General features: G+C 67.3%; 60 protein-coding genes, 2 tRNA genes and 1 riboswitch (2 of these 63 only partly in view). Of the genes, 26 read left to right on the plus strand and 36 right to left on the minus strand.

Going from position 1 to position 53,975, the window contains the following annotated elements:
- Positions 1 to 138 carry the 3' portion of a hypothetical protein gene (locus MC380_RS12385; protein WP_242165093.1) on the plus strand. The gene continues 1,893 nt to the left of window position 1, outside the view, so 138 of the gene's 2,031 nt are visible here — the last part of the coding sequence; the start codon falls outside the window, past its left edge; its stop codon occupies positions 136 to 138.
- The gene (locus MC380_RS12390; RefSeq protein ID WP_242101672.1) at positions 135 to 524 is read left to right on the plus strand and encodes a GtrA family protein; all 390 of its coding nucleotides are present in this window, start codon (positions 135 to 137) and stop codon (positions 522 to 524) included. Before MC380_RS12385 ends, MC380_RS12390 begins: the two co-directional genes overlap by 4 nt.
- Before the next feature lie 197 nt (positions 525 to 721).
- Here the strand turns inward: MC380_RS12390 and MC380_RS12395 are convergent, their stop codons facing one another.
- The 9 genes from MC380_RS12395 to MC380_RS12435 all read right to left on the minus strand — a co-directional run bounded on the left by MC380_RS12395 (position 722) and on the right by MC380_RS12435 (position 8,096).
- The gene (locus MC380_RS12395; protein ID WP_242101673.1) at positions 722 to 1,147 is read right to left on the minus strand and encodes a F0F1 ATP synthase subunit epsilon; all 426 of its coding nucleotides are present in this window, start codon (positions 1,145 to 1,147) and stop codon (positions 722 to 724) included.
- A 116-nt stretch (positions 1,148 to 1,263) separates the two neighbouring features.
- Positions 1,264 to 2,694, minus strand: a complete 1,431-nt coding sequence (atpD, locus tag MC380_RS12400) for a F0F1 ATP synthase subunit beta (RefSeq protein WP_242165095.1) — start codon at positions 2,692 to 2,694, stop codon at positions 1,264 to 1,266.
- A gap of 101 nt (positions 2,695 to 2,795) precedes the next feature.
- Entirely contained in the window at positions 2,796 to 3,659 is an 864-nt protein-coding gene (gene atpG / locus MC380_RS12405; RefSeq protein WP_242101675.1) for a F0F1 ATP synthase subunit gamma, read from the minus strand.
- Positions 3,660 to 3,741: 82 nt separating this feature from the next.
- Entirely contained in the window at positions 3,742 to 5,292 is a 1,551-nt protein-coding gene (atpA, locus tag MC380_RS12410; protein ID WP_242165097.1) for a F0F1 ATP synthase subunit alpha, read from the minus strand.
- Between the two features lie 81 nt (positions 5,293 to 5,373).
- Complete coding sequence (locus MC380_RS12415) at positions 5,374 to 5,901, minus strand: F0F1 ATP synthase subunit delta (protein ID WP_242165099.1); 528 nt, start codon at positions 5,899 to 5,901, stop codon at positions 5,374 to 5,376.
- Positions 5,902 to 5,904: 3 nt separating this feature from the next.
- Positions 5,905 to 6,375, minus strand: a complete 471-nt coding sequence (locus MC380_RS12420) for a F0F1 ATP synthase subunit B (RefSeq protein WP_242101678.1) — start codon at positions 6,373 to 6,375, stop codon at positions 5,905 to 5,907.
- A 97-nt stretch (positions 6,376 to 6,472) separates the two neighbouring features.
- The gene (atpE, locus tag MC380_RS12425; protein ID WP_242101679.1) at positions 6,473 to 6,751 is read right to left on the minus strand and encodes a F0F1 ATP synthase subunit C; all 279 of its coding nucleotides are present in this window, start codon (positions 6,749 to 6,751) and stop codon (positions 6,473 to 6,475) included.
- An 87-nt stretch (positions 6,752 to 6,838) separates the two neighbouring features.
- The gene (atpB, locus tag MC380_RS12430; protein ID WP_242101680.1) at positions 6,839 to 7,678 is read right to left on the minus strand and encodes a F0F1 ATP synthase subunit A; all 840 of its coding nucleotides are present in this window, start codon (positions 7,676 to 7,678) and stop codon (positions 6,839 to 6,841) included.
- Between the two features lie 10 nt (positions 7,679 to 7,688).
- Positions 7,689 to 8,096, minus strand: coding sequence for an ATP synthase subunit I (locus tag MC380_RS12435; RefSeq protein WP_242165101.1), 408 nt, complete (start codon positions 8,094 to 8,096; stop codon positions 7,689 to 7,691).
- Between the two features lie 195 nt (positions 8,097 to 8,291).
- Here MC380_RS12435 and MC380_RS12440 point away from each other — a divergent pair, with 195 nt between their 5' ends.
- Positions 8,292 to 8,498 (plus strand): DUF2061 domain-containing protein, encoded by a 207-nt coding sequence (locus tag MC380_RS12440; RefSeq protein WP_242101682.1) that lies wholly within the window; start codon positions 8,292 to 8,294, stop codon positions 8,496 to 8,498.
- 168 nt (positions 8,499 to 8,666) lie between these two features.
- Here the strand turns inward: MC380_RS12440 and MC380_RS12445 are convergent, their stop codons facing one another.
- The 5 genes from MC380_RS12445 to MC380_RS12465 form a co-directional block, all read right to left on the minus strand.
- Positions 8,667 to 10,562: an N-acetylmuramoyl-L-alanine amidase gene (locus MC380_RS12445; RefSeq protein ID WP_242165103.1), complete on the minus strand. Its 1,896-nt coding sequence runs from the start codon at positions 10,560 to 10,562 to the stop codon at positions 8,667 to 8,669.
- 131 nt (positions 10,563 to 10,693) lie between these two features.
- On the minus strand, positions 10,694 to 12,496 hold the full coding sequence (gene lpdA, locus MC380_RS12450) for a dihydrolipoyl dehydrogenase (protein ID WP_242101684.1): 1,803 nt from the start codon (positions 12,494 to 12,496) through the stop codon (positions 10,694 to 10,696).
- Between the two features lie 34 nt (positions 12,497 to 12,530).
- The gene (locus tag MC380_RS12455; protein ID WP_242165105.1) at positions 12,531 to 13,673 is read right to left on the minus strand and encodes a mechanosensitive ion channel domain-containing protein; all 1,143 of its coding nucleotides are present in this window, start codon (positions 13,671 to 13,673) and stop codon (positions 12,531 to 12,533) included.
- A 31-nt stretch (positions 13,674 to 13,704) separates the two neighbouring features.
- A complete protein-coding gene (gene aceF, locus MC380_RS12460) occupies positions 13,705 to 15,459 on the minus strand; it encodes a dihydrolipoyllysine-residue acetyltransferase (protein ID WP_242165107.1) in 1,755 nt (584 codons plus the stop codon).
- Positions 15,460 to 15,570: 111 nt separating this feature from the next.
- A complete protein-coding gene (locus MC380_RS12465) occupies positions 15,571 to 16,020 on the minus strand; it encodes a DMT family transporter (RefSeq protein ID WP_242101687.1) in 450 nt (149 codons plus the stop codon).
- Between the two features lie 267 nt (positions 16,021 to 16,287).
- Between MC380_RS12465 and MC380_RS12470 the strand changes: the two genes are divergently transcribed.
- Entirely contained in the window at positions 16,288 to 16,953 is a 666-nt protein-coding gene (locus MC380_RS12470; protein WP_242102933.1) for an OmpW family outer membrane protein, read from the plus strand.
- Positions 16,954 to 17,054: 101 nt separating this feature from the next.
- Here the strand turns inward: MC380_RS12470 and MC380_RS12475 are convergent, their stop codons facing one another.
- Complete coding sequence (locus tag MC380_RS12475; RefSeq protein WP_242165112.1) at positions 17,055 to 17,891, minus strand: hypothetical protein; 837 nt, start codon at positions 17,889 to 17,891, stop codon at positions 17,055 to 17,057.
- Positions 17,892 to 18,217: 326 nt separating this feature from the next.
- On the opposite strand from MC380_RS12475, the gene MC380_RS12480 reads away from it, so the two are divergent.
- Entirely contained in the window at positions 18,218 to 18,412 is a 195-nt protein-coding gene (locus MC380_RS12480; RefSeq protein WP_242101689.1) for a hypothetical protein, read from the plus strand.
- Positions 18,413 to 18,473: 61 nt separating this feature from the next.
- Here the strand turns inward: MC380_RS12480 and MC380_RS12485 are convergent, their stop codons facing one another.
- The 5 genes from MC380_RS12485 to MC380_RS12505 form a co-directional block, all read right to left on the minus strand.
- Positions 18,474 to 18,992 (minus strand): DUF1453 domain-containing protein, encoded by a 519-nt coding sequence (locus MC380_RS12485; RefSeq protein WP_242165114.1) that lies wholly within the window; start codon positions 18,990 to 18,992, stop codon positions 18,474 to 18,476.
- Positions 18,993 to 18,999: 7 nt separating this feature from the next.
- A complete protein-coding gene (locus MC380_RS12490) occupies positions 19,000 to 19,866 on the minus strand; it encodes a DMT family transporter (protein ID WP_242165357.1) in 867 nt (288 codons plus the stop codon).
- Positions 19,867 to 19,910: 44 nt separating this feature from the next.
- On the minus strand, positions 19,911 to 20,066 hold the full coding sequence (locus MC380_RS12495; protein WP_242165116.1) for a hypothetical protein: 156 nt from the start codon (positions 20,064 to 20,066) through the stop codon (positions 19,911 to 19,913).
- 77 nt (positions 20,067 to 20,143) lie between these two features.
- The gene (locus tag MC380_RS12500; protein ID WP_242165118.1) at positions 20,144 to 20,938 is read right to left on the minus strand and encodes a DUF3187 family protein; all 795 of its coding nucleotides are present in this window, start codon (positions 20,936 to 20,938) and stop codon (positions 20,144 to 20,146) included.
- Between the two features lie 95 nt (positions 20,939 to 21,033).
- The gene (locus MC380_RS12505; protein WP_242101693.1) at positions 21,034 to 21,765 is read right to left on the minus strand and encodes a hypothetical protein; all 732 of its coding nucleotides are present in this window, start codon (positions 21,763 to 21,765) and stop codon (positions 21,034 to 21,036) included.
- A gap of 187 nt (positions 21,766 to 21,952) precedes the next feature.
- Between MC380_RS12505 and MC380_RS12510 the strand changes: the two genes are divergently transcribed.
- Both MC380_RS12510 and MC380_RS12515 read left to right on the plus strand, forming a co-directional pair.
- Complete coding sequence (locus MC380_RS12510; RefSeq protein ID WP_242101694.1) at positions 21,953 to 22,435, plus strand: YajQ family cyclic di-GMP-binding protein; 483 nt, start codon at positions 21,953 to 21,955, stop codon at positions 22,433 to 22,435.
- 146 nt (positions 22,436 to 22,581) lie between these two features.
- Positions 22,582 to 23,121: a DUF1415 domain-containing protein gene (locus MC380_RS12515; protein WP_242165120.1), complete on the plus strand. Its 540-nt coding sequence runs from the start codon at positions 22,582 to 22,584 to the stop codon at positions 23,119 to 23,121.
- Here the strand turns inward: MC380_RS12515 and MC380_RS12520 are convergent.
- The 3 genes from MC380_RS12520 to MC380_RS12530 are packed head-to-tail and all read right to left on the minus strand — an operon-like array spanning position 23,110 to position 25,584.
- A complete protein-coding gene (locus MC380_RS12520; protein WP_242165122.1) occupies positions 23,110 to 23,793 on the minus strand; it encodes an HAD family phosphatase in 684 nt (227 codons plus the stop codon). The genes MC380_RS12515 and MC380_RS12520 overlap by 12 nt on opposite strands.
- Positions 23,790 to 24,497: a pseudouridine synthase gene (locus MC380_RS12525; protein ID WP_242165124.1), complete on the minus strand. Its 708-nt coding sequence runs from the start codon at positions 24,495 to 24,497 to the stop codon at positions 23,790 to 23,792. The genes MC380_RS12520 and MC380_RS12525 overlap by 4 nt, the downstream gene beginning before the upstream one ends.
- A 25-nt stretch (positions 24,498 to 24,522) precedes the next feature.
- On the minus strand, positions 24,523 to 25,584 hold the full coding sequence (locus MC380_RS12530) for a class I SAM-dependent methyltransferase (protein WP_242165126.1): 1,062 nt from the start codon (positions 25,582 to 25,584) through the stop codon (positions 24,523 to 24,525).
- Positions 25,585 to 25,821: 237 nt separating this feature from the next.
- Between MC380_RS12530 and MC380_RS12535 the strand changes: the two genes are divergently transcribed.
- Entirely contained in the window at positions 25,822 to 26,079 is a 258-nt protein-coding gene (locus MC380_RS12535) for a hypothetical protein (RefSeq protein WP_242101699.1), read from the plus strand.
- A gap of 62 nt (positions 26,080 to 26,141) precedes the next feature.
- On the opposite strand, the gene MC380_RS12540 is transcribed toward MC380_RS12535, so the two are convergent.
- Together MC380_RS12540 and MC380_RS12545 are read right to left on the minus strand one after the other, a co-directional pair.
- Entirely contained in the window at positions 26,142 to 27,470 is a 1,329-nt protein-coding gene (locus MC380_RS12540; protein WP_242165360.1) for a sorbosone dehydrogenase family protein, read from the minus strand.
- 50 nt (positions 27,471 to 27,520) lie between these two features.
- Complete coding sequence (locus tag MC380_RS12545; RefSeq protein ID WP_242165128.1) at positions 27,521 to 27,709, minus strand: hypothetical protein; 189 nt, start codon at positions 27,707 to 27,709, stop codon at positions 27,521 to 27,523.
- Between the two features lie 152 nt (positions 27,710 to 27,861).
- On the opposite strand from MC380_RS12545, the gene MC380_RS12550 reads away from it, so the two are divergent.
- The 9 genes from MC380_RS12550 to MC380_RS12585 all read left to right on the plus strand — a co-directional run bounded on the left by MC380_RS12550 (position 27,862) and on the right by MC380_RS12585 (position 39,335).
- Positions 27,862 to 28,767: a Ku protein gene (locus MC380_RS12550; RefSeq protein ID WP_242165130.1), complete on the plus strand. Its 906-nt coding sequence runs from the start codon at positions 27,862 to 27,864 to the stop codon at positions 28,765 to 28,767.
- Between the two features lie 8 nt (positions 28,768 to 28,775).
- Positions 28,776 to 31,469, plus strand: coding sequence for a DNA ligase D (ligD, locus tag MC380_RS12555; protein ID WP_242165132.1), 2,694 nt, complete (start codon positions 28,776 to 28,778; stop codon positions 31,467 to 31,469).
- 232 nt (positions 31,470 to 31,701) lie between these two features.
- Positions 31,702 to 31,830 (plus strand): hypothetical protein, encoded by a 129-nt coding sequence (locus MC380_RS17945; protein WP_277929274.1) that lies wholly within the window; start codon positions 31,702 to 31,704, stop codon positions 31,828 to 31,830.
- Between the two features lie 389 nt (positions 31,831 to 32,219).
- Positions 32,220 to 32,289, plus strand: a tRNA-OTHER gene (locus tag MC380_RS12560).
- 1 nt (position 32,290) lies between these two features.
- Positions 32,291 to 32,358: transfer RNA gene (locus MC380_RS12565), tRNA-Ile, on the plus strand.
- 369 nt (positions 32,359 to 32,727) lie between these two features.
- Entirely contained in the window at positions 32,728 to 33,852 is a 1,125-nt protein-coding gene (locus MC380_RS12570) for a slipin family protein (RefSeq protein WP_242165134.1), read from the plus strand.
- A 57-nt stretch (positions 33,853 to 33,909) separates the two neighbouring features.
- Positions 33,910 to 35,133: an RtcB family protein gene (locus MC380_RS12575; RefSeq protein WP_242165136.1), complete on the plus strand. Its 1,224-nt coding sequence runs from the start codon at positions 33,910 to 33,912 to the stop codon at positions 35,131 to 35,133.
- Between the two features lie 157 nt (positions 35,134 to 35,290).
- Positions 35,291 to 35,523: riboswitch (cobalamin riboswitch) on the plus strand.
- Between the two features lie 194 nt (positions 35,524 to 35,717).
- The gene (locus tag MC380_RS12580; protein ID WP_242165137.1) at positions 35,718 to 38,129 is read left to right on the plus strand and encodes a ribonucleoside-diphosphate reductase subunit alpha; all 2,412 of its coding nucleotides are present in this window, start codon (positions 35,718 to 35,720) and stop codon (positions 38,127 to 38,129) included.
- Positions 38,130 to 38,318: 189 nt separating this feature from the next.
- Positions 38,319 to 39,335, plus strand: coding sequence for a ribonucleotide-diphosphate reductase subunit beta (locus MC380_RS12585; RefSeq protein ID WP_242101706.1), 1,017 nt, complete (start codon positions 38,319 to 38,321; stop codon positions 39,333 to 39,335).
- A gap of 99 nt (positions 39,336 to 39,434) precedes the next feature.
- Here MC380_RS12585 and MC380_RS12590 read toward each other — a convergent pair whose 3' ends face one another.
- Positions 39,435 to 39,878, minus strand: coding sequence for a hypothetical protein (locus tag MC380_RS12590; RefSeq protein WP_242165139.1), 444 nt, complete (start codon positions 39,876 to 39,878; stop codon positions 39,435 to 39,437).
- On the minus strand, positions 39,875 to 40,468 hold the full coding sequence (locus tag MC380_RS12595) for a sigma-70 family RNA polymerase sigma factor (RefSeq protein ID WP_242165142.1): 594 nt from the start codon (positions 40,466 to 40,468) through the stop codon (positions 39,875 to 39,877). The genes MC380_RS12590 and MC380_RS12595 overlap by 4 nt, the downstream gene beginning before the upstream one ends.
- A 116-nt stretch (positions 40,469 to 40,584) precedes the next feature.
- Between MC380_RS12595 and MC380_RS12600 the strand changes: the two genes are divergently transcribed.
- Entirely contained in the window at positions 40,585 to 40,914 is a 330-nt protein-coding gene (locus tag MC380_RS12600; protein WP_242165144.1) for a DUF6249 domain-containing protein, read from the plus strand.
- Positions 40,915 to 41,002: 88 nt separating this feature from the next.
- On the opposite strand, the gene MC380_RS12605 is transcribed toward MC380_RS12600, so the two are convergent.
- Both MC380_RS12605 and MC380_RS12610 read right to left on the minus strand, forming a co-directional pair.
- Complete coding sequence (locus tag MC380_RS12605; RefSeq protein WP_242165145.1) at positions 41,003 to 43,561, minus strand: FtsX-like permease family protein; 2,559 nt, start codon at positions 43,559 to 43,561, stop codon at positions 41,003 to 41,005.
- Positions 43,558 to 44,250 (minus strand): ABC transporter ATP-binding protein, encoded by a 693-nt coding sequence (locus tag MC380_RS12610; protein WP_242165147.1) that lies wholly within the window; start codon positions 44,248 to 44,250, stop codon positions 43,558 to 43,560. Before MC380_RS12610 ends, MC380_RS12605 begins: the two co-directional genes overlap by 4 nt.
- Before the next feature lie 79 nt (positions 44,251 to 44,329).
- Here MC380_RS12610 and MC380_RS12615 point away from each other — a divergent pair, with 79 nt between their 5' ends.
- From MC380_RS12615 to MC380_RS12630, 4 genes are all read left to right on the plus strand, one after another.
- Positions 44,330 to 45,004 carry an arylesterase gene (locus MC380_RS12615; protein ID WP_242165149.1) on the plus strand — a complete coding sequence of 225 codons (675 nt, stop codon included), beginning with the start codon at positions 44,330 to 44,332 and terminating at the stop codon, positions 45,002 to 45,004.
- A 188-nt stretch (positions 45,005 to 45,192) separates the two neighbouring features.
- On the plus strand, positions 45,193 to 45,723 hold the full coding sequence (locus tag MC380_RS12620; RefSeq protein ID WP_242165361.1) for a DUF3016 domain-containing protein: 531 nt from the start codon (positions 45,193 to 45,195) through the stop codon (positions 45,721 to 45,723).
- A 3-nt stretch (positions 45,724 to 45,726) separates the two neighbouring features.
- Positions 45,727 to 46,011 (plus strand): DUF4031 domain-containing protein, encoded by a 285-nt coding sequence (locus MC380_RS12625; protein ID WP_242101713.1) that lies wholly within the window; start codon positions 45,727 to 45,729, stop codon positions 46,009 to 46,011.
- A gap of 130 nt (positions 46,012 to 46,141) precedes the next feature.
- Complete coding sequence (locus tag MC380_RS12630) at positions 46,142 to 46,402, plus strand: DUF3297 family protein (RefSeq protein ID WP_242101714.1); 261 nt, start codon at positions 46,142 to 46,144, stop codon at positions 46,400 to 46,402.
- Positions 46,403 to 46,465: 63 nt separating this feature from the next.
- Here the strand turns inward: MC380_RS12630 and MC380_RS12635 are convergent, their stop codons facing one another.
- On the minus strand, positions 46,466 to 46,672 hold the full coding sequence (locus MC380_RS12635; RefSeq protein WP_242101715.1) for a hypothetical protein: 207 nt from the start codon (positions 46,670 to 46,672) through the stop codon (positions 46,466 to 46,468).
- 161 nt (positions 46,673 to 46,833) lie between these two features.
- Complete coding sequence (locus MC380_RS12640; protein ID WP_242165152.1) at positions 46,834 to 47,646, minus strand: NRDE family protein; 813 nt, start codon at positions 47,644 to 47,646, stop codon at positions 46,834 to 46,836.
- A gap of 167 nt (positions 47,647 to 47,813) precedes the next feature.
- Here MC380_RS12640 and MC380_RS12645 point away from each other — a divergent pair, with 167 nt between their 5' ends.
- Together MC380_RS12645 and MC380_RS12650 are read left to right on the plus strand one after the other, a co-directional pair.
- The gene (locus MC380_RS12645; protein ID WP_242101717.1) at positions 47,814 to 49,427 is read left to right on the plus strand and encodes an MFS transporter; all 1,614 of its coding nucleotides are present in this window, start codon (positions 47,814 to 47,816) and stop codon (positions 49,425 to 49,427) included.
- A gap of 81 nt (positions 49,428 to 49,508) precedes the next feature.
- Positions 49,509 to 49,883 carry a YciI family protein gene (locus tag MC380_RS12650; protein ID WP_242101718.1) on the plus strand — a complete coding sequence of 125 codons (375 nt, stop codon included), beginning with the start codon at positions 49,509 to 49,511 and terminating at the stop codon, positions 49,881 to 49,883.
- A gap of 18 nt (positions 49,884 to 49,901) precedes the next feature.
- Here MC380_RS12650 and MC380_RS12655 read toward each other — a convergent pair whose 3' ends face one another.
- Complete coding sequence (locus tag MC380_RS12655) at positions 49,902 to 50,186, minus strand: MmcQ/YjbR family DNA-binding protein (protein WP_242165154.1); 285 nt, start codon at positions 50,184 to 50,186, stop codon at positions 49,902 to 49,904.
- Between the two features lie 79 nt (positions 50,187 to 50,265).
- Positions 50,266 to 50,703: an Lrp/AsnC family transcriptional regulator gene (locus tag MC380_RS12660; protein ID WP_242101720.1), complete on the minus strand. Its 438-nt coding sequence runs from the start codon at positions 50,701 to 50,703 to the stop codon at positions 50,266 to 50,268.
- 95 nt (positions 50,704 to 50,798) lie between these two features.
- On the opposite strand from MC380_RS12660, the gene MC380_RS12665 reads away from it, so the two are divergent.
- Positions 50,799 to 51,152, plus strand: coding sequence for an antibiotic biosynthesis monooxygenase (locus MC380_RS12665; RefSeq protein WP_242165156.1), 354 nt, complete (start codon positions 50,799 to 50,801; stop codon positions 51,150 to 51,152).
- Positions 51,149 to 51,754, plus strand: coding sequence for a cysteine hydrolase family protein (locus MC380_RS12670; protein WP_242165158.1), 606 nt, complete (start codon positions 51,149 to 51,151; stop codon positions 51,752 to 51,754). Before MC380_RS12665 ends, MC380_RS12670 begins: the two co-directional genes overlap by 4 nt.
- Here the strand turns inward: MC380_RS12670 and MC380_RS12675 are convergent.
- The 3 genes from MC380_RS12675 to MC380_RS12685 form a co-directional block, all read right to left on the minus strand.
- Complete coding sequence (locus tag MC380_RS12675; RefSeq protein WP_242165160.1) at positions 51,744 to 52,505, minus strand: ABC transporter permease; 762 nt, start codon at positions 52,503 to 52,505, stop codon at positions 51,744 to 51,746. The two genes, MC380_RS12670 and MC380_RS12675, sit on opposite strands and share 11 nt — an antisense overlap.
- Positions 52,502 to 53,446 (minus strand): ABC transporter ATP-binding protein, encoded by a 945-nt coding sequence (locus tag MC380_RS12680; RefSeq protein WP_242165161.1) that lies wholly within the window; start codon positions 53,444 to 53,446, stop codon positions 52,502 to 52,504. Before MC380_RS12680 ends, MC380_RS12675 begins: the two co-directional genes overlap by 4 nt.
- Before the next feature lie 156 nt (positions 53,447 to 53,602).
- On the minus strand, positions 53,603 to 53,975 hold the 3' portion of the coding sequence (locus tag MC380_RS12685; protein WP_242165163.1) for a S9 family peptidase. Its footprint extends 1,556 nt past the window's final position; 373 of the gene's 1,929 nt are visible here — the last part of the coding sequence; its start codon lies off the right edge, out of view — the gene reads right to left on this strand; its stop codon occupies positions 53,603 to 53,605.

Genomic DNA, 53,975 nt, shown 5'->3' on the forward strand with positions numbered 1-53,975 from the left:
GGGATCAGTCATGTGCTCGTGCGCACGAGCACAATCACCGCTGCCCAGAAGGCGGCCCTGGCGGGCGCAGGCGCCAGGTCGCTGCCCAGCGTCGGAGACATCGCCACCTGGCAGCTTCCCGCGGACGCCACGCCATGACCCTGGCCCGCCACGCACGCCATTACACCCTCATAGGCGGTGTGCAATGGCTGGTCGACTGGGGCGTGATGGTGGGCCTGAGCCACCTGGGCATGGCGGTGGAGCCGGCCAACATCTTCGGGCGCATCGCCGGGGCGCTGCTGGGCTACTGGCTCAACGGCCGCTTCACCTTCGCCGGCGACGACACCGAGGTCGGTCGCACCCAGCTGCAGCGCTTCCTGATGATGTGGCTGTGCACCACCGCCGTGAGCACCTGGGCGATGGGCAGTATCGACGACTGGTTCGGGCTGAAATGGGCGTGGCTGGCCAAGCCGGGAGTGGAATTCCTGCTCGGCGTGATCGGCTTCGTACTGTCGCGGCACTGGGTGTATCAGAAGAAGCCGTGATCGTTGATTCGTGAGCGGGGAACGAGCTTGCTCGCGAATGCCGTACCTTCCTGCAGGCGGGCAAGCGCGATGGCATTTGCGGCTGAAGCCGCTGCCACGATCACCGACTGCGATACGTACAGAAACGCCGGCACTTGGCCGGCGTCCTGTCACCGCAAACCCAGAGCAGCGGGGCAAGCCCCGCCCTACTGCGGCGCTTAGTGCTTCAGGTTCTTGCGCAGACGTTCCAGCGCTTGAAGCTGCGCCGTCACCTCCGCCAGGCGCTGCTGCGCCTCGGCGACTTCCATCGCCTCGCCGCGGCCGGCGAGGATGCGCTCGGCCTCTTCCTTCGCCGTCCGCACCGAGGCCTCGTCGATATCCTGCGCGCGCACCGCGGTGTCGGCCAGGATGGTCACCACCTGCGGCTGCACTTCCAGGATGCCGCCGGAAATGGCGAAGTCGAGCTGTTCGCCGTTTTCCTGCGTCACCACGACCTTGCCCGGCTTCAGGCGCGTGATCAGCGGCGCGTGGCGCGGCGCGATGCCGAGCTCGCCGATTTCGCCGGTCGCCACCACCAGGGTGGCTTCACCGTGGAAGATCTCGGCTTCGGCGCTGACGATGTCGCAACGGATGGTGGATGCCATAAGTAAACGCCTTTCTACCTTTTCCCCCTCTCCTGTTTGCGGGAGAGGGCAGGAGTGCGAGTGCGGGCCGGCGCCCTCACCCTAGCCCTCTCCCGCAAACAGGAGAGGGAGCCGCATTACGCCTTCTCGGCGATCTTCTTGGCCTTCTCGACCGCTTCCTCGATGCCGCCGACCATGTAGAACGCCTGCTCGGGCAGGTGGTCGTACTCGCCGTCGACGATGCCCTTGAAGCCGCGGATCGTGTCCTTCAGCGACACGTACTTGCCCGGCGAGCCGGTGAACACTTCGGCCACGTGGAACGGCTGCGAGAAGAAGCGCTCGATCTTGCGCGCGCGGGCCACGGCCAGCTTGTCCTCTTCCGACAGCTCGTCCATGCCCAGGATCGCGATGATGTCCTTGAGCTCCTTGTACTTCTGCAGCGTGGCCTGCACGCGGCGCGCCGTCTCGTAGTGCTCGTTGCCGATCACGTTGGGGTCGAGCTGGCGGCTGGTCGAGTCCAGCGGATCCACCGCCGGATAGATACCCAGCGCGGCGATGTTGCGCGACAGCACCACGGTCGCGTCCAGATGCGCGAAGGTGGTGGCCGGCGACGGGTCGGTCAGGTCGTCCGCGGGCACGTACACGGCCTGGATCGAGGTGATCGAACCGGTCTTGGTCGAGGTGATGCGCTCCTGCAGCACGCCCATTTCCTCGGCCAGCGTCGGCTGGTAACCCACGGCCGACGGCATGCGGCCCAGCAGCGCGGACACTTCGGTGCCGGCCAGGGTGTAGCGGTAGATGTTGTCGACGAAGAACAGCACGTCGCGGCCCTTGCCGTCGGCATCCTTCTCGTCGCGGAAGTACTCGGCCATGGTCAGGCCGGTGAGCGCGACGCGCAGGCGGTTGCCCGGCGGCTCGTTCATCTGGCCATACACCATCGCGACTTTCGACTCCTTCATGTTGTCCAGCTTGATGACGCCTGCCTCGGCCATCTCGTGGTAGAAGTCGTTGCCTTCGCGCGTGCGCTCACCCACGCCGGCGAACACGGACAGGCCGCTGTGCTCGGTGGCGATGTTGTTGATGAGCTCGAGCATGTTCACCGTCTTGCCCACGCCGGCGCCGCCGAACAGGCCCACCTTGCCGCCCTTGGCGAACGGGCACATCAGGTCGATCACCTTGATGCCGGTTTCCAGCAGCTCGTTGGCCGCGGCCTGGTCCTCGTAGGACGGCGCGGGGCGATGAATTTCCCAGTGCTCGGTCGCCTCGACCGGGCCGGCTTCGTCGATCGGCTCGCCGAGCACGTTCATGATCCGGCCCAGCGTGCCCGTGCCGACCGGCACCGACACGGCCTTGCCGGTGTTCTCGGCGATGAGGTTGCGCTTCAGGCCGTCGGTGGAGCCAAGCGCGATCGTGCGCACGACGCCGTCGCCCAGCTGCTGCTGCACTTCCAGCGTGATCGCGGTGTTCTGCACCTTCAGCGCGTCGTAGACCCTCGGCACGCTCTCGCGCGGGAATTCGACGTCGACGACGGCGCCGATGATCTGGACGATCTTGCCCTGGTTGCTCATGTTCAACTTCCTCGAATTGCAATGCTTCTTTTGCAGGAGCGACGTGAGTCGCGATCTTCTGGCACGGGTTCGCGACTTATGTCGCTCCTACGGGAATGGGGTCAAACCGCCGCGGCCCCGCCGACGATTTCCGAAATTTCCTGGGTGATCGCCGCCTGCCGGGCCTTGTTGTAGACCAGGTTCAGCGTTTCGATCAGCTTGTTGGCGTTGTCGCTGGCCGCCTTCATCGCGACCATGCGCGCGGCGTGTTCGGAGGCAACGTTCTCCATCACCGCCTGGTAGACCAGCGATTCGACGTAGCGCGTCAGCACGTGCTCGAGCACGGTTTCCGCGTCGGGCTCGTAGATGTAATCCCATTCGTGCTGGGCGACCGCGCCGTCGGACGGCGGCAGCGGCAGCAGCTGGTCGAACGCCGCGCGCTGGGTCATGGTGTTGACGAAGTCGTTGTAGCAGAGGAAGACCTTGTCGACCGTGCCGCTGCTGTAGGCGTCGAGCATTACCTTGATCACGCCGACCAGCTGCTCGACGCGCGGGGTATCGCCCAGATGGCTCACCGAGGCCAGCATCTCGACCTTGATCCGGCGGAAGAACACCGAGGCCTTCTGCCCGATGGTGACGACGTCGACCTGCACGCCCTGTTCCTGGTGCTTGCGGATCTCGCCCAGCAGCCTGCGGAACAGGTTGTTGTTGAGGCCGCCGGCCAGGCCGCGGTCCGAAGACACGATGACGTAGCCGACGCGCTTGATCTCCGCGCGCTCGACCAGGTAGGGATGCCGGAACTCGGAATTGGCCTGCGCCAGATGGCCGATCACCTGCTTCATGGCGCGCGCATACGGGCGCGAGGCCTTCATCCGCTCCTGCGCCTTGCGGATCTTGGAAGCCGAGACCATCTCGAGCGCGCGCGTCACCTTGCGGGTGTTCTGCACGCTCTTGATCTTGGTTTTGATTTCCCTGCCGCCTGCCATCTCGTTTTCCCGTTAGGGTGCGCCCTGGCGCACCGTCGCTAACCGCGATTCAACACCGGTGCGCCGGGGCGCACCCTATTCATCACCAGCTACCCGTCGCCTTGAAGTCCTCGATGCCCTTCTTGAACGCGGCTTCGAAATCGTTGTTCCAGTCGCCGCTGGCGTCGATCGCCTTGAGCGTGTCGCCGGCGGTGTTGGCGAAGTGCGCATGCAGCGCTTCCTCGAATCCGCCGATCTTGGCGACCGGCACATCGTCCATGTAGCCGTTGTCGACCGCGTAGATGGCCAGCGCCTGCTGGGCCACCGACATCGGCGCGTACTGCTTCTGCTTCATCAGCTCGGTCACGCGCTGGCCGCGCTCGAGCTGCTTGCGGGTGGCGTCGTCCAGATCGGAGGCGAACTGGGCGAACGCGGCGAGCTCGCGATACTGGGCCAACGCGATGCGGATGCCGCCCGAGAGCTTCTTCATGATCTTGGTCTGGGCCGCGCCACCCACGCGCGACACCGAGATGCCGGCGTTCACCGCCGGACGGATGCCGGCGTTGAACAGGTCGGTCTCGAGGAAGATCTGGCCGTCGGTGATCGAGATCACGTTGGTGGGCACGAATGCCGACACGTCGCCGGCCTGGGTCTCGATGATCGGCAGCGCGGTCAGCGAGCCGGTCTTGCCCTTCACTTCGCCATTGGTGAACTTCTCCACGTACGCTTCGGACACGCGCGCGGCGCGCTCGAGCAGGCGGCTGTGCAGGTAGAACACGTCGCCCGGATAGGCTTCGCGGCCCGGCGGGCGGCGCAGCAGCAGGGAGATCTGGCGGTAGGCGACGGCCTGCTTGGACAGGTCGTCATAGATGATCAGCGCGTCCTCGCCGCGGTCGCGGAAGTACTCGCCCATGGTGCAGCCCGAGTACGCGGCGATGTACTGCATCGCGGCCGATTCCGAAGCCGACGCGGCCACCACCGTCGTGTAGGCCATCGCCCCGTGCTCTTCCAGCTTGCGCACGATGTTGGCGATGGTCGAGTTCTTCTGACCGATCGCCACGTAGATGCATTTGATGTCCGAATGCTTCTGGTTGATGATCGTGTCGATCGCCACCGCGGTCTTGCCGGTCTGGCGGTCGCCGATGATCAGCTCGCGCTGGCCGCGCCCGATCGGGATCATCGAGTCGATCGCCTTGTAGCCGGTCTGCACCGGCTGCGATACCGATTTGCGCCAGATCACGCCAGGGGCGATGGTTTCCACCGGCGCCGAGGTCCTGGCTTCGATCGGACCCTTGCCGTCGATCGGCTCGCCCAGCGCATTGACCACGCGGCCGAGCATTTCCGGGCCGGTCGGCACTTCCAGGATGCGGCCGGTGGTCTTGGCCACGTCGCCTTCGCGCAGGTGCTCGTAGTCGCCCAGCACCACCGCGCCCACCGAATCGCGCTCCAGATTCAGCGCGAGCGCGAAGGTCGCATTGGGCAGCTCGATCATCTCGCCCTGCATGGCGTCGGCCAGGCCGAAGATGCGCACGATGCCGTCAGACACCGAGGTTACGGTGCCCTCGTTGCGCGCCTCCGCGGACAGCTTGACCTTCTCGATGCGGGCCTTGATCAGCTCGCTGATTTCGGACGGGTTGAGCGTGGTGGTTGCCATTGCTTCGTTTCCTGTAGGGCGGGCCCTGGCCCGCCTTGGTGTTTTGCGTTCCGTTCGGCGGGCTCGAGCCCGCTTACGTGGTTACTGGTTCAATGCCGCCTGCAGCCGCTGCAGCTTGCCGCGCAGCGAACCGTCGATGACCATGTCGCCGGTGTCGATCAGCGCACCGCCGATCAGCGATTCGTCGATCGCGGTTTCGACGTGCACTTCGCGGCCGAAGCGCTTGCGTAGCGCCGCCGTGATCGTGTCGAGCTCGCCCACGGGCAGCGTGGTCGCCGAGGTCACCTTGGCCCGTACGACCTTCTCGGCGTCGGCGCGCAGCTGCTCGTACAGCCCGGCGATTTCCGGCAGCAGCGTCATGCGGCGGTTCTCCGCCAGCAGGGCGAGGAAGTCGGCGAACGCCGGTTCTGTGCCATCGACCGACAGCAGCGTGATCGCATCGCCAGCGGTGAGCCTGGGGTTGGCGAGCAGCGACGCGACCTGCGAGTCGGCGGCGATGCGCGCCGCGAATCCGAGCGCGTCGGACCACTGCGCGAACCTGCCGCCGTCCCGCGCGATCGCGAACGCGGCGCGGGCATAGGGACGGGCGAGGGTGAGGGTCTGGCTCACGCGTCAGATCTCCGCGGCCAGCTCGTCGAGCAATGCCTTGTGGGCGTTGGCATCGATTTCGCGGCGCAGCAGCTTTTCGGCACCGGTCACCGCCAGCGCGGACACCTGCCTGCGCAGATCTTCGCGGGCGCGATTGGCGGCTGCGTCGATTTCGCTCTGGGCCAGCGCCTTCTGCCGCGCGCCTTCGCTGATCGCCTCGGTCTTGGCCGCGTCGACGATCTGGTTGGCGCGCTGGTGGGCCTGCTCGATGATCTCGTTGGCCTTCGCACGCGCGGCCTTGAGCTCCTCGTTGACCTTGTCCTGCGCCTGGGCAAGGTTCTTCTGCGCATTGTCGGCGGCGGCGAGGCCTTCAGCGATCTTCTGCTGACGCTCCTCGATGGCCTTCATCAACGGCGGCCAGATGAACTTGACGGTGAACCAGATGAGGATCGCGAACGACAGCATCTGGCCCAGCAAGGTGATATTCGGATTCATGTCGTGCCCTGCGGATCGGTCTGCACCACGGCGCCATGCCGGGGTGCTGCTTGCCACGCACGGAAGCGCGAGGCTTCCGTGCGTCGTGCCGGTTCGATCAACCGCCCGCGGCGCTGGTGACCGCGGCGGTCAGCGGATTGGCGAAGGCGAACATCATCGCCACGCCGACGCCGATCAGGAACGCCGCGTCGATCAGGCCGGCGAGCAGGAACATGCGGCCGGACAGCATCGGCGCGAGTTCGGGCTGGCGGGCGACGGACTCGAGGAACTTCGAACCCATGATGCCGATGCCGAGCGCAGCGCCCATGGCGCCGAGGCCGACGATGAGGCCGATGCCGAGGGCGGTGAAGGCCTGGACTTGGGCGATGAATTCCATTGTGGATCTCCGGGTTGACTAAAGGAAAAGTGGTGGTGGAAGCAGTTTCTTTAAAGCGGGGATGGATCGATGCGTTCGGCGGACGCGTTAATGGTGCTCGTGCGCCATCGCCAGGTAGACGACGGTCAGCACCATGAAGATGAAGGCCTGCAGCAGGATGATCAGAATGTGGAAGATCGCCCAGCCGGCATTGAGGAACACGCCGGGCACGAAGGTCACCCACGAAGCAAACAGGCCGGCGATCAGCATGAACACCAGCTCGCCCGCATACATGTTGCCGAACAACCGCATGCCCAGGCTCACCGGCTTGGAGAGGTATTCGACGATGTTGAGGAACAGGTTGGGCAGCGCCAGCACGATCTTCGCGAACGCGCCCTCGGCGTGGAACGGTGCGGTGAACAGCTCCTTGGTGAAGCCCCAGCCGCCCTTGGCCTTGATCGAATAGAAGATGATCAGCAAGAACACCACGATCGACATGCCGAAGGTCGTATTGATGTCGGCGGTGGGCACCACGCGCAGGTAGGTGTGATGGGCGGTCTCCTCACCGGCGACGGCCTGGATCGCGGCCGCCGGCAGGTCGAGCGGCAGCAGGTCCATCGCGTTCATGAAGACCACCCAGACGAAGATGGTCAGCGCCAGCGGCGCGATGAAGCGGCGATCTCCGTGGAACGCGTCCTTGACCTGCGAATCGACGAATTCCACCACCAGTTCGACGAAGGCCTGGGCCTTGGAGGGGACGCCGGAAGTCGCCTTGCGCGCCTGCGACCAGAGCAGCAGGCATCCGAGCAGGCCCACGGCCAGCGCGACCATCCAGCTGTCGACATGGAAGGTATTGCCCGCGACCTGCGCCGTGTTGTGGGTCAGGTGATGGACGATGTACTCGGTCAGCCCGCCGCCCGATCCGCTACCGCTGGGTTCAGCACTCACGCACGCATCCTCAGTTCTTTGATCTGACGGCGAACAACCACGCCACCGTTGCCGCCACCGCGCCCGCCAGCACCGCCGGCGCAGGCAACTTCCAGGTCGCAATGGCCAGGTACAGGCCCATGCCGACCGCGATCCACTTCAGCGCGGTTCCCAGCAGCAGCCGCCCCAACAGCACGCCGCCACCGGCCACGCTCCCCCCGAATGCACCCCAGGCTGCCAGTCCGCTGCCCAACGTCATCGCCAGGCCGCCCGCAAGCGCGCCAAGCCCCGCCGCCCTTCCCCAGATCAGGCAGGTCAGCGCGGTCGCGAGCGTGGCAACGGTCTGCGCGACCGCCACCCGCTGCGCCAGCCGCCGACCCGCGGCGATGGAGTTGAGCACGCGCGTGTGTCCGGGAGTTGGCAGGGGCCGCAGAGCCATGAAAACCGCCCCGCGAAGCCATAAAAGTATAGCAGTCGTTAAAAACCGGTGCCAATGGCGACAGCCATGGAAGGGGCGGATGGCGCGACCCTCGCGATAGATGATCGCTATCGCATTGACTGCATCAATCCATTGGATTTTGGGGCAACTGCCACTATCCTACAAACGAGAATGATTCTCATCGGAGCCCGCGCCATGACCAAGACCCTGAGCTTTGCCGCCGTGCATTTCTGCGTGGCCTTTCTCGTCGGCTACCTGATGACCGGCAGTATCTGGGTCGGCGGCGCCTTGGCGCTGGTAGAACCTGCCTGCAATACGGTGGCCTTCCACCTGCACGAAAAGGTCTGGAAACGGATCGAACGCCGGCGTACGACCGGATCCGCTCCGCCGCTGGCCGTCTGAGCAGATCGGGCCGCACAGATCGGGCCGCGAAGATCCGGCCGCGGAACCTTTGCCGAATCGCCCGGTCAATCCTTACCGAGGCCTGCGGCCGCTTCCTCGTCGATCTCCCCGCAGGTCCACCGAAGCCCCGGTTACCGCCGGGGCTTCGCCTTTTCAGGCCTTCTCGCGTCAATTGCGCAGCTGCACGTCGTCCACATAAAGGTTGACCGGGTAACTCGTCTGCGCCCGATAGAACCAGATCGCATCGAGCTTCACCGAACTGGCGGTGATTGCGCCGTTGCTGCCGCCCGCCCAGGCGATCCACTGGGCCGCGTCCGACAGGCTCCATTCCACGTATGCCCAGCTGTTGGCCGGAATCGCACGGCTGGTCGAGCGTTCGGTGCCGTCGCTGTCGTCGATGCCGACCGCCACGCTCATCCCGGTGCCACCCGAATACACCCAGAAGCCGATGCGGCCGCTGCGCGCCAGCGCGACGTTGCTGCCGGGGTTGCCGCTGCCCGAGAGCAGACGCACGGCCCAGTCGCCAGAACTCGACGCGTTGTCGACCAGGCGCACATTGAGCGAACACGTGCCGCCGTGCGCCAGGCTGCAGTTGCGCGCGATGCTGGAACTGGTCGCGACGCCGGTGGTGCTGCCCGAATAGGTCGGACTGGTGACGAAATGACCGACGCTGCTCTCGAAGGTATCCAGCGGCGTGGTTCCCCCGGCAGCCGGATTGATCAGGCTGTAGTAACGCGACCAGTTCCAGTTGATGCCCGGATCGGTATGGGTATTGTCGGTCAGGTGCTGGTGGCCCTTGATATGCACGCTGGCACCCAGCTTCGGCCCGTCGTACGACGTCGCGGCTCCCTGGTAGGCGTTGGCGCAGGTCACGCCCGCGTACTTCGGACAGATCGCGCGCACCAGCGCCGCGGACGCGTTGTACATCGCGGTGGTGTACCAGCTGGCGTTGTTGACGTAGCCCTCGTGCTCGATTCCGATCGAATACGGGTTGTGCGAGCGCGCGTGCCAGGCCTTCTGGCTCTCGCGCACCATCTGCGTCACCTGGCCGTCGGAGCTGCGGATCAGGTAATGCGCGCTGACCTGGCTGTCGGGGTTCTGGAACCACGCGATTGAGCCGGCATAGCTGCCCTGCATGGTATGCACCACCACTTCGCGCACCGAGTCCCCGCGCGCGGAGTAATTGGGCGATGGCACCCACAAGGCCGGACCGTAGTCGGTGCTGGCGATCCCCACCATGCCCTCGGCGGACTGCAGGGGCGGTTGCGCGCGCAGCCGCTCGCTGATCGGGTCGATGGCGATGCCGGCGGCCTCGACCGTATCGCGCTGGATGTCGAGCCTGACCATCGGTGCATGGAGCTTCACCAGCATGTCGACCGGAAACGCGCGCTCCCATTCGACCGCCCGTTCCGGCACGCGGATGCCGTTGTCGTCGACCCCGCGATCCAGCGCCAGCAGCACGTCGAAGGCGAAGCTGGCGCGCGCGTAGTCGCCCACCGCGCCGGTGGCCGAAAATCCGGCGTAGCGCTGCAGCGCCAGCGCCTGGGCTTCGATGTCCGGCTCGGGACCGGCTGCGCGCAGCGCGCGCTCGAGCAGGGCCGCCGCGGCCAGGATGTTGAAGCCGGGATTGCGTTTGATCTTTTCCGCATCCACGCCGAGCAACGCCGCCGCCTCTGCGATCTGGTCGGCGAAGCCCTCGCCCTGGTACAGGCCCATCACGCCGTAACCGCGGGGCATGTGGCCGTTGCCGGTTCCGTCGCGGTCGGAACGCAGGTTGTGCCAGCGGCTCTGGGTGTAGGCGATGGCTTCCAGCATCCCGGCCGGGATGCGCGGGTAGCGCGCGTAGGCAGCGCGGAACAGGGCCGGATAGTAGGTGCGTTCGCGCCGCAGCAGCAGCTGGTGCGCACGCAGCCGCTGCGCGAACTCGCCCGCTTCGCCCGCGGCGGCGAGCGCCCTGGTCTGCTCCGGCGTCGTAAACGCCGGCTGCCTGGCGTTGGCGGCCGCACCGCCGATGCCTGCGATGCAGGCGAACGCAAAGATCCACCGCACATGACGGTCGCGCATGTCGAGCTCTCTCCCTGATGACGTCGGCGTCCCCTGCAGGGCAGGAATACGTCACGCGCGCATGGCGCGCCATCTAGGGAGGACCCTAGCGCAGGTTCAAGAGCATTCGATGCGGCCGAACGCCCGCAGGTTCAGCCCTTCTTCTTCGGGATGTACAGATCGGTGACCGTCCCGTCGTAGACCTCGGCCGCCATCCCGACCGATTCACTCAGTGTCGGATGCGGATGGATGGTGTGGCCGATGTCCAGCGCCTCGCTGCCCATCTCGATCGCGAGCGCGATCTCGGCGATCATTTCGCCGGCGTGCACGCCGACGATCGCGCCACCGATGATCCGGTGCGTGGCCTCGTCGAAGACCAGCTTGGTGAAGCCCTCGGCGCGGCCGATGCCGGTCGCGCGCGCGCTGGCCGCCCACGGGAACTTGCCGACGCCGATCTTCAGCCCCTTTGCCTTCGCTTCGGTCTCGGTCACGCCGACCCAGGCGATCTCCGGATCGGTGTAAGCGACCGAAGGAATTACGCGCGCCACCCATTCCTTCTTCTCGCCTGCAGCGACTTCGGCCGCCAGCTTGCCCTCATGCGTGGCCTTGTGCGCCAGCATCGGCTGGCCGACGATGTCGCCGATCGCGAAAATATGCGGCACATTCGTGCGCATCTGCGCATCGACCGCGATGAAGCCGCGCTCGCCCACGCGCACGCCGGCCTTGCCGGCGTCGATCTTGTTGCCGTTCGGCGTGCGCCCGACCGCGACCAGCACGCGGTCGTAAAGCTTGTTGTCGGGAATGCTGTCGCCGTCGAAGCTCACCGCGATACCGTTCTTCTGGGCCTTGGCCTCGACCACCCTGGTCTTCAGATGCACCGCCACGCCCTGCTTCTTCAGCCGGTCGGCCAGCGGCTTGACCAGGTCCTTGTCGGCGCCAGGCATCAGCTGGTCCATGAACTCGACCACGGTGATCTGCGCGCCGAGCGCGCGGTAGACCGTCGCCATCTCCAGGCCGATGATGCCGCCGCCGACGACCAGCAGCTTCTTCGGCACCTCGGCCAGTTCCAGCGCGTCGGTCGAATCCATGATCCGCGGATCGTCCCAGGGGAAACCCGGCAGCTTCAGCGCCTGCGAGCCAGCGGCGATGATGCATTGCCCGAAACGCAGCAGCTGGGTCGCGCCGCCATCGCCGGCGATTTCCAGTTCGTTGGCGGACACGAACCTGGCCGTGCCGGCGACCACGCGCACCTTGCGCTGCTTGGCCATGCCGGCCAGGCCCTTGTTGAACTGGCCGACGACCTTGTTCTTGTAGTCGCGCAGCTTGTCGATCGAGATCTTCGGCGTGCCGAACTCCACTCCGTATTCGGTCGCGTGCGCAGCCTCGTCGATGACCGCCGCGGCGTGCAGCAACGCCTTGGACGGAATGCAGCCCACGTTGAGGCAGACGCCGCCGAGGACCGGGTAGCGCTCGACCAGCACCGTATCCAGTCCGAGATCTGCGGCGCGGAATGCGGCGGTGTAACCACCGGGCCCGGCCCCCAGCACGACGATGGCGCATTCGATATCGGGCTTGCGCCCGCTGCCCGCTGCGGCCTGCGGCGCCGGTTCGGCCGGCTTGGCGAGCGAAGGCGCGATCGGCGGCGATACCGGCTCTTCCGCTGCGGCCCTGACTGGAGCCGGAGCGGGCTCATTCTTGATGGGCGAAGCCGCGTCCTGCGCTTCCAGGACCGCGACCACCGCGCCCTCCGAGAGCGTGTCGCCCAGCTTGACCCTGAGTTCCTTCACCGTGCCGGCCACGGTGGAAGGCACCTCCATCGTCGCCTTGTCCGATTCCAGGGTGATCAGGCCCTGGTCCCTGGTGACCGTATCGCCGACCGCGACCAGCACCTCGATCACCGGTACGTCGCTGTAGCCGCCGATGTCGGGCACCTTGATCTCGATGAGGTTGGCCATGCTTGGAATCTCCGATCGGTAATGGGGCCGCGCGTCAGCGCGATGCCGGATCCTGTTGACACGAGGCGGCTTCCGCGCGCGCAGCCTCTTCCTCGATGACGCGTTGGGTGTCCGCCTGGGCATCGTTGCGCGCCAGCGCGGCGCGCTCTCCGGGCGCCAGGACCGTCGCGGCATCGGTTGCCGCAGCCGTGGTCGACGGCGCCTCTCCGCGCAGCGCGGCGATCGCTTCGGCGCCGCTGAGCCCGAACGCGCTGCGCAGGTTGAGGTCGCGCTGCGGGAACGGAATCTCGATGCCATGCGCCTTCAGCGCGGTATCCAGTTCCCACAGGTAGGCCGCCGTGATCGCGGCATTGCGGCGCGCGGCTTCCTCGGTCAACCAGACCGCGAGGATGAACTCCACCGCGCTGTCGCCGAAGTTCACCAGCCAGACCTGCGGTCGCTTCTCGCCCTCGGTGGCCAGGGTGAAGGGCACGCGCGCCGCGGCTTCCAGCGCCGCCTTCTTCACCAGTTCCTTGTCCACCCCGTAGGCCACGGCGAAGGGCACGCGCACGCGCCGGTTGACCGAAGCGTGGGTCCAGTTCACCACCCGCTTGGTGACGAACTCCGAGTTCGGTACCAGCACGTCGATGTTGTCGTTGGTGGTGATGCGCGTGGCCCGGATGTTGATCGCGCGCACGTTGCCGCGGATGTCGCCTTCCAGCTCGACGAAATCGCCGACCTTGAGCGAGCGGTCGAACAGCAGGATCAGCCCGGAGATGAAGTTGCTGAAGATCGCCTGCAGGCCGAATCCCAGGCCCACGCCGATGGCGCCGGCGAACACCGTGAACTTGCCCAGCGGAACGCCGGCCAGGTCGAACGCCAGCAGGATGCCGACGACCAGCAGCAGGTAATGCAGCAGACGCGAGACCGTGTACAGCGCGGCCTGATTGGCGTTGGCATAGCGCTCGCCGTAACGGCGCAATGCGCGTCGCAGCAGCGCCGACAGCGCCATGGCCGCGAGGATCGCCAGCACGGCCGTGATCATGCCGCCGATGGTCACCTCGATCCCGAACGCCTGCAGCGGCTGGAACTGCAGCAGTTCCTGGATGTCGCCCCAGCCACGCCGGGCCACGCCGCTGGCGGCGTCGCGCAGCCGGTCGCCTGTCTGCTCGAGGTTGCGGTCGTTCGCAGGCTGCATCACGGGCGGCGGCGGGCCGACTGCATGGCGGCTACAGCAGTACCCGTCGCATGTCGCCGAGCAGCTGCGCCAAGTACGCGGTGAAGCGCGCGGCGGCGGCGCCGTCGATCACCCGATGGTCGTAGCTGAGCGAGAGCGGCAGCACCAGGCGAGGCTGGAAGGCCTTGCCGTCCCAGACCGGCTTCATCGCCGATTTCGACACGCCCAGGATCGCGACTTCCGGCGCGTTGACGATCGGCGTGAACGCGGTCCCGCCGATGCCGCCGAGCGAGCTGATCGAGAAGCAGCCGCCGGACATTTCGGCCGGGCCGAGCTTGCCCTCGCGCGCTTTTTTCGCCAGTTCGCCGGTTTCCTGCGCGATCTGGTTGACGCCCTTGCGGTCGCAGTCGCGCACCACCGGCACCACCAGGCCATTGGGCGTGTCGGCGGCGAAACCGATGTGGAAATACTTCTTGAGGGTGAGGTTCTCACCGGCGGCGTCGAGCGAGGCGTTGAAATCCGGGAACTTCTGCAGCGCCGCGGCGCTGGCCTTCATCAGGAAGGCGAGCATGGTCAGCTTGATGCCGGCCTTCTCGTTTTCCTTGTTCAACTGCACCCGCAGGGCTTCCAGCTCGGTGATGTCGGCATCGTCGTGCTGGGTAACGTGCGGGATCATCGCCCAGTTGCGGGCGAGGTTGGCGCCGGAGATTTTCTTGATCCGGGCCAGCGGCTTGACCTCGATCTCGCCGAACTTGGCGAAGTCGACCTTGGGCCAGGGCAGCAGGTTGAGGCCACCGCCAGTCGCGACGGTCGCGGTCGCGGTCGCCGCAACCGCCCCGCCTCCGGCCAGTGCGCCCTTCACGAACTGCTGGACGTCCTCCCGGGTGATCCGGCCAGCGCGCGCGGAGCCCCGCACCTGACCCAGGTCCACGCCGAGTTCGCGCGCGAACAGTCGCACGGCCGGGCTGGCGTAGGGCACCTTGTCAGGCAGCAACGCGTCGGCTTCGAAGCGGACCGGCGGCAGCCCGGCGCCCATGGGCGCCACGGCGGCGTCGGCTTTGTCGATCGAGGCCCTGGCGATGTTGTCGGGCTGGCTGGCGACCTGGACCGGTTCGACCCGGGCGCCGGTTTCCGCGCTGGGCGTCGGCGTGGCGCCTGCTTCGGGTTCGGCGCGCGGCGCATCAGAAGCACCGGCGGCGCTTTCGATCAGTGCGACCACGCTGCCTTCCGACAGGGTGTCGCCAACCTTGACCTTGAGCTCCTTCACCACGCCCGCGACCGAGGAGGGCACCTCGAGCGTGGCCTTGTCCGACTCCAGCGTGACCAGGCCCTGGTCCTTGGCGACCGTATCGCCCACCTGGACCAGCACCTCGATCACCGGCACGTCGGTGTAATCGCCGATATCGGGAACCCGGGTTTCCTGGACACCGCCCGTTGAGGCCGTGGGCGCGGGTTGGGAGGCCGCTGGCGGCGCCGGCTTTACGGCTTCCGGCGCCGCGGGTTTGGACACCTGTGCTGTCGCCTTCGGAGCCTCGGCGGCAGGTCCGGCCCCTTCCGATCCGGCCCCGGCTGCTTCGATCAGGGCGACCACGCTGCCCTCGGACAGGCTGTCGCCGACCTTCACCTTCAGCTCGCGGACCACCCCGGCGACCGTCGAGGGCACTTCCATGGTGGCCTTGTCCGACTCCAGGGTGACCAGACCCTGGTCCTTGGCCACGGTGTCCCCGACCTGGACCAGCACCTCGATCACCGGTACGTCGTCGTAGTCACCGATATCCGGGACGCGCGCTTCCTTCAACTCGGCCATGCAGGGCTCCGGACGGGGCGGGATCGGTATTGTGGCCATAGAACCGTCCGCGCCACAAACGCGCGCCGGGGCTTTCCGATTTTTACCCGGAGTATTCTTGAGTGAGTCGTCTCAGCTGCCTTGCCAGGGCCGAACGACCAGCAGCATGCCCACCGCCACCAAGGCCATACCGACGATCTTGAGCGCGTCGGCCGGCTGGCGCGGATGCAACACGCCGAAGTGATCGAGCAGCAACGAGCCGGCCAGTTGCCCGAACACGACCAGGCAGATCAGCACCGCCGCGCCCAGCCGCGGCACCAGCACGGTAGCCGCGACCACGAACGCCGCGCCGATCAGGCCGCCGGTCCAGGCCCACCACGGCGCCATCGGCAAACCGGATCCGCCGGCGGCCGGCCGCCATGCCATCCACAGTGCCAGCAGTGCGCTGGTGCCGACCGCGAACGACGCAAGCGAAGCGAACAACGGCCCGAACGTGAGCTGGCCCAGGCGGGCGTTGAGCAGCGCCTGCAGCGGCAGCAGCGCGCCGACGCACACGGCAACGATCAGGGCGAACAGATGCATGCACGGCTCCGGCGATGGGTGGACAACAGCATCGTCCGCACCACCGGACACATGCAAGCGCGGCTGCACCGCGACGGCTCCGCGCATCGGCAACAGAGTGTTCCAACACCCTCGCGTTATCACAAAGTTGCGGCACTTGCAGCCCGCATCGCGCAGCTGGCGGAAAGTTCAATTGCGATTCACGTCGCGCACAAAGCACGTTCAGGTGCAGCGCGTGACCATGCGCGCGCCTGCCAGATGCAGGCCACAGAAGAACACACATACAAGATAAGGAGTTCCCCCATGTTGTCCTTGCGTACTGCTGCACTTGCCATTGCCATCGTTGCCGCCACGCCGGTGGCCTTCGCCCAGGATGCAGATACCACCGCATCGGGCAAGCGCGTTTCCATCGTCGGCGGCGTGTCGATGCTCGAACCCACCAAGAACGCCTGGTCCGGCGACGAGCAACGGATCAAGGCCAACGGCGACGTCGCCCCGACCCTCGGCGTCACGTATCACATCAACGACAACATCGGCGTCGAAGCCTGGGGCGCGGTCGACAAGTACGGCCATCGCCTGACCGGCAACGACGGCCAGGGCAAGCTGGGCAGCGTGAAGTCGCAGCCCTATGCCGTCAGCGGCCAGTATCAGTTCCGCGATGCGGATGCGACCATCCGCCCGTTCGTCGGCCTGGGCTATTACGAGCAGAACTACAGCGAAGAGGAAGCCGAGGCCACGGGCTCGCTTGCCGGCCGCCGTATCGGCATCGAGACCGCCAAGGGCGCGATGGCGACGCTCGGTGTGGACGCCAACATCAACGAACGCTGGTTCGCACGCGCCGACGCACGTTACCTGCATGGTGGCGGTGGCGACGTGGAGATCGACGGCGAGAAGACCGCCGAGGCCGATTTCTCGCCGGTGATGGTCGGCGTGGGCGTCGGCATGAAGTTCTAAGGAATGAAGTTCTGAGGAATGGTTCCAACGCCCGCATCGAAAAGCGGGTTCAAGAAGCTGCACGGATACAGCGAAGCGGGCCAATGGCCCGCTTCGCCTTTTTAGTCGCCGACGATACGCAGGCCGAAGTTCAGGCTCGCCGCCTGCACGTAGCGCGCGCTACCGCGCACGTTCAGCCGGATCACGGTATCGCGCCTGAAGAACTCGCTGGCCTGGCTCTCGGTCAGGCCGTAGTTCTGGATCAGGGCCCGCTTGCTGATGAAGCCGGCGATGCAGGTGGCGGTGTCGCGCTGGCGTTCGTTGAGCGTCATGCCCGGCGCAAGCGGGACTTCGAAGCGTTCCGAGGCGGTCATCCCGGTCGTCAGCCGGCCCGCGAATGGGGCCCCCGTGGTCGGATCGATCAGCCCCGGGTCCAGCAGCACCGCGTTCTCAAGGGTCAGGGTCGGGAAATAGCTGAACTGCGCCACCGCCGCGTCCGCACCGGGATTGGCGTACTGCAGCGTGAGCACCGGCGAGAACCAGTGGCACAGCAGGGAATTGGCCGAGCGCGCCGGCAGCGTGATGCTGGCCAGATCGGTCAGGTTGAAATCGGTGAGCGCCGGCGTCGGAGACAGGACCACGCACCGTGCGTCCGATGCGCTGCCCGGCACCGGGCAGGCCTCGGCCAGGTCCACGTCGCCCTGGGCCACGCCCAGCCAGCGCAGGCTGCGCCCGAATGAATCGACATCGCCGACCTCTTCCACGGTGACTGCCGACGTCACCGGGCCACGCGCGGCCGGAGTGTGCAGCCGGCGCACCGACGAACCGGGCAGCAGATCCGCCGACCCCCGTGGCTCGACGACGGTTTGCGCCCTTGCCGCGGGTTGGCTGGCGTGAACGAGCGAGACGAGGGCGAACGACAGCAGCCACAAGCCAGCGGAACGGGAATGACCGGACATGCGGGACCTCCGAAGGACATGTCCCTGGGTGAACGCATGACCCGATTGCGTCGGGACAGCTGCAGCCTCTTGGGAGGGCCGGGCGGGGGCGGAACGGCTGCCGGCTGCGCGCGGATCGGCGCCCGGCGGAGTTCCCGGCCAGGCCGGGGAAGACGGGTCTACTTAACGAAATTTTGCCATTACGGACAGGCTCAAATCGCGCCGCAACAAGGCGTTAGCCGCGAATTGACGGGCACAACCGCAGAAGACCGCCCAGGCTCTTCACGCGATCTGAATGTCTGTTGGCAACAGTGACACGCTGTTTCCACACCCACGGAGCCCCCGAAATGGCCACCAAACTGGATAAAGCCCTGCGCCGCGAAATCGAGATCGGCGAGAAGGCCTATACCCTCGTCATCGACCCGCAAGGCCTCAAGCTCACCGAGAAAGGCCACCGCAAGGGCCAGGAGCTGAGCTGGAACGATGTTCTCGGCAGCGGCGGTGGTTCGTCCACGGCCTGGACCCCCAGCGCCGGGGAGTAAGACGCATCACGCCGCCTCGCACGACGGGCGGCGCAACCGGATCATCCAGACGCCGGCTGGCTCACCCCAGCCGGCGTTTCAGTCCCCAGGCATACATCAGGTAATACCCCAGCAGTAGCCCAGCCATGGCGAACAGACTGGCCTGTCCAGCCAACAGCGCCGGCAGGCTGTCAGCGACGTGCCAGCGCTGCAACGCCTGCCACAAGCCCAGCGCGATCCGCAGCGCCACCAGCACGGTCAGCAGCAGGACCAGCCAGGCCCGCGGGGTGTAGAACAGCCCCTGCGGGGTGCGTTCGATGGGAGTGATCCAGATCCCCAGAATTCCGACCATCCCGCCCACGGCCAGCCCGAGCCCCGCCTGCGGCAGCGCTGCCGGCACCCAGTGTTGGCTGATCCATGCGCCGGCCAGGAACGGCGGCACCGAGGCCAGCAGCATCCATGCGTTCAGACGCACTGCCAGGGGCCGGGCGCGGCGCCGCGCCTTGCCGTGGCGATAACGTTGCAGGATCGATATCGGGAGCAGCACGATCCACAGCGTCAGCACGCCCAGGATCAGCAGCGGAATCAGCAGCAGCGGCACGCCGGCTTCAAGGGTGCAGGCTGTCGGCAGGCGCCGACGCGGCTTCGCCGGACTGCCCGCGTTCGCGCCGGAGCAGGTACAGCCCGCTGGCGACGATGATCGCAGCCCCGATCCAGGTCACGCGGTCCGGCAGGACGCCCCAGAGGGTCACATCCAGCAACGTGCCCCAGACCAGTGCGGTGTATTCCAGCGGCGCCACCAGCGACGCCTCGCCGCGACGGAACGCTTCGGTCAGCGCCACCTGGGCCAGCGAACCGGCCACGCCCACGCCAGCAATGATCCACAGATGCGCGGGCTGGATCGGCCGCCAGTCGCGCCAGACCAGCAGCGCCGACCCCAGTGCCATCAGGGCCATGAGCCAGAACACCATCGCCTGGGTGCTGTCGGTGCGTGCCAGCAGGCGCACGGTGATCGCGCTGGCGGCATAGCAGACCGCCGCCAGCAGCACCGCAAGGCCGCCGAGCGTGAGCATGCCCTCGCCGGTAGGACGCAGGATCACCAGCACGCCGACCAGTCCGACGCCGATCGCGAACCAGCGCCGTGGCCCGACCTTTTCGCCCAGAAACGGCACCGCCATCGCAGTCACCAGCAGTGGCGCGACAAAGGTGATCGCATACGCGGTGGTCAGCGGCAGCGAGCGCAGGCCATAGACGAACCCGGCCATCATCGCGATGCCCAGCACGGCGCGCAGCAGGTGCAGGCTCCAGCGCACCCGCAGCAGGCTGCGCGGGCCGACCGTGGCCATGATCCAGACCAGGATGAAGGGCAGCGACGACAGTCCGCGCAGGGCGCCCACCTGCAGCGGCGGATAGTGCGGTGCCAGCAGCTTCAGCCCCGCGTCCATCAGCGCGAACAGGGCCACCGCCCCCGCCATCAGCAGCAGCGCGCGCCGGGTATCGCCGTGGACGACGCCGACGGTCAAATCGCCCAGCCGTTCGTGGAACTGGCGATCACGAAGCCGTGTTCAAGGATGGCCATGCCGTCGCTGCACGCGGCGCAGCGCTCGATCACGAACGCCGCAAACAGCGCGAACGCACTGCAGGCATCCGCAACCACATGGGTATGGGTCGGCATGGCCGCGTTCCGTCCGGGGAAGCGCGAGTGTAGCCCTGGCGCATGCGCGCCAGGGCCGAACGATGCCGCGGCTGGCGTCAGAAGCCGAAGGTGTAGTTCACCCCGCCACCCAGGTCGGGACTGCCGTCCGACAGACCGGTGGAGGCGTAGACCTGGAACTTCGAGCTTGGACCGCTGCTGAAAGCGTAGAAGCCGGTGAGCTCGCTGCGATCGTCGTAGTCGTCCGCGGCGGCCTGGCGCCAGTCGTACATCGCCCCGAGGCTGCCGCCACCGACTTTCCAGCTGGCGCCGAGGTTGGCGTTGGCGACGCTGTCCACGCTGATGTAATCCGAGTCGCCCAGCTCGGTATAACCCACACCGCCGAACAGCAGGGTGCCGCCGAAGTCGCGATACAGGTCCAGGGCCAGGCCGTAGTCGTTGGCCCCGGTGCCCAGGCCCTTGTCCTCGTCGGCGGTGGCGATCTTGGCGTTGGCGGTGAGGTCCACGCCGAGCGGACCGCCGGTGTCGAAACTGTAGGTCGCGGCCAGGCGCAGATCGCCGATACCCGAGGCCGTGCCGCTCTCCTCGGGATCCGGCGTGCCGCCATTGCCGTTTCCGCGACCACGACCGCGCGGATTGGTGTTGTTCACCGTGCCCAGGCCGGGCAATACATTCGGGTCGCCCGAAACCCGCATCCACGGCAGGCTGGCCTTGTAGGTCCAGTTGCCGCTGACGAACTTGGCCGTCACCGGCACCGACAGGATCTCGGTGGTCGTATCGCTGCCATAGTCGCCGCTGCTGTAGTCCACGCCGACGCCGAGCGAAGCCCCGTCCTGCGCGTGCGCGGTGACGGTGGCGGCGAACAACGCGAAGAACAATGCCGTGCGCTTCATCGCTACTCCTCTATTGGAAAGAATGTGGATGCCAGACGACGCGACGAGCGCGCGTGGCACCCGTCGTGTCGTGACCACCGTGTTCGCGCCGGCGCTTACGGGCGTCCGCTGCGCTCGGGCTTCTGCGGCCGCTCCGGTCGTTCGGGGCGCTGCGGGCGGTCCAGCTTCTCGGGCTTCTCGGGACGGTCGACGCGCGCGATCCGATCGGGCTTGCCGGTAGTGCGCTCCGCCTTGTCCGCACGTGCCGATGCGGCGACCGACTTGTCGCTTCGGTTGGACGCGCTGACCAGCGAACCCAGGTTGAAGCCGAGTTCCTTGGAAATGGCGCCCCAGCCCATGCCTTCGGCGCGCATCGCCAGGACGCCGCCTTCGCTGGTGATCGTGGTGGTGCCGTCGGGATTGGTGACGGTGGTTTCGATTCCGGTCAGCGCGGACTGCAGGCTCGGATAGGCGCCGCTGTCGACCAGCGCCTGCGCCAGCGACAGGCTGATGTTGACCTCGCCCCAGCCCATCGGGCCGTTCGGGTTGACCACGGTGCGCTCGACCAGCTCGGTCGTGTCGGTCGTGGTGCCGTCGGGATTGGTCGTGGTCGTGGTGACTTCCTCGACCACGGTGAAGTCGGCGCCGGTGCGCAGGTCGGAGACCAGATCGCCGGCGGCGGCTTCGGAACCGGCGAGGTCGGTGTAGCGCTCGACCAGTCGCGCCTCGGGCACGCTGGCCTGGGCGACGATCTCGGCGTCGGCGTCCTGGGCCAGAACCGGCGCGGAAGCGGCGAGCGCGGCAATCAGCGCAGTGGAAAGCAGCAGGCGACGCGGGGTCGTACGCATGGGACAGTCCTTCTGATCGGGAACAGGGAGCCACGGGGGAATTGGCGGACGCATGCTGGACCGTGACGGTTACGCAGGCAATCGGCGTTCAGGCCCGGATTCAGGCCGGGTTCCGCCAGTTGCGTGACGCGCGACACACACGCCCATCCCTGCGCTACCCTTCCCGCCCCTCTCCGACGAGCGCGCCATGCCCTCCTTCGACATCGTCTCGGAAGTCGACAAGCACGAACTCACCAATGCCGTCGACCAGGCCAACAAGGAGCTGGGCAACCGCTTCGACTTCAAGGGCGTGGACGCCAGGTTCGAACTGGACGATGGCAGCATCGCCCAGTCCGCACCCAGCGAGTTCCAGCTGCAGCAGATGACCGAGATCCTGCGCACGCGGCTGACCGCGCGCAAGATCGATCCGCGCTGCCTGGAGTTCGGCGAAGTGCTGACCAACGTGTCGGGCGCGCGGCAGCAGGTCAAAGTGCAGCAGGGCATCGAACGTGACCTCGCCAAGAAGATCCAGGGCCTGATCAAGGACGCCAAGCTCAAGGTCGAAAGCCAGATCAACGGCGACAAGCTGCGCATCAGCGCCAAGAAGCGCGACGACCTGCAGGCGGTCATGCAGCTGCTGCGCGGGCAGGAACTCGAACGTCCGCTGCAGTTCGACAACTTCCGCGATTGACGGCGTGAGCGTCCTTCGACTTCGGCGCTGCGCGCCTACGCTCAGGACCAACGGAGACGCCCGTTCGACCACCCCACACACCCGTTCGTCCTGAGCGTAGCGCCGCAGGCGCGAAGTCGAAGGACATCCCCACCGCCAGGCCCCCGATGAGCACCGACCCCGATCCCATCGCCGACACCCGACGCTGGCTGGAACGCGCGGTCATCGGGCTCAACCTGTGCCCGTTCGCGAAGGCGGTGCACGCCAGGGACCAGATCCGCTACGTGCTCAGCGACGCGGACGACCCGCGCGATCTGCTCGAGCAACTGGGCGAGGAACTGCTCCTGTTGCGCGACACGCCGGCCGACGTGGTCGATACGACCCTGCTCATCCACCCGCAGGTGCTGCAGGACTTCCTCGATTACAACGATTTTCTCGACGACGCCGACGCGTTGCTCGCGCAGCTCGGGCTGGAAGGGGTGATCCAGATCGCCAGCTTCCACCCGCACTATCAGTTCGCCGGCACCGAACCGGACGACATCGGCAACTACACCAATCGCTCGCCCTATCCGACCCTGCACCTGCTGCGCGAGGACAGCGTGGCGCGCGCGGTCGAAGCCTTCCCCGACCCGGACGCGATCGTCGAACGCAACCAGCGCACCCTGGCGGAACTGGGCCACGCCGGCTGGCGCGCGCTACTGGGCTGACCGCAATGCGGGTTCGATCAACCGTCGCGCCTCGTGGAGCGAGGCGACCACGCGGTGCCCCGGCAGCTGCACGGCGTCGGCCGGCGCCAGGTCGGGAACCTGGATCGCATGCATGCCCGCGGCCAGCGCGGCCTGGACTCCGGCGTTGGAATCCTCCAGCACCACGCAGTCTCGCGCCGGCACGCCCAGGCGCTCTGCCGCCAGCAGGTAGGGATCCGGCGCCGGCTTGGGCCGGGGCGCATCGCGCCCGCCGATCACATCGCCGAAGTGACCCAGCAGTTCCGCCGCCGCCAGCTTCTGGCGCGCGCGTTCGCGCCAGGTCGAGGTCACGACCGCGCGCGGCACGCGGTGTTGCTGCAGCAAAGCCAGCAGCTCGAACGCCCCGGGCTTGACCGGAATCCCTGCGATCACCCGCAGGTCGTACAGCGCATGGCATCGCTCGCGCAAGGCATGTGCCAGCGAGATGCCGACGCGATCCTGCAGCAGCTGATCGCAGACCTTGTCCGACAAGCCGATCATCGACAGCCACACGCCATCGTCGACGCTCGCCTGCAATCCCCGCGCCGCCTCGCGCCAGCAGGCCAGCAGCGCGCGTTCGCTGTCCAACAGCAGACCGTCCATGTCGAACAGCACCGCCGCGGGACGAAATTCCAATGTCGCCGAAGCGCTCATGCGTCGCCCCCGAACACACTCGCGATGTCCGGCGGATCGAGCCGGCGCCAGCGTCCTTCCTCCAGTCCGTCAAGCGCCAGGCCGCCGACACGGCTGCGATGCAGGGCGACGACGTGGTTGCCGACCGCGGCGAACATCCGCCGGACCTGGTGGTAACGGCCTTCGTGCAGGGTCAGGCGCGCCTGGGTCGGTGTCACGATCTCCAGCGAGGCCGGCAGCAGCGGCGTCTGTTCCGATTCGAGCATCAACGTGCCGCTGGCGAAGCGCTCCGCCTCGCCGCCGCGCAGCGGCTGCGCCAGCGCGACCTCGTACACCTTGGACAGCTTCGACCGGGGCGAGATGATCCGGTGCAGCAGCGCGCCATCGTCGGTCAGCAGCAGCAGGCCGCTGGTCTCGCGATCCAGGCGGCCGACCGTCGACAGCGCCGGCGAGCGCAGGCGATAACGCGGCGGAAGCAGGTCGTACACCAGGCGGCCGGGGTCCCGGGTCGAGCAGGTGACCCCGACCGGCTTGTGCAGCATCAGCACCAATCCCTGGGGTGGGTCGAGCGGATCGCCGTCGACGCGCACCTGGTCGTGTTCGACCTGGTCGTCGGCGTACAGGACCGCGCCATCCGCTGCAGTGATGCGGCCTTGCCGAAACATCGCCGCCACCTGCTTGCGGCTGCCATAGCCGAGGTTGGCGATCAGGCGGACGAGCTTCATCGGACGGACGTCCAAACGGCGAGCCTCATCGCATGGACCGCAGTGCTTCGATCGCCTTGAAGCCGCCCTGCTGCGCGAGCACACGGATCTGGGCGAAATGGGCGGAGAGCGCGTGCTCGTAGGGCAGGTGCCGGTTGGCGACCAGGAACAGGCGACCGCCCGGGCGCAGCGCCTGCGCCGCGACTTCGATGAAACGCTGGCCGAGTTCGGGCCGGTCGGCGCGATCGTGCGCATGGAAGGGCGGATTGGTGACAATGAAGTCGTAGCGGCGCGCCAGTCCGACGGTGACGTCGTGCCACAGGAATTCGAGCGTGGCCGACGTGCCGGTGTCGGCCAGGTTCGTCCGCACCAGTTCCAGCGCCCGCGCCTGCGCCTCGTACAGGTCGAGCGCCTGCACGCGCGGATTGCGGCGCAGCAGCTCGATCGCCAGGTAGCCCCAGCCCGCGCCGAGGTCGGCCCCGTGCCCGTCCAGGTCGGCGGGCAGCTGCGCGGCGAGCAGGGCCGACGCCGGATCGATCCGGTCCCAGGCGAAGACCCCCGGACGGCTCAGGAAGCCGCCCTGCGGCAGCTGCGGCGCGGCGATCCGGCGCGGCACATCCAGCGTGCGCCACTGCGCGAGCAGGTCGGCGTCGATGCGGCCGGTCTGCTTGCGCGTCCAGAACACCCGGCAATGGTGCTTGGACAGGCTGCCGTCGAGCCCGGCGAGCCTGCGCAGGTCGGCCTCAGCGGATTTCGCACCGGCATCGTTGGCAACGCTCGCCAACACGACGCCGCCTTCCTCGCATCGATCCAGCGCCTGCGCAAACAGCGCGCGCAGTTCTTCGCGCTGGCGCGGCGGCAGCAGCAGGACCAGCGGGTACAGCTTCGACGGATCGGTGGACGGCACGAACCCGGCGCGTTCCAGGGCATCGGCTTCGGGCTTGAAGCCCTGCTCGACCACCAGCCCCGGCGTCGCCCGGGCGTGCAGCGGCCAGCCATCGCGCGCGTGCAGGAACAACGCGCCCGAACCCGGCCAGGCGAGCGCTTCCGTGACGAACGGAAGCATCAGCGCTTGCAGCGCAACGTCGGTGGTTGGCCGCAGCGACATGGCGGAATTCTACGCAAGCGATCGCCGGTGTGATGCTGCCTGCACTTCGCGGGACGCGCCCATCGGTATCCAGGGCGGGTCTTCCGCTCTACAAGAGACGGCGGTTCCAGAAACAGACCCTCCCGTGGCCGTCTCATCCGAAACCAGATCTGCAACGTTTGCGACAACCTAACGCGCGATTGATGATCTGCGAACGCGCGCCGGGCGACACTGGCGTTCCCACAGCGGAGATATCTGATGCGTGCATTGTTCGTAGGCGGCCTGGTCGACAACAGCGAACTCGACCTGGACGCGGTCCGCCCCCCGGCCCACTACCCCGAAAACGGTGGCGCCGGCCGCCCGCGTTACCGCCTCAGCCGCATCGGCCGCACGTCCGATGCCATCGCCTACGCCGTCTATGCCGCACCCGACCTGGCGCAGGACGAGGTCGAGCGGATTGCCGGTGAGCGCGACTATGCCCGCCGCTTCGAGGCGGAGGAAACCTCCGCCCAGTAATCGCGCCACAGGCGGTCGACGCTTGCGCCTGGCGGTCGTGCAACCTGACGGTCGCGCGACCGTCAGAACACGCCTAATCGCCTAATCGCAGTCGACGGCGCAGTGCTAATCCGCCACACGGCGTTGCCCACATCGTCGGCCACCAGCACTCCGCCCTTCGCATCCACGGCAATCCCGACCGGACGCCCACGTGCGTTGCCCTCGGCGTCGAGGAAGCCGGTCAGCACGTCCTCGATCGGTCCGGACGGCTGCCCTTGGCCGAAGGGGACGAAGACCACCTTGTATCCGTTCAGGGGCTTGCGGTTCCAGGACCCGTGCAATCCGATGAACGCCCCGCCGGCATGGAACGCAAGACCCAGTGGCGCGACGTGCGCGCCCAGCGCGTAGTCCGGCTTCACCGCCTTCTCCACCAGATCCGGTCGTGGCGGCGACACGCGCGTATCCACATGCGGGCCGTAATAGCTGTAAGGCCAGCCGTAGAACGCTCCTTCGCGCACCGAGGTCAGATAGTCGGGCACCAGGTCGCTGCCGAGTTCGTCGCGCTCGTTGACCACCGCCCACAGCGCGCCGGTGTGCGGTTCCCATGCCAGCCCTACGGGATTGCGCAGGCCCGAGGCGAACACACGGTAGCTGCGCGCCTGGGGGTCGACTTCGAGGATCGCCGCGCGGTCGGTTTCCGCCGCCATGCCGTTCTCGCCGATGTTGCTGTTGGAACCCACGCCCACGTAGAGCCGGGTCCCATCGCGACTGGCCAGCAGGCTCTTGGTCCAGTGATGGTTGAGCTCCGCGCCCTTGCCGGGAAGGTCGACCACTTTCTCAAGGGCGCCATCGATCCGGGTCGCGCCTGTCGTGTAGGGCATTCGCATCAATGCGTCGGCGTTGGCCACGTAGAGCGTGTTGCCGACCAGGGCCATGCCGAACGGCGAATGCAGACCGCCGAGGAAGGTGCTGCGCGTTTCGGCGACTCCGTTGCCGTCGCGATCGCGCAACAGGGTGATGCGCTCCGCGCTGGGCGCTGCGGCACCGGCCTTCTTCATCGCCGCGGCCATGATCTTGCCCTTCAGTCCCCCGATTCCGCTCTTGCCGGCGGGCGCATTGCTTTCGGCCACCAGCACGTCGCCGTTGGGCAGCACGTAGAGCCAGCGCGGGTGAGACAGGTCGCGCGCGAACGCCGTGACCCGTCGGCCGGCGACGGGTGTGGGTGTCGCATCGGGCGCCCATCCTTTCGCAGGCGCGATGGATACGGTCGGGATGATTCGCTGCTCCGGCGCCGCGAGTACCGGATTGGGCCCGGTATCTTCGCGCGCCGCCAGCCGGGCGCTTTCCGTGCAGGAACACGACACGGTGGCGACGGCCAGCAGGGCGGTCAGCGGCGCAGCCCGCACCGGCATCCCGCCCGCAGGCAGGCGTGAATGCATTCCAACGGCCGCCGTGCGCCGTTTCATGGCCGCGGTCGCCTCTCGCGTGTTTCGCCGTGGGTCAGGGACGGATCGGTTCCTTCGGCCGGTGCACGGCTTGGTTCGGGCTCGCTCTTCTTGCGGGTCCCCGGATGCCTGCCCTTGTCCGGCCCGGCTTCCGGATCGCCGACGCTGCCATGCCTGGGCTGGCCGCTGTCCTGTGGCTTGACCATGTTGCCTCCGCGAGCGCTGGGACCATCGCATGACAGCACGCATGGGGTGAACGGGCTGCATTGCCGCCGCCGCTCCGCCCACATGCGCAGCTAACGTCCTTGTCACGGGCGCTGCGCTGCAATTCTGGATTCGCATCCGCGTGGAGAACGCCATGGCCCGTCCGATCTGGTCCGGCACCCTGTCCTTCGGCCTGCTCAACATCCCGGTACAGCTGATGTCCGGCGAAAAGCGCACCGACCTGAGCTTCCGCATGCTCGATGCGCGCGACAAGTCGCCGATCCGTTACGAGCGCGTCAATGCCGAGACCGGCGAAGAGGTGCCGTGGAAGGAAATCGTCAAGGCCTATGAATACGACAAGGGCAGCTATGTGGTCCTGGAGCAGGAGGACATCAAGTCCGCGGCGCCCGAGAGCCATGACGCGGTCGAGGTCGAAGCCTTCGTCGACGCGACCGCGATCGGCCCCCAGTACTTCGAGAAGCCCTACGTACTGGTTCCGGCAAAGAAGGCCGAAAAGGGCTATGTCCTGCTCCGCGAAACCCTGAAGAAGACCGGCAAGATCGGCATCGCGCGCGTGGTCATCCGTACCCGCGAGCATCTATGCGCGGTCTTGCCGCAGCGTGACGCGCTGATGCTGATGATGATGCGCTATCCGCAGGAGCTGGTGGACGTGGACGTCTACAACATTCCTTCGGGCGCGACCGGCGACTACCGGGTGACGGCCAAGGAGCTGCAGATGGCCGAAGCCCTGATCGGCTCGATGGAAAGCGAGTGGGCTCCGGGCGACTTCAAGGACGAATTCAGGAGCAGGCTGCAGAAGGTGATCGAGAAACGGGTCAAGGCCAAGGGCGGCACCGTGCGCAAGCCCGAAGAGGAGGAATCGCTGCACGCGGATGCCACCACCAATGTGGTCGACTTCATGTCCCTGCTGCAGAAGAGCATCGACGCGAAGAAGCGCACGCCAGCGACCGCGACCAAGAAGGCGCCAGGCAAGAAGGCGGCGAAGAAGGCCGCCAAGAAGGCGCCGGCCAAGAAGGCCTCGAAGCGCAAGTCGGCCTGAGACGGGCCGTGAGCCTGCGCGACTACGCACGCAAGCGGCGCTTCGCCGACACGCCCGAGCCGGCAGACGATGCCGGGCGCGCAGGCGGCCGCGGCAGGCACCGCCCGATCTTCGTAGTGCAGCTGCACAATGCCCGTGCGCGGCACTACGACTTCCGGCTCGAGGCCGACGGTGCGCTCAAGAGCTGGGCGGTGCCGAAAGGACCGTCGCTGCGCGCGGGAGAGAAGCGGCTTGCGGTGCAGGTCGAGGACCATCCCCTGTCCTACGCCGGCTTCGAAGGCGAGATCCCGGAGGGAAACTACGGCGCCGGGCACGTGCTCGTGTTCGATCACGGCGTGTGGGCCTGTGAAGGCGACCCGCTTGAAGGCATCGCCGCGGGCAAGCTCGACTTCAGCCTGCATGGGTCCAAGCTGCGCGGTCAGTGGAAGCTGGTGCGCACCGGGATGCGCGGCGGACGCGGCGGCGGCAAGCCGCAATGGTTGCTGATCAAGCACAACGACGAATACGCGGCGGATGTGGAGGCCGACGATCTGGTGGAGGTCGAGCCGGGTCCGGAATCCTCAGCCGCGACCCGGCGGGTATGGGACTCCACCGAAGGCGAGCTGGTGGTGCCGAAGACGGCTGCAAAGCCGCACGCCACAAGCAGCCGTGCGACCACCAAGGCCCCGCCGAAGAATGCGCGCCGCAAGCCCCGCCGCAGCGACGCGACCTGGAAAAAACGCGCGCTCGCGCTGGAGGGCGCCAAGCCGCGTCCCTTCCCCCCCGGCTTCAAGCCCGAACTGGCCACGCTGCGCGAACACGCGCCCCGCGGCGACGACTGGCTGCACGAAGTCAAGTGGGACGGTTACCGCATGCTCGCCGATCTGGTCGACGGCAAGGTCAAGCTGCGCTCGCGCAACGACCTGGACTGGACGCCGGATTTCCCCGAGATCGTCGAAGCCATCGAGGCGCTGCCGGTCTCGGATGCACGCCTGGATGGCGAACTGGTGGCATTGGGCCCGGAAGGCGTGAGCGACTTCGCCCTGCTGCAGCGCACGCTGCAGGGCCGGTCCAACGCCTCTCTGCGCTACATGCTGTTCGACATGCCGGGCATTGCCGGCGTGGACCTGTCGCGCGCAGCGCTCGTGGAGCGCAAGGCGCTGCTCGAATCGCTGCTCGAACAGGCGGGCGGCGAAGCGCTGGCCTATAGCAGCCACGTGCTGGGTCACGGCGAAGAGGTGTTCGCGGCCAGCGCCACCCAGGGGCTGGAAGGCATCATCGCCAAGCGCCTCGATGCGCCGTATTCGCAAACGCGCAATGCGCAGTGGGTGAAGGTCAAGCACGCACAGGGCGACGAGTTCGTGGTGGTGGGCTATACCGCGCCGCGCGGTGCGCGCACCGCCTTCGGTGCGTTGCTGATGGCGGTGCCGGATCAGGACGGGCTGCGCTATGTTGGCCGGGTCGGCACCGGCTACAACGACGAGACCCTGCGCGCGTTGCACGCGAAGCTGCAGCCGCTGCGGCGCAAGACCGCGACGGTGGAGCTTCCCGATCACCTGCCGCACGACAAGCGCGACCGCGGCAATATCCACTGGGTGCGACCGCAGCTAGTCGTCGAAGTCGCCTATCGCGGCTGGGGCAAGGACGGCCTGCTGCGCCAGGCCAGCTTCCAGCGCATCCGCATCGACAAGACCGTGGAGGACCTGATGGCCACCGCCAAGGCAAGCAAGGCCATGCAGAAGGCGACAAAAAAAGCGGCCGTCGCCCGATCCAGGCAAGCTGCCGCTCCTGCGAAGGCCGCGAAAGCCGCGAAAGCCGCGAAACCGGCGTCGAAACCCGCTGCGCGCCGTGCCGGAGCTTCGCCACAGGTCCAGATCAGCAGTCGCGACCGGGTCGTGTTCCCCGATGCCGGCATCACCAAGGGCGAAGTGGCCGACTATTACACCGCGATCGCCGGGCACATCCTTCCGGATCTCGCGAACCGGCCGCTGTCGATCGTACGTTGCCCCGATGGCGCCGCGGGTACCTGCTTTTTCCAGAAACACCATGCAGGCACGCTCGGGCCGCATGTGCACGCGATCAGGCTCAAGGAGAAGAGCGGCGCCGACGATTACCTGTATATCGATGATGCCGACGGCCTGCTCGAACTGGTGCAGATGAACGTGCTGGAGTTCCATCCCTGGGGCGCGCACGTGGACAAACCCGAGCAGCCGGACACGATGGTGTTCGACCTGGACCCCGGGCCCGGAATCGAATGGAAGCAAGTCGTTGCGGCGGCGCGCGATGTACGCGCGCGATTGGAAGACGCAGGACTGCAAAGCTTCGTGCGGCTGACCGGCGGCAAGGGTTTGCACGTGGTCGTGCCGATCCGGCGCGGCCCGACGTGGGATGCGGTCAAGGATTTCACCGGCGCGTTCGCCGAGGCCATGGCCACGCACAAGCCGCTGCACTACGTCGCCACCATGAGCAAGGCCAAGCGCAACGACCGGATCTTCATCGACTGGCTGCGCAACGGCCGCGGGGCCACCAGCGTGTGCGGCTGGTCGCTGCGCGCGCGCGCCGGCGCCCCGGTCGCCGTGCCGATCCGCTGGGAGGAGCTCGGGCGTGTCGGCGCACCACCCGCCTTCGGCCTGCACAAAGCGCTCAGGCGCGCGAAGACGTTGAAGCAGGATCCATGGGAGGACTACTTCGCCTGCAAGCAGGCATTGCCCAAGCTGCGCTGAAGCCCGCATCCGTCGCGCCCAAGACTGTTCGTGCGCCTCGCCCGTTGCGGACTGCGCGCGCTTCCTCCCGATCTCGCCCGCATTCCGACCGACGACGCGTGCATCTCGTGATCGCGACCGTTCGTCGGCATCGAGGCATTCTTCGCAGGAACAGGTTGCATAACGATTTGCGCGAGCGTATCGTGCGCGCCCTTCGTCCTTGCGACGACGTGTACAACACACACCTAGAGCCATGACGCATTCCTTCCACATCGCAAACCTGCTCGATCTGCGGCGCGCACGCCGCGGCCTGGCAGCGCGCGTGCCCGCGTATCGCCCGACCGTCGGCGATCGCAAGGAACTGCGGCCCACCATCAGCTGATCTTTCGCCTACGGAAGATCGGCACCCGATCTTCCGAGGACACGCGAACGCCCTCGGATCCTGTCCGGGGGCTTTTTTTGCGCGTTCGCGAATGGAGTTGGTTCAAGAAATCTGCCGACACGATCCGCATCCCAGGCATCCGGGCATCGACTGCCCGCAGGAAGGGATTTCCGCTGTGAGGCGCTGCTGCTGCATGCAGCATGAGGCGCTGTGCCCCGATGCCGGGCACGGGCGGCGGGCGGGTTCGCGTCGGCGACGGAATTGACGCCGGTTTGGCGTCAATACGGAGCATCGTTCGAATGGCTTCCAGCGGCTCGGGCTCGCACGCCCGGCCGGTGCGCGCGGCGCTGCCGTGGCGTATGCCCGGAGCCGGGAGAGATGTTTCGAGCGGACGAAAGCTCAGAGGTTGAGCAGCGGCACGAGCCGTTGGCCGCCGGTTCGAATCCGGCTCGTCCACCACTGGATAGCTCAGAGGGTTAGAGCATCGGTCTCATAAACCGACTGTCGCGGGTTCGACTCCCGCTCCAACAACGACCTGTCACGTCGTTAACCGGGCGCAAGCCCATACCAGGAAACGCCCCGTGCGGCGTTTCGCCAGGCATCGCGCTTCGGTGTGGTGCGCAACGGAACGCCGCAGCGGTGATATCGCCGGGCCCGCGCCCTCGAGGCAGGCCGGCGGTCGCAGGACACGCGAAAGCGGCAGCAGCAATGCCGCGGATGCGTCGAACGCGATCGCCGCCCTGCGGACAGCACGCCGGCTCCGCGGTATCCACGTCAGGGGCGCTTCCACCCATTCCTTTGCCCGCTTCGACTTTGGAGCGTGCACCGCGAGACCCGATCCATCGCGCGTATTACCAAGCGGATCGGACCACCAGAGCCAACCAAGGAGAACTTCCAATGTTCTGGACCAAGAGGGTCGTGATCGGTGACGGCGAGCGCGGCCTGGTGTATCGCAACCGTCAATTCGCAGGCGTGCTCGCGCCGGGCGTGTACCGCTGGTTCGACCCGTTCAAGCGGGTCGAGGTGGCGATGCACGGCATTGCCAAGGCGGAATACGCCGGCAGCGATGCCGATGCGCTGATCGCCGCACTGGGCGAGAGGCTCGGCGAGAGCTTCGTGCTGGCCAACCTCGGCATGGATGAAGTCGGTCTGGTGCTGAAGAACGGCAAGCTCGAGGACGTGCTCGCTCCGGGGTCGCGCAAGCTGTACTGGAAGGGCCTGGTGGCCGTCGACGTGCAGACCGCGTCGCTCGCGAACGGTCTCGAGGTCGAGGCCGCCGTGGTCAAGCGTCTGCGTCAGCTCGGCGTGCTCGAGCGCATCACCGTGTCGCTGGTCGTGCCGGAAGAGAATGCCGGCCTGTTGTTCATCGACGGAAAGCTGGTGCGCACTCTGGCACCGGGCGCCTATGCCTTCTGGAACTTCCAGAAGAACGTGGGCGTGGAGCTGGTCGAGCTACGCGTGCAGTCGATGGAAGTCTCGGGCCAGGAGCTGTTGACCCGCGACAAGGTCAGCCTGCGCGTGAACCTCGCCGCGAGCATCCGCGTCGCCGATCCGGTGGCCGCGCGCACCAAGGTCGCCAAGTATGGCGACTACGTGTACCGCGAGCTGCAGTACGGCCTGCGCAAGGCGATTTCCGCCAAGACGCTGGACGAGCTGCTCGGCGACAAGGCTTCGCTCGACGCCGACATCTTCGGCTACGTGCGCGGCCGCGTCAGCGACCTCGGTGTCGACGTGCTCGGCGTCGGCGTCAAGGACGTGATCCTGCCGGGCGAGATGAAGGACATCCTCAACAGCGTCGTGCAGGCGGAGAAGGCGGCCCAGGCCAACGTGATCCGTCGTCGCGAGGAGGCGAACGCCACGCGTTCGTTGCTGAACACGGCGAAGCTGATCGAGGAGAGCCCGGTGCTCATGCGTTTGAAGGAGCTGGAGGCTCTGGAGAAGGTCACCGAGAAGATCGACAAGTTGACCGTGTTCGGCGGCCTGGACGGCGTCATGAAGCAGCTGGTCAGCTTGAAGCAGTAATCTTCGCGTGGCGAACGGATTCGCCGCGCGGAGTCTTATCCTAAGAAGGGATTCCACATGAGTACGCAACAGACCTACGAGTTTCTCCATTCGGAGCACGCGACCACGCCGATAAAGGGCTGGGTGCACGGCGTGCCGGTAGAGGACAAGGCGCGGCAGCAGCTGCGCAACATCGCCACGCTGCCGTTCGTCGGTCCGTGGGTCGCGGTGATGCCCGACGTGCACCTGGGCATCGGTGCCACGGTCGGTTCGGTCGTGCCGACCAGAGGTGCGATCATCCCGGCCGCGGTCGGCGTCGACATCGGCTGCGGCATGGCCGCGGTGCGGACCACGCTTACGGCGAACGACCTGCCCGACGACCTAGCGCTGCTGCGTAGCTCCATCGAGCGCAGCATCCCGGTCGGCAACGGCCCGGGCGGCGACCACCGCCGGATTCCCGACAGCGTCGAAACGAAGCTGGCGCAGTCGGACCTGATGGCGCGACTCGCGGTGATCCGCGACAAGCACCCGAAGATCCGCCCGGACAAGGTCGACAAGCAGATCGGCACGCTCGGCGGCGGCAACCACTTCATTGAGATCTGTCTCGACGAGGCCGATCGCGTGTGGGTGATGCTGCACTCGGGCTCGCGCGGCACCGGCAACCTGGTCGGCACCTACTTCATCGAGCTGGCGCGTCGCCAGCTGGAGAAGCGCGTGCTCGGCTTCCATCTGCCGGACAAGGACCTCGCGTTCTTCCTCGAAGGCGAGCCGCTGTTCGACGACTACGTCGCTGCGGTGTCGTGGGCGCAGGACTACGCGCGGGCCAACCGCGAGGCGATGATGGCGCGGGTGCTGCACGAGATGCGCCATCGCCTGCCGAAGTTCCAGCTGGACAAGGAGGCGGTGAACTGCCACCACAACTACGTCCAGCGCGAGGACCACTTCGGACAATCGCTTCTGGTGACCCGCAAGGGCGCGGTCAGCGCGCGCGAGGGCGAACTCGGGATCATCCCGGGCAGCATGGGCGCACGCAGTTACATCGTGCGCGGCAAGGGCAACGCGGACAGCTTCCACAGCTGCAGCCACGGCGCCGGCCGCGTGATGAGCCGTACCGCGGCGCGTGCGCAGATCACGCTGAAGCAGCATCGCGAGGCCACCGCCCATGTCGAATGCCGCAAGGACGCGGGCGTGATCGACGAATCGCCGGCCGCCTACAAGGACATCGACGCGGTGATGGCGGCGCAACGCGACCTGGTGGACGTGGTGCATACCTTGCGACAGGTGGTATGCATCAAGGGTTGATTGCATCGACCACGCATGGCTTGGGCCGCCCGGAGACGGGCGGCTTTTTTCGGCGCGCAACGAGCGACGGAATCGACCCGCCCGGCATGATGTCGTCAGCGGCTGACCATTCTGCAACCCAGATCCACGATCTTGTGTTGACGGAACCATACAACCCCATTATCTTGGGTTCGTCGGTTTCGGTGGCCTGCAAGTCGCCGGATGAAAAGGGAAGCCGGTGACGCCGTCGTCAGCGACGTTGGCCATTCCGGCACTGCCCCGCAGCGGTAACTGGGAACGAACCCGCCATGAGCACTGAGGCAACACGCCCCGGGAAGCGGCGGACTAGGAGGAAGCCCGAGGCTTCCGCGCCCATGAGTCCGAAGACCTGCCGACAGCCGCGCGATGCACGCCGCGCGGTGCCGGCCGCGGAATCTCCGGGGGGAGATGGCTGGTGGAGCACGCCGGCCGCAGCCCCCCTGCGCAGTCCCGGTTGTTGCGACGCCGCTGTCCGACCTTGTCGTTTCCGATGCCATCCGCGCCTGCGAGGGACAGGTCCGGACCCGTGCATCCCGCATGGAGACGACCCGATGCCTCATACCGGCATGCCCCAGACCAACGCAGCCGTGGCCGATGCCGTGGTTGATTCCGAATTTCTGCTCACCCCTCCGCCCACCGCCACCACGATGCGCGTGACCAAGCGCAACGGCGCCAGCGAGGCCGTGGACCTCAACAAGATCGTGCGCGCGGTCACCCGCGCTGCCGACGGCCTGCACGCGGTCGAGCCGATGCGCGTGGCCACGCGCACGATTTCCGGCCTGTACGACGGCGCCACCACGCGCGAACTGGATGAACTGTCGATCCGCACCGCGGCGCTGTTGACCGGCGAGGAACCCGAATATGGCCGCCTGGCCGCGCGCCTGCTCGCCGCAGTGATCGCCAAGGAAGTCTCAGGTCAGGAAATCCACGCCTTCTCGCAGTCGATCGCGCGCGGCCACGAAGTAGGTCTGATCAACGACCGCCTGCTCGGCTTCGTCCAGGCCAACGCGCGCAAGCTCAACGATGCGATCGACGTATCGCTGGACCGGCACTTCGACTACTTCGGCCTGCGCACCCTGTACGACCGCTACCTGTTGCGCCATCCGCATACGCGCAAGGTGGTCGAGACCCCGCAGCAGTTCTTCCTGCGCATCGCCTGCGCGCTGAGCGAAGACGTACCCGAGGCGCTGGCGCTATACCAGCGCATGGGCAACCTGGACTACCTGCCCAGCTCGCCCACGCTGTTCAACGGCGGGACCACGCACGAGCAGCTGTCCAGCTGCTTTCTGCTCGATTCGCCGCAGGATTCGCTGGAATCGATCTACCAGAAGTACGGCGACATCGCGCAACTGTCCAAGTTCAGCGGCGGCATCGGCGTCAGCTACACCCGCGTGCGTTCGCGTGGCTCGCTGATCAGGTCCACCAACGGCCACTCCAACGGCATCGTGCCGTGGCTGAAGACGCTCGACTCCTCGGTCGCGGCGGTCAACCAGGGCGGCAAGCGCAAGGGCGCGGCCTGCGTCTACCTGGAGCCCTGGCACGCCGACGTGGAGGAATTCCTGGAACTGCGCGACAACACCGGCGACGAGGCGCGGCGCACCCACAACCTCAACCTCGCAAACTGGGTGCCGGACCTGTTCATGCGGCGCGTGGAAGCCGACGCGGAATGGTCGCTGTTCGATCCGCGCGTGGTGCCGGAGTTGGTCGATCTGTTCGGAGCGGATTTCGAACGCGCCTACGAGCAGGCCGAAACGCAGGGCAAGGCGGTCAAATCGATCAGGGCGCGCGAACTCTACGCACGGATGATGCGCACCCTGGCCCAGACCGGCAACGGCTGGATGACCTTCAAGGACAAGTGCAACCGCGCCAGTAATCAGACCGCCAAACCCGGCAACGTGATCCATCTGTCGAACCTGTGCACCGAGATCCTGGAAGTCACCTCGGCAGAGGAAACCGCGGTCTGCAACCTGGGATCGATCAACCTCTCGCGGCATTTCGACGCGGACGGCCGTTTCGATTTCGACAAGCTGGGCGAGACCGTGCAACTGGCGATCCGCCAGCTCGACCGCGTGATCGACCTGAACTTCTATCCGATCGAGTCGGCGCGCCGCGGCAACCTGCGCTGGCGTCCGGTCGGACTGGGCGTGATGGGCCTGCAGGACGTGTTCTTCAGGCTGCGCCTGCCCTTCGATAGCGAGGCCGCACGCAGGCTGTCCGCACGCATCGCCGAAGAGATCTACTTCCATGCGCTGGATGCATCCAACGAGTTGGCGATCGAACGCGGCAGGCATCCGGGCTTCGCCGAGACCCGCGCCGCGACCGGCGAGCTGCAGTTCGACGCCTGGGGCGTGGTGCCGGAGAACGCCACCCGCTGGGACGGCCTGCGCGCGCGCATCCAGGAACACGGCCTGCGCAACTCGCTGCTGGTCGCCATCGCACCCACCGCGACCATCGCCTCGATCGCCGGTTGCTACGAATGCGTCGAGCCGCAGACCAGCAACCTGTTCAAGCGCGAGACGCTGTCGGGCGACTTCCTGCAGGTCAACCGCTACCTGGTGGCCGAACTCAAGCAGCTCGGACTGTGGACCGCGGAGATGCGCGATGCCATCAAGCACGCCGAAGGCTCGATCCAGGCCATCACGCGAATCCCGCAGGCACTGCGCGAGGTGTACCGCACCACTTGGGAAATCCCGATGCGCGCGCTGATCGACATGGCCGCCGGCCGCGGTGCGTACATCGACCAGTCGGCCTCGCTCAACCTGTTCATGGAAAATCCGAGCATCGGCGCGCTGTCGTCGATGTACATGTACGCGTGGAAGCAGGGAATCAAGACCACCTATTACCTGCGCTCGCGCCCGGCGACCAGGATCGCCAAGGCCACGGTGGCGGACGGCCCGCAGCCAAAGGTGGAACTTTCCCTCACTGACGCCGTTGCATGTTCGCTGGAAAACCCCGAGTCCTGCGAGGCCTGCCAGTAGCGAAGAAAGAGCCCCGCTCCTCTCGGGAGAGGGGTTGGGGGTGCGGGTTCGGCGGAGCGAAATGCACTGCCACACCTCGAACCCTTCGACGAACAGGCGGCCGGAAGCTTCATCGCTCTGCCGAACCCTCATCCGCCCTTCGGGCACCTTCTCCCGAAGGGAGAAGGGACATCACAAAGCGAGACGACAATGTCCACGCACCATCAGTCCCTGCTCGATCCCGGCTTCGAACTCACCCTGCGCCCGATGCGCTATCCGCAGTTCTACGAGATGTACCGCAACGCCATCCGCAACACCTGGACGGTGGAGGAAGTGGATTTCTCGCTGGATACCAACGACCTCAAGCACAAGTTCGGGCCGGCCGAGCGCCATCTGGTCGAACGGCTGGTGGCGTTTTTCGCCACCGGCGACTCGATCGTGGCCAACAATCTGGTGCTCAACCTGTACCAGCACATCAATGCGCCCGAGGCGCGCATGTACCTGTCGCGGCAGCTGTACGAGGAAGCGCTGCACGTGCAGTTCTACCTGACCCTGCTCGATACCTACCTGCCCGACCCGAACGAACGCGCCAGGGCCTTCGCCGCGGTCGACAACATTCCTTCCATCCGCAGGAAGGCCGGGTTCTGCTTCAAGTGGATCGATTCGCTGCAGGGCCTGCAGCGGATCGAAACCCGTGAGCAGCGGCAGCAGTTCCTGCTCAACCTGATCTGCTTCGCCTGCTGCATCGAAGGCCTGTTCTTCTTCGGCGCCTTCGCCTACGTCTACTACCTGCGCTCGCGAGGGCTGCTCCACGGCCTGGCCTCGGGCACCAATTGGGTGTTCCGCGACGAAAGCGCGCATATGGCCTTCGCCTTCGAGGTGATCCGCACCGTGCGCGAGGAGGAGCCGGACCTGTTCGACGACGAGCTGCGCACACGGGTGGTGCAGATGATGGGCGAGGCGGTCGAATGCGAGTATGCCTTCGCCGAGGACACCCTGTCCGGCGGCGTGGCGGGCCTGTCGCTCAAGGACATGCGCGAATACCTGCAGTACTGCGCCGATCAGCGGATGGCGCAGCTGGGTATGCCGAAGCATTTCGGCTCGCGCAACCCGTTCCCGTTCATGGATCTGCAGGATGTGCAGGAACTGACCAACTTTTTCGAGCGGCGGGTGTCGGCCTACCAGGTCGGCGTGCAGGGCGAGGTCGGGTTCGACCACGCGTTCTGATAGGCGCGGCCGACCGGGACGCCGCTGCCCGAAGCCCGCGACCTCACGGCAGCGAGGGTCCCCCGCAAGTCGCAACCCGCATCGGGTCGCCAGATGCGGCTATGGCTGCTTGGAGAAGCGCCAGCGACGCAGGCCGTCCATAGCCCAGGTGAGCGCGACGCAGGCGACCGCCGTGGCGACCCAGCCGCTTGCGCCCGTACCGAAGGCATCGAGTGCGGCCAGCCAGTCGCGCCCGAACAACACCACGACCACCAGCGCGCCCAGTGCCATCACCGCGATCAGCGCGCGCACCAGGGCCTGCTCCAGGCGCGTGTCGAGCCGGGCGGCGCGCAGGCCGCGTTCGGCGAGCGCGGCCACGGTGTAGGCGAAATTGCTGGGAAGGCGGTCGGGCTGCGGTTGGCGCAGGGCACGCGCCACCCGGCGGTATGCGGCGACGTCCGGATCGCCCGCAAGCTCGCTCCGTTCATCGCGCAGCGCTTGTTCCTGCAGCTGCCATTTGCGTTCGAAGGCGTCGGTGCCCGGTCGGGGATGCTTGGCGTTCATGCGGCGGCTCCTACTTCGGCCAGACCCATCCGCGGCGCGAGCAGATCGCGCAACAGCTTGCGGCTGCGGAACAGGTGGCTCTTGATGCTGTTCTCGGGCAGTTCGGTGATGCGTGAAATCTCGCCGATCGGCAGTTCTTCCAGGTGGTACAGCGTGAGCAGCGTGCGCTGCAGCGGCGGCAGGGTTTCGATCGCGGCATGCAGGTGCTGGTCGATCTCGGCGCCGGCGACGCTGGTCTCCAGATCGAAATCGTCGGCCACGCTCTCGGCCAGCGACGGCCCATCGGCGGGCGATTCGGCGATCGGCACCCGCTTGCGTTCCAGGTGCCGCTTCGCCATCGAATAGGCCACCTGCCCGATCCAGCCGCTCAATGCCCGTTCGCCGCGGTACTGGTGCAGGCACTGGTGCACGCGCAGGAAGGTTTCCTGGCACAGGTCGCGGGCATCCTCCGGGTTGCGGACCATGCGCTGGACGATATGCCAGCACAGACCCTGATACTGGCGCACGAGGCGTTCGAACGCGCCCGGGGCGTTGCCCAGCACGGCCGCGACCAGGGCGCGGTCTTCCTCGATGGTGGTGGCTGCACTCACAGCGGCAGGGATACGCCTGTGGGGCGCCCGGTTGCAAGCCCGATGCGACGGAGGCCCTGCAACCGCCGACGAACCCGCCGTATCCCTGTCACCGAACCCCAACCACGGCCACCGCCATGAACCTCGAATTCCTGATCCCCATCGTGCTGTTCGTCTGCATTACCTACGCCATCAAGGCGGTGGTCGACGCCCGCGTCCGCCGCCAGATGGTCGAATCCAACGGCTCCCAGGAGCTGGTCCGTTCGATCGTCGAGAGCGAGGAAGCCCGCCGCCGCCACGGCTCGCTGCGCTGGGGCGTGGTGCTGGTGGCGCTGGGCATCGGCTTCACCGCGATCTCGGCCCAGGGTCTGGACCAGATCACCCCGGCGACCTTGGCGATCCTGCTGATCGCGACCGGCCTGGGCAACCTGGCCTACTTCCTGCTGGCGCGGAAGCTGGCGGCCTGAAACGCACAACCTGGCGGGCGGATGGCACTTCGGTCCTGTCTGCCCAGTGCCGCAAAAGAACCATGACGTTCCGATCGCATCAGGCCATTCAATCCAGCGTCCGCAGGGTCACCGCCGGCGGCGTGTCCAGCACGCGCCGGGTGACCCAGAGCCCGGCAACCAGCGCCGCGAGCATGCCCAGCCCGCCGCCGGCCAACGCCAGCTGCCAGTTCGGCTCCCACGGCAGGTCGAACACGCGAATGGCGACCACACCCGACAGCACCGAGGCGGCGACCGCGGCGACCAGGCCCGACAGCAGGCCGATCGCCGCGAACTCCGAGGCCTGGGCCAGGCGCAGCTGCCGGCGGCTACCACCGAGCACGCGCATCACGCCGGCCTCGAGCAGGCGTTCGTCCTGGCTGGCGCTCACCGCGGCCAGCAGCACCAGCACCCCCGCGGCGAACGAGAACCAAAACACCACCTGCACCACCTTCGAGACCTGGTCTCCGGTGGCGCGCACCTGCTTGAGCACCGCGTCCACGTCGATCACCGACAGGTTCGGAAAACGCTGCACCAGCTCGGCGGTGAAGCGTGGCCTGGTGTCCGGCACGCTGACCGCGGTGATGTAGCTGGCCGGATAACCGGCCAGCGCGCCGGGCGAGGCCAGGACGAAGAAGTTCGGGCGGAAGCTCTCCCATTCCACGCTGCGCAGACTGGTGATCGTGCCGCTCAGTGTCTGCCCGGCGACGTCGAAGCCGATGCGGTCCCCGAGCTTCCAGCCCAGCGATTCGGCGAAGCGCTCTTCCACCGAAAACTCGGTGCGCGCCGGCGTCCCGGACCAGAACCGGCCGGCGACAACCTTGTTGTCATCGCGCAGCGTAGGCGCCGAAGACAGATTGAACTCGCGCTCGGCGCGCCTGCGCGCCTGGCGCGCGGCATCGGCGTCCTCGCCCCTGTCCTCGCCCCGGTCATAGTCCGCACCCGAAGTGGGCCGGCCGTTGCGCGCCACCAGGCGCGCACGCACCATCGGAACCAGGGCGGGTTCGCCCACGTCTTGTTGCGCGATGAAGGCGCGGACCGCCTGCACCTGGTCCTGCTGCACGTTGATGATGAAGCGGTTGGGCGCGTTCTCCGCCAGCTGCAGCTGCCAGCGATCGAGCAGATCGGTGCGCACGAAGGTCAACAGCAGCAATGCCATCAGCCCGAGTCCGAACGCGGACACCTGCGCGATGCTGGTGCCGGCACGGCGGCTGACGTTGGCCAGGCCGTAGCGCAGGCTGCCGCGCAGGCGCGAGCGCGCACGCCGCACGACCAGGATCAGTGCCCATGCCAGCAGCGCCAGCACGGCCAGCGTCGCAGCGATGCCCAGCAGCATCGCGCCGCCCAGCACCGCCGAACCGGCCTTCCACCACAGCAGGGCGGCCAGTCCGGCGAAGCCGGCGATCGCCACGACCCACGCGCTGGGCTCGGTCGGGTCCAGGTCGCGCCGCAACACGCGTAGCGCGGGCACGCGTCGCAGCGCAAGCACGGGCGGCGCACCGAAGGCGAGCAGCACCACCAGGCCGACGCCGTATCCCTGCAACGCCGGCCAGATCGAGGCTGGTGGGATCGAGAGCTGCAATTCCTGCGCCAGCCACGCCCCGACCGCCCATTGCAGGCCGAAGGCGATGGCAACGCCAATCGTGCAGGCGATCAGGCCGAGCAACAGCAGTTCGCCGACGTGCAGGGCCACCAACGTGCTTTGCACGGCGCCAAGGCAGCGCATCACCGCGACGCCGGAAAGATGGCGCTCGCTGTGGCGGCGCGCCGCCATCGCCACCGCGACCGCCGCCAGGATCACCGATACCAGCGCCGCGAGCCCAAGGAAGCGTCCGGCACGATCGAGCGCCGAACGCAGCTCAGGCCGGCTTTCGCCGATGGTCTCGAGCCGCTGCCCGCGCCCGAGGTTGGCGCGTGCGGTCGCGACGAAGCGCTCGACCGCCGCTGCCTGTCCGGCCGCGACCAGCCGGTAGCGCACGCGGCTGCCTTCCTGCACAAGGCCGGTGCTGGCGAGGTCGGCCAGGTTGAGGAAAACCTTGGGCGCGACATTGAAGTAATCGAAACCTGCGCCGGGTTCCTGCGTCACCAGCGCTACCAGCCGCAGCGAGGCATCGCCCAGCAGCACGGTATCGCCCGGCTTCGCGCCCAGCGTGTCGGCGCCGGTGCGGCTCATCCACACGGTGCCGGGCTGCGGGATCGCATCGGCGGCGCGCGTACCGCCGTCGACCTCGACAGTGAAACTGCCGCGCAGTGGATATCCAGCCCCGAGCGCCTGCAGCTCGCCCAGCCGCAGCGAGGCTCCATCGCTCGCGCGCGGCGACCCACTGCCTGCGACGCGCACCATGCTGTCGAGTTCGACCGTCTCGGCGCTGCGCAATCCCGGCACGTTCGCGGCCGCGCGCGCCGCACCGGCGATCGGCGCATCTGCGCGCAGCACCGCATCCCCGCCGAGGAGCTTGTTGGCCTCGATCGCGAGCGCGCGTTCGGCACGATCGGTGACGAAGCCCACGGCCGTGACCGCAACCACTGCCAGCACCAGGGCCGCGGCCAGGATCCGGATGTCGCCTGCGGCCATGTCGCGGCGCAGCTGCCGCCAGGCCAGGGCCAAGGTGCCGATACGCCGGCTCATGCGGCCTGTGCCGTGTCCGCCACCAGACGGCCGCCGTCCAGGCGCAGGGTGCGATGGCAGCGCTCGGCCAGGTGCTCGTCATGGGTGACCAGGACCAGGGTGGTGCCCGCCTGGCGGTTCATGTCGAACAGCAGTTCGATGATCCCTTGCCCGGTGCGGGTGTCGAGATTGCCGGTGGGTTCGTCGGCGAACAGCAGCGAAGGCCGGGTGACGAAGGCCCGCGCCAGGGCGACGCGCTGCTGCTCGCCGCCCGACAACTGCCGCGGATAATGACCCAGGCGCTCGGCCAGGCCGACCTGCTGCAGCATGCTCCGCGCCGGCGGTTCGGCATCGCCGTCGCCGCGCAGTTCCAGCGGCAGCATCACGTTCTCCAGCGCGGTCAGTGAGGGTAGCAGCTGGAAACTCTGGAACACGAAGCCCACCTTTTCGCCGCGCACGCGGGCACGGCCATCTTCATCGAGCTGCGAAAGCGGTTCGCCCGCCAGCACCACCGAACCGCTGCTGGGCGTGTCCAACCCGGCAAGCAGCGAAAGCAACGTGCTCTTGCCCGAACCCGACGGACCGACGATGGCGATGCTGTCGCCCTGGTCGATGCGGAACGACATCCCATCGAGGATCACGAGTTCGCCTGCAGGCATCGGCACGCGCTTGCCCAGTCGGTCGGCCTGCAACGCTGTCGTTTCGGTCATGGAAGCTGGCATCCTAAGTTCTGGACCTGTCTGCTGGCGGAGCGGCACCACGCCGTATCCGCCGGTGGTGGAGTGACGCATGAAAACACGATATGCGGCGACCCCCCGTCGCCTTCAATGGGCCATCGGTTGGGTTGCGCTGCTGCTGACGTGCGCGCTGCAGGCCCAGCCCGCTGCCCGGCCGGCATCGTTCGTCGCCACCGATCCGCGCACGGTGTTGGTGATGGGCGATTCGCTCTCGGCCGCGTACGGCCTGTCGGCGGCGCAGGGTTGGGTGGCGCTGACCGCGGAACGGATCGCAAAGCAACGCCCGGGCTGGCGCGTGGTCAATGCGAGCATCAGCGGCGAAACCACCGCCGGCGGCGCGGCGCGGATCGTCGATGCGGTGGTGCGCCATCGCCCGTCGGTGGTGGTGATCGAGCTGGGGGCCAACGATGCGCTGCGCGGCCTGCCGCTGCGCGAGACCCGGCGCAACCTTGCGCGCATGATCGGCGCCGCCCAGGGCATCGGGGCGAAGGTGCTGCTGGTGGGCATGCGCATTCCTCCCAACTACGGGCCCGCTTACACCATGGAATTCGAACGCGGATACCGGGAGCTGGCGCAGCGCTTCGGCACAACGCTGCTGCCCTTCCTGCTGCAGCCGATCGCTTCCGACCGCGGCAACTTCCAGGGCGACAACATGCACCCGGTCGCAGCCGCCCAGCCGCGCATCCGTGACCACGTGTGGCCGGCGCTGGAGCCGCTGCTGGACTGACCGGCGATCCGGCGGGGAGGCGGCGTTGCCGGTCCGCGCGTCCCGGCAGCGGCGCTCATCCGAAACCAGACGTGAACCGTTCGCCGGACCGGCCTGCAAACGCCCATCCCGGGAGCGCACAATCCCACGCAGGTTCCCTGTCAGGAGGACGCGACATGCTGGCGAAAATTCTGCTTCCCTGCCTGCTGATGGCGGCCCTCGCGCCCGACGCCGCTGCTGCGCAGCGACGCGTCACCGATCCGGAGGCGCCACGCAGCCTGCCGGTGGACGGCACGGTCGACGTGCGCTGGACCGATCCTGCGCAGTTCAGCGACATCCGCTACAGCACCAATCGCCATGAAGCCGAGCGCGGCGACTGGGTGGTGCAACTGGCCGAATACCTGCGGCAGCGCGCGCTGAAACGGCTGCCCACAGGCGAACGACTCGAGGTGGAGATCACCGACATCCGCCGCGCCGGCTCCTACGAGCCCTGGCACGGCCTGGCGATGAATGACGTGCGCATCCTGCGTGATCACTACCCGCCGCGGATGGAGCTGCACTTCCAGCGCATCGGCGCGGACGGACGCGTCATCGACGAAGGCGACCGCAAGCTGATGGACCCGGGTTACCTGATGGGCAGTTCCAGCTTCGGCAGCGATCCGCTGCGGTACGAGAAGGCGATGCTCGACCGCTGGCTCGTCACGGAACTTGGCGCCTCCACCCGCATCGCCGACCGCTAAGCCTTGACGGTTTACGTGGACGATGCGGTGACGCTCTGGCGGGGCCAGCGCTGGGCCCATCTGATGGCCGACACGCTGGACGAGCTGCACGCGTTCGCCGCCCGTCTGGGCATCCCGCGACGCGCCTTCCAGGACAAGCGCAGCGGCGCCCATTACGACGTCCATGCCGACCTGCGCAGCATCGCGCTGGCGCTGGGCGCCATGCCCATCTCGCGACACCGCGACCGCGCACTGCTCAAGTCGGTGATCGCGCAGGCCAAAGCCCAGGGACGCGGCGAAGCACCTTAGCGCCCGCCCATCGGGGCACTCGCGTACCAGCAAGCGATCAGGCATGCGCAGCACTGATGGCGCTCTCGCCAGGGCCTTCCACGCCTCCACGGCTACAATGCGACCTGCTCCAGCGCCTTGCATGCCTGCCATGACCGACACCCTGCCCGACCGCCTGTCCAACGACCCCCGCAGCCCGTATTACGACGAAGCCCTGCTGGCACGCGGCATCGGCGTGCGCTTCAACGGCGTCGATCGCACCAATGTCGAGGAGTATTGCGTCAGCGAAGGCTGGGTGCGGGTGGCGGCAGGACGCGCGCTCGACCGTCGCGGGCAGCCGATGACGATGAAGGTCAAGGGCACGGTCGAACCGTACTTCCGCGGCGAATCCGGCGAAGCACAGCCCGCGTAAGTGTGGGCCCGCGGCGCAGTGCCCGCACCGCCTCGCGCGCGGTGCAACGTCGGGCGAGACGTCCTAGCGGAACTTGAACAGCGTGTCCTCGTGCCCGTCGGTGAAATGCAGCGCGCTGCCGTAGCCGCTGCTGTTGCCGTAGCCGATGCCGAACTCGCGCACGTGATGCACATGACGTACGTTCGTCTGCGGTACGGTTTCCACACTTTCGGTCCGATCTGCGAAGTCGTGGCGCGATCCCTGCGTGGCCTGGATCTCGATCGCGTTCATGGCGTTCTCCGGGTGCCTGCGCAGGCTAGGCGTCCGCGACCGGCAACGCATGTGGCAACGGTCGGCCAACCGAAGTCATGGTTGTGGCCGCATGCGAACCGGATCCAAGCGTGCGCGCTGCGCGGCGATCACCCGCTGCGCAACCCGGCATGGTCGGCCGGTCATGGGACGCGAGGCCCCTGGACGCCCGGCCAAGGTAGTTGCGCGATGGAGCTGCCCTCGAAACGGCCTTCCGGTCCGTAGCGCCGCTCGGCAAACACCAAGGTCCCGTCGACTCCGGCCAGGACCACGCTGCTGCAGCGCGTGCCATAGGCCGCTCCACGCACGAACGCCGGCGAAAGCGTGCGCTCCAGCTCCAGCCCCACGCCCGTGTCCGGCAGCAGTGCATCCGGCGCCTGGCTGGTATCGGCGAGTGCGTCGAACAGCGGCGCCATCGCCTGCTCGACTGGACGGTCCTGCGGGGACTCCGCCTCCAGCCACGATTGCAGCGCGCGCGTGGCGTGCATCGCCTTGGGCCAGGGCGCGTCGAATGCGCCGTTGGACATCGCGTGCACGCCCGGCGGCACGGCCTGCATCGCGAAGCGCGGATGATTGCTGGCGAACAACAGCGACTCGCCGTCCCAGAGCAGCAGGTTAAAGCGACCGTATTCGCGGGCCGTCGTCTCCAGGCCGGCGGCGAAGGCTTCGGCGCTGTCCGCTGCTTCGGCGAAGCCGCGCACCAGGGCACCCCGGGAACGCGGAGCGGCGTCGGGCACCATGCCGGCACGCACATTGGTGACTGCCGCCAGGCGCCCGCGGGTGGAGGCCAGCAGCCAGCTGCCCCCGGCTTGCAGGTCGCGGCCGCCATACAGATGCGGCTGGATCGGATCGGCGCCCGCGGGTGCGGCGGCGCGTTCGTGGAATTCGTCGCGGTTGGCGATCAGGGCGAGCCGGTAGCGCGGGTCGGCGCGCCAGGCGAAGGCGATCAGGCACATGCCGCCATGCTAGGGCCTGGCCGCCGCCATAGGCGGCCTGGCTGCCGCATGGCGATTCGGTGCCGGACCGCGCCCGGCCTGGGTCGCTTCGCAGCCGCGCAGACCAAGGGCAGCGAGCAACAGCGGCGGATCGGCGACAATGCCGGTCCTCTCACGCCGCCCATTCCATGAAATCCAGCGGACTCGCCTTCCACCACCCCGTCGCGTTCTGGCTCGGCAGCGCGCTGATCGTCGCGGGCGTGTTCTCGCACATGCCGATGTTCATGATGGGCCAGCACACCCACTGGCAGATGGTCGGCATGCCGATGACCACCGAGATGTGGGTCGGCATGGCGATCATCCCGCTCGGCCTGGCGCTGGCGGCCTACGGCCTGATGCCGCGCATGGCGCAGATGCGCGAGGCGATGCAGGGCGATGCCGGACATCTCCATTTTCACATCGCCGATGGCGTGCCGCTCAACATCGAACACTGGAAGCTGGTGACGGTGCTGGTGGTGGCGCTGGCGGTGGACGTGATGAAGCCAGCCACGTTGGGATTCGTGATGCCGGGCATGAGCGCCGAGTATCAGATCGGTAAGCCCACGGCGAGCCTGCTGGCGCTGGTGGCGCTGACCGGCACCACCATCGGATCGGTGGTCTGGGGGCGCGTGGCTGACCTGTTCGGACGCCGCGCGGCCATCCTGCTGGGCGCATTGATGTTCATCGGCACCGCGATCTGCGGGGCGATGCCCACATTCGAATGGAACCTGGCGATGTGCTTCCTGATGGGCATGTCGGCCGGCGGACTGCTGCCGATCACCTTCACCCTGATGGCCGAGACCGTGCCGGCCGCGCATCGCGGCTGGCTGCTGGTGGCGCTCGGTGGCATCGGCACCTCCGCCGGCTATCTGCTCGCAGCAGGGGCAGCGGCGACCCTGGGCGAGATGTTCAGCTGGCGCGTGCTGTGGCTGCTCGGCCTGCCCACCGGCGCGATCATCGTGTTCCTGTACCGCTACATCCCCGAATCCCCGCGCTTCCTGTCCAACGCCGGCCTGGTCGACCAGGCCCGCGCGGTGTTGCGCAAGTTTTCCGGCAATGCCTACGCCGCAGTGGAGCGCGACGATGCCGCCCACCCGGGTGCGCCGGTGATCGACGAACGGCCAGTGGTGGGTGTGCGTGAACTCCTGCGCGGTCGCCATGCCGGCATTACCTGGGGTCTGCTCACCGCGGGGGTGGCCTGGGGCCTGGCGAACTTCGGCTTCCTGCTGTGGCTGCCAGTGAACCTGACCGAGCTCGGCGTGGACCCGAAAGCCGCCAGCACCGTGCTGGCCAAGTCCGCGATCCTGGCCCTGCCCGGGATCGGCGTGGTGATCTGGCTCTATCACCGCTGGAGCAGCTTCAAGTCGCTGGTGCTGTTCATCGGCATGACCGCGCTCGCGCTGCTCGCCTTCGCCGCGATGGGCTGGCTGCAGGTGCGTTCCGAATCGCTGGTCATCGTGTGCACCGTGGCGCTGCTGGTCACGATCAGCGGCGTGATTGCGATGCTTATTCCCTACGCGGCCGAGATCTACCCCGTGCATCTGCGCGGGACCGGCTCGGGCAGCATCGCGGCCAGCTCCAAGTTCGGCGGGATCCTGGGTGCGGGCCTCGGGGTCGCAGGCTTCTTCGATCATTTCGCGCTGTCGGCGCTGTTGATCGCGCTGCCGATGCTGGCAGCCTGCATATTGCTGCTGCGCAGCGGGATCGAAACCCGCGGCCAGCGCCTGGAGGACATCGAGCGCGCGATGGCCGGAAGCGCCTGAGCCGTTTTCCCCGGCTCCTGTCTTCATCCGACGCCCGGCTCGGTTAGGATGCGGCCTCCTCCTCCGCCGCCGATCGACCCCATGGAATATCTGCTGCTGGTCTATACCGACACCGAGCTGCAAGAGGCATTGCCCGAAGCCGAATACGACGCGCGCATGCGCTATTGCCTGCAGCATGCGGACGAGCTCAAGCAGCAGGGCACACTCAAGTCCTACCGACAGCTCGAAGCCCCGTCCACTGGCAGGTCGGTGCGGATCCGCGCCGGCAAGACCACCGTCGTCGACGGCCCGTTCGCCGAGACCAAGGAAGTCCTCGCCGGCTTCAACCTGATCGAGGCCGAGAGCCTGGAACAGGCGGTGGAAATGGCCAAGGACATCCCTTGGGCGCAGACCGGCTGCATCGAGGTGCGACCGGTACGCGACGCGGACAAGGTACGCCAGAGCGTCGGCGCCTGAGCCGCATCCGCCGGGTCACTAAGGCAACAACTCCTGCTGCCTGCGCCTGCTGAGGCGGGCAACGGCATCGCGATACGACCACTCGACAAGTTCGCGCAGATAGGTGTGCGGGAATGCGGCCACGTCGACGATCGTGACCCAGCGCCAGCGGCCCATCCAGCGCGCCGGCTTCACCCCCGGCATGTCGGTCAGTTCGAGGAAACGCTCCGGCGTGACCTTGATGCTGAAGCGCCAGCGCTCGGGCTCGCTGGTCTTGAAGTAGGCGAACGTCTTGTCGAAGACCCGATAGGACAGCACGTTCATGGGCTCCGGCAATAGCACTACGCTGGCTCCGGGAAGCCGGCCGCAGTACCGCTTCAGCGCAGCCACGTCCATGCCGCGGCTATGCGCTGCGGTCGAGCATGACCCGCAGCACGGTCAGCGTGGTCACGTCGTCCACGCCCTTGAGCAGGGCGATGCGCTCGCGCAGGTCGGCCAGATGGCTCGGCGCGTCCGCGCGCACCAGCACCATCAGGTCGATCTCTCCGGCCACGCTATGGCATTGCTGGACTTGCGGCAGCGCCGCCAGGGCCGGCATCACATCGTCGCAGGTGAAGCCGTCGACATAGCGCAGCAACAGCCAGGCCAACAGTGGTTCGTTGCCGCTGCCCAGACGCACCGTGTACTGGGCGATGACGCCGGCATCCTCGAGTCGCTGCAAGCGCTCCTGCACCGTGCTGCGTCCCAGTCCGACCGCCTTGGCCAGTGCTACGGTGGACAGGCGCGCATTGTCCTGCAGCAGGGCGATCAGCTTGCGGTCGATGTCATCGAGCGGCTTCATCGGATCCATGCCCGTCGGCACCGGGCCGGCATTATGCCGGGTTGCGACCGGCACCTGCCTGCGGCCAAAGTGCGAGGCCGTCGAGAGGACCAGCCATGCACTCCGGACCACGTTTCGCGCAACTGCCGTCGCCGCCGTATTACGCGGTGATCTTCTCCTCGCAGCGCAGCCCGCACGACGAAGACGGCTACGCCGCCACGGCCGCGCGGATGGTCGAACTCGCGCGCGAGCAGCCTGGCTTTCTCGGCTACGAATCGGCCCGGGATGCGAGCGGGTTCGGGATCACGGTCGCCTATTTCGATTCCGAAGCCAACATCGCCGCCTGGCGCCAGCACGCCGAACACGCCGCCGCGCGTCGCGAAGGGCATCGCACCTGGTACGAGCACATCGAACTGCGCATCGCCCGGGTGGAACGTGCCTACGGCGGCATCCGCCGGGAGCAGGCATGAGCACGTTCGCCTTCGATCGCCGCGCCGCATTGATTCCCATCGATGTCCAGCGTGGCTTCGACTACCCGCCCTGGGGCCGGCGCGACAACCCGCGGATGGAGCGCCACGGCCGCGCCCTGCTCGATGCCTGGCGTCGCGCCGGCTGGCCGCTGATCCATGTCCGCCATGACTCGGTCGTGCCCGGCTCCTCGCTCAGTCCCGCGCATCCGGGCAACGCCTTCCGCGACGGGTTCGAGCCCCTGCCGGGCGAGCCGCTGGTGAGCAAGTCGGTGAACGCCGCCTTCATCGGCACCGACCTCGATCTGCGCCTGCGTCGCCTGGGCGTGGGCTGCCTGGTGCTGTTCGGCATCAGCACCGACATGTGCGTGTCGACCACCGCACGCGTGGCCGCGAACCTGGGCTACCGGACGATCGTGGTCGGCGATGCCTGCCAGTGCTTCGACCTGGACGACGGCGCCGGCGGACTGATCCGCGCGGAAGAGATCGCACGTGCGCACCTGGCGACCCTGCGCGCCGAGTTCGCCGAGGTGGTCGACACCACGGACGTCATCGCCGCCCTGGACGATGCGCTTGCTGCGGAGCCCTCGCCCGCTATTGCTTGAGCTTCCAGCCGGTGCGGAAGATCCACCAGATCGTCGCCAGGCACAGCAGCAGGAATCCCAGGATCGCGGCGAGGCTGACGGCCACGTCCACGTCCGACTGCCCGTAGAAGCTCCAGCGCATGCCGCTGATCAGGTAGACCACCGGGTTGAACAGGCTCGCCGTGCGCCAGGGTTCTGGCAGCATGTCGATCGAATAGAACGCGCCGCCCAGGAAGGTCAGCGGGGTCATGATCAGCAACGGGATGATCTGCAGGCGCTGGAAGCTGTCCGCCCACAGCCCGATGATGAAGCCGAACAGGCTGAAGCTGAGCGCGGTGAGCAGCAGGAAGCACAGCATCCAGACCGGGTGCGCGATCGAGTACGGCACGAAGAATCGCGCCGTGACCAGGATCAGCACGCCGAGCATCAGCGACTTGGTCGCCGCCGCGCCGACGTAGCCGGTGACGGTCTCGATCCACGACACCGGCGCCGAGAGCAGTTCGTAGATGGTGCCCGCCCACTTGGGCATGTAGATCCCGAACGAGGCGTTGGAGATGCTCTCGTTGAGCAGCGAGAGCATGATCAGGCCGGGGATGATGAAGGCGCCATAGCTCACCCCGCCGATCTCGCCCATGCGCGAGCCGATCGCGGCGCCGAACACGATGAAGTACAGCGAGGTCGACAGCACCGGCGAGAGGATCGACTCCATCAGGGTGCGGAAGGTGCGCGCCATCTCGAAGCGGTAGATGGCCCGGATCGCATGCACGTTCATGCGCGTGCCTCCGCCTTCGCCCCGTTGCGCACCAGGCTGACGAAAATGTCCTCCAGCGAGCTTTCGCTGGTGTTGAGGTCCTTGAATTCGACCCCCTGCTCGCCCAGGCGCCGGAGCAGGCCTGCGATGCCGGTGTCCTCGCGCTGCACGTCGTAGGTGTAGACCAGCGCGTGCCCGCCTTCGCCCAGCTCCAGCGGCAGGTCGGCCAGCGCTTGCGGCACCGCGTCCATCGGCTGCTGCAGGGTGACCGCCAGCTGCCGCTTGCCGAGTTTGCGCATCAGCGTGGCCTTGTCCTCCACCAGCACCAGCTCGCCATGGTTGATCACGCCCACGCGGTCGGCCATCTCCTCGGCTTCCTCGATGTAATGGGTGGTGAGGATGATGGTGGTGCCGTTCTCGCGCAGCGCGCGCACCATGTTCCACATGTCGTGCCGCAGCTCGACGTCAACCCCGGCGGTGGGCTCGTCCAGGAACAGGATCGACGGCTCGTGCGCCAGCGCCTTGGCGATCAGCACCCGGCGCTTCATGCCGCCTGACAGCGCCATGATCTTGCTGTCCTTCTTGTCCCATAGGGACAGCTCGCGCAGGACCTTCTCCAGATGGGCATCGTTCGGCGGCTTGCCGAACAGACCGCGGGAGAAGCGCACGGTCGCCCAGACGCTCTCGAACGCGTCGGTCGACAGTTCCTGCGGCACCAGGCCGATCCGGGAGCGCGCGGCCCGGTAGTCGCGCACGATGTCGTGGCCGTCGGCGGTGACGCTGCCGGCGCTGGCGTTGACGATGCCGCAGACGATGCTGATCAGCGTGGTCTTGCCCGCGCCATTGGGGCCGAGCAGGGCGAAGATCTCGCCCTTGCGGATGTCGAGATCCACGCCCTTGAGCGCGCGGAAGCCCGAGGCGTAGGTCTTTTCGAGGCCGCGGATGGAAATGATCGGGGTCATGCGCTGCATCGTACCCAAGGCGCCGGAGCGGTACAGCCCTGCTTTTCGGGATAGTCCATGCCAACACGACGAATCGCGGTGCCGCGCCTCGACATCGATGGCGGCGATCCACCTGAGGGCCTGCTGCGGCGACCGGCTGCCGCCGCGGCGTGGACGCTACTGCGCGCGCTGGCCGCCAAGATGGCGGGCGAGGAAATCCAGCAGCCGGGTATAGAACTCGCGTCGATGCGGCTCGGTGTAGAACCCATGCCCTTCCGTATCGAAATACAGGGTCTCGACCGTGGCGCCTGCCTCACGCAACGCCTTCTCCATGCGCTTGCTGTGCGCGATGGGAGCGATCTCGTCCTCGCCGCCTGCGGCCAGCAACACCGGGACCTTGACTGCAGAAGCCAGCCGGCTCGGCGAGACGGACGCCAGCGAACCACGACTTCCGACCCAATCGTTGGTCCACGCATGCCTCGATTTGCTGGCGCGCGAAGTCTGCTTGTGCATCAGTTCGAGGTCGTAAACCCCGACATAGCCCACCGCG

This window comes from Lysobacter sp. M15, assembly GCF_022662515.1.
Taxonomy (GTDB): Bacteria; Pseudomonadota; Gammaproteobacteria; order Xanthomonadales; family Xanthomonadaceae; genus JAKPBU01.

Excerpts from the sequence above, each read along its gene's own strand:
- MC380_RS12390 (WP_242101672.1), top strand. The coding sequence starts at position 135 with ATGACCCTGGCCCGCCACGCACGCCATTACACCCTCATAGGCGGTGTG.
- MC380_RS12395 (WP_242101673.1), bottom strand. The coding sequence starts at position 1,147 with ATGGCATCCACCATCCGTTGCGACATCGTCAGCGCCGAAGCCGAGATC.
- atpD (WP_242165095.1), bottom strand. The coding sequence starts at position 2,694 with ATGAGCAACCAGGGCAAGATCGTCCAGATCATCGGCGCCGTCGTCGAC.
- atpG (WP_242101675.1), bottom strand. The coding sequence starts at position 3,659 with ATGGCAGGCGGCAGGGAAATCAAAACCAAGATCAAGAGCGTGCAGAAC.
- atpA (WP_242165097.1), bottom strand. The coding sequence starts at position 5,292 with ATGGCAACCACCACGCTCAACCCGTCCGAAATCAGCGAGCTGATCAAG.
- MC380_RS12420 (WP_242101678.1), bottom strand. The coding sequence starts at position 6,375 with ATGAATCCGAATATCACCTTGCTGGGCCAGATGCTGTCGTTCGCGATC.
- atpE (WP_242101679.1), bottom strand. The coding sequence starts at position 6,751 with ATGGAATTCATCGCCCAAGTCCAGGCCTTCACCGCCCTCGGCATCGGC.
- MC380_RS12435 (WP_242165101.1), bottom strand. The coding sequence starts at position 8,096 with ATGGCTCTGCGGCCCCTGCCAACTCCCGGACACACGCGCGTGCTCAAC.
- MC380_RS12440 (WP_242101682.1), top strand. The coding sequence starts at position 8,292 with ATGACCAAGACCCTGAGCTTTGCCGCCGTGCATTTCTGCGTGGCCTTT.
- MC380_RS12445 (WP_242165103.1), bottom strand. The coding sequence starts at position 10,562 with ATGCGCGACCGTCATGTGCGGTGGATCTTTGCGTTCGCCTGCATCGCA.
- lpdA (WP_242101684.1), bottom strand. The coding sequence starts at position 12,496 with ATGGCCAACCTCATCGAGATCAAGGTGCCCGACATCGGCGGCTACAGC.
- MC380_RS12455 (WP_242165105.1), bottom strand. The coding sequence starts at position 13,673 with ATGCAGCCTGCGAACGACCGCAACCTCGAGCAGACAGGCGACCGGCTG.
- aceF (WP_242165107.1), bottom strand. The coding sequence starts at position 15,459 with ATGGCCGAGTTGAAGGAAGCGCGCGTCCCGGATATCGGTGACTACGAC.
- MC380_RS12465 (WP_242101687.1), bottom strand. The coding sequence starts at position 16,020 with ATGCATCTGTTCGCCCTGATCGTTGCCGTGTGCGTCGGCGCGCTGCTG.
- MC380_RS12475 (WP_242165112.1), bottom strand. The coding sequence starts at position 17,891 with ATGTCCGGTCATTCCCGTTCCGCTGGCTTGTGGCTGCTGTCGTTCGCC.
- MC380_RS12480 (WP_242101689.1), top strand. The coding sequence starts at position 18,218 with ATGGCCACCAAACTGGATAAAGCCCTGCGCCGCGAAATCGAGATCGGC.
- MC380_RS12490 (WP_242165357.1), bottom strand. The coding sequence starts at position 19,866 with ATGGCGGGGGCGGTGGCCCTGTTCGCGCTGATGGACGCGGGGCTGAAG.
- MC380_RS12495 (WP_242165116.1), bottom strand. The coding sequence starts at position 20,066 with ATGCCGACCCATACCCATGTGGTTGCGGATGCCTGCAGTGCGTTCGCG.
- MC380_RS12500 (WP_242165118.1), bottom strand. The coding sequence starts at position 20,938 with ATGAAGCGCACGGCATTGTTCTTCGCGTTGTTCGCCGCCACCGTCACC.
- MC380_RS12505 (WP_242101693.1), bottom strand. The coding sequence starts at position 21,765 with ATGCGTACGACCCCGCGTCGCCTGCTGCTTTCCACTGCGCTGATTGCC.
- MC380_RS12510 (WP_242101694.1), top strand. The coding sequence starts at position 21,953 with ATGCCCTCCTTCGACATCGTCTCGGAAGTCGACAAGCACGAACTCACC.
- MC380_RS12515 (WP_242165120.1), top strand. The coding sequence starts at position 22,582 with ATGAGCACCGACCCCGATCCCATCGCCGACACCCGACGCTGGCTGGAA.
- MC380_RS12520 (WP_242165122.1), bottom strand. The coding sequence starts at position 23,793 with ATGAGCGCTTCGGCGACATTGGAATTTCGTCCCGCGGCGGTGCTGTTC.
- MC380_RS12525 (WP_242165124.1), bottom strand. The coding sequence starts at position 24,497 with ATGAAGCTCGTCCGCCTGATCGCCAACCTCGGCTATGGCAGCCGCAAG.
- MC380_RS12530 (WP_242165126.1), bottom strand. The coding sequence starts at position 25,584 with ATGTCGCTGCGGCCAACCACCGACGTTGCGCTGCAAGCGCTGATGCTT.
- MC380_RS12535 (WP_242101699.1), top strand. The coding sequence starts at position 25,822 with ATGCGTGCATTGTTCGTAGGCGGCCTGGTCGACAACAGCGAACTCGAC.
- MC380_RS12540 (WP_242165360.1), bottom strand. The coding sequence starts at position 27,470 with ATGCCGGTGCGGGCTGCGCCGCTGACCGCCCTGCTGGCCGTCGCCACC.
- MC380_RS12545 (WP_242165128.1), bottom strand. The coding sequence starts at position 27,709 with ATGGTCAAGCCACAGGACAGCGGCCAGCCCAGGCATGGCAGCGTCGGC.
- MC380_RS12550 (WP_242165130.1), top strand. The coding sequence starts at position 27,862 with ATGGCCCGTCCGATCTGGTCCGGCACCCTGTCCTTCGGCCTGCTCAAC.
- MC380_RS17945 (WP_277929274.1), top strand. The coding sequence starts at position 31,702 with ATGACGCATTCCTTCCACATCGCAAACCTGCTCGATCTGCGGCGCGCA.
- MC380_RS12570 (WP_242165134.1), top strand. The coding sequence starts at position 32,728 with ATGTTCTGGACCAAGAGGGTCGTGATCGGTGACGGCGAGCGCGGCCTG.
- MC380_RS12575 (WP_242165136.1), top strand. The coding sequence starts at position 33,910 with ATGAGTACGCAACAGACCTACGAGTTTCTCCATTCGGAGCACGCGACC.
- MC380_RS12580 (WP_242165137.1), top strand. The coding sequence starts at position 35,718 with ATGCCCCAGACCAACGCAGCCGTGGCCGATGCCGTGGTTGATTCCGAA.
- MC380_RS12585 (WP_242101706.1), top strand. The coding sequence starts at position 38,319 with ATGTCCACGCACCATCAGTCCCTGCTCGATCCCGGCTTCGAACTCACC.
- MC380_RS12590 (WP_242165139.1), bottom strand. The coding sequence starts at position 39,878 with ATGAACGCCAAGCATCCCCGACCGGGCACCGACGCCTTCGAACGCAAA.
- MC380_RS12600 (WP_242165144.1), top strand. The coding sequence starts at position 40,585 with ATGAACCTCGAATTCCTGATCCCCATCGTGCTGTTCGTCTGCATTACC.
- MC380_RS12605 (WP_242165145.1), bottom strand. The coding sequence starts at position 43,561 with ATGAGCCGGCGTATCGGCACCTTGGCCCTGGCCTGGCGGCAGCTGCGC.
- MC380_RS12610 (WP_242165147.1), bottom strand. The coding sequence starts at position 44,250 with ATGACCGAAACGACAGCGTTGCAGGCCGACCGACTGGGCAAGCGCGTG.
- MC380_RS12615 (WP_242165149.1), top strand. The coding sequence starts at position 44,330 with ATGAAAACACGATATGCGGCGACCCCCCGTCGCCTTCAATGGGCCATC.
- MC380_RS12620 (WP_242165361.1), top strand. The coding sequence starts at position 45,193 with ATGGCGGCCCTCGCGCCCGACGCCGCTGCTGCGCAGCGACGCGTCACC.
- MC380_RS12630 (WP_242101714.1), top strand. The coding sequence starts at position 46,142 with ATGACCGACACCCTGCCCGACCGCCTGTCCAACGACCCCCGCAGCCCG.
- MC380_RS12635 (WP_242101715.1), bottom strand. The coding sequence starts at position 46,672 with ATGAACGCGATCGAGATCCAGGCCACGCAGGGATCGCGCCACGACTTC.
- MC380_RS12640 (WP_242165152.1), bottom strand. The coding sequence starts at position 47,646 with ATGTGCCTGATCGCCTTCGCCTGGCGCGCCGACCCGCGCTACCGGCTC.
- MC380_RS12645 (WP_242101717.1), top strand. The coding sequence starts at position 47,814 with ATGAAATCCAGCGGACTCGCCTTCCACCACCCCGTCGCGTTCTGGCTC.
- MC380_RS12650 (WP_242101718.1), top strand. The coding sequence starts at position 49,509 with ATGGAATATCTGCTGCTGGTCTATACCGACACCGAGCTGCAAGAGGCA.
- MC380_RS12655 (WP_242165154.1), bottom strand. The coding sequence starts at position 50,186 with ATGAACGTGCTGTCCTATCGGGTCTTCGACAAGACGTTCGCCTACTTC.
- MC380_RS12660 (WP_242101720.1), bottom strand. The coding sequence starts at position 50,703 with ATGAAGCCGCTCGATGACATCGACCGCAAGCTGATCGCCCTGCTGCAG.
- MC380_RS12665 (WP_242165156.1), top strand. The coding sequence starts at position 50,799 with ATGCACTCCGGACCACGTTTCGCGCAACTGCCGTCGCCGCCGTATTAC.
- MC380_RS12670 (WP_242165158.1), top strand. The coding sequence starts at position 51,149 with ATGAGCACGTTCGCCTTCGATCGCCGCGCCGCATTGATTCCCATCGAT.
- MC380_RS12675 (WP_242165160.1), bottom strand. The coding sequence starts at position 52,505 with ATGAACGTGCATGCGATCCGGGCCATCTACCGCTTCGAGATGGCGCGC.
- MC380_RS12680 (WP_242165161.1), bottom strand. The coding sequence starts at position 53,446 with ATGACCCCGATCATTTCCATCCGCGGCCTCGAAAAGACCTACGCCTCG.